Genomic DNA, 57,671 nt, shown 5'->3' with positions numbered 1-57,671 from the left:
GTACATATATAATAGAAGGCTGCGGGTTTTTCTTTAAGATTTGTTCGGTGCGATACAACTTGTCTTCGACTTCAAAAACCATGTAGGCAATATTTTTTCTTTCAAAAGATTGCTGAAAAAGTACGGGGTCTTTTAATCCCAGTTCTGTTTTAATGTCTTCGATGACTCTGGGTGTTGCTGTTGCAGTTAAAGCTAAAAACGGAATCTTTGGAAAATATTTTTTAAGTTCTGAAATTTTCAGATAGGCAGGGCGAAAATCGTGTCCCCATTGCGAAACACAATGCGCTTCGTCGATTGCAATTAAATTAATCGGAAGGTTTTTAATGCGTTCCAGTATCCAGTCTGATTGCAGTCTTTCGGGAGAAAGGTATAAAAACTTGTAGTTTCCGTATTGGCAATTGTCAAGAAGATCTATGATTTCTTCGGTATGAATACCTCCGGTTAGTGCGATAGCTTTTATGTTGCGTTTCTGCAGGTTGGCAACCTGGTCTTTCATAAGAGCAACCAAAGGTGAAATGACTAAGCAAATGCCTTCCAGCATCATACTTGGAACCTGGAAACAAATCGATTTTCCTCCACCTGTTGGCAGTAGGGCAAAGGTATCCTGACCGTCCAAAACAGAGTCAATAATCTCCTTTTGCAACGGTCTGAAACTGTCGTGTTTCCAGTATTTTGAAAGAATTTCCTGCGCTTGTGGCATTGGTCGTGTTTTAAAGTTAAAAAATTTAGAAATCAGTTTCTAGTTTTGCAACTTTAAACGCCTGCCTAAATTTTATCTAAGATATAAAGAATTCTGTTTTCAACCGTATCTTTAGGTACTTCAATTAAGTCGTAGCCATATTTTTTATAGGTATCAACAAGATGTTTTTGGATTTTTTCGGCCTGCTCAAAATTTTCGTAGCGTTCGGTGTCGCTTTCGTAAATTTCTTCCCATGGCGGTAAAATGAAAGTTTTTGAATATTTATAATCCTCACAGGCTTGTACAAAACTCTCAGGATAATCATCATTAATGTAATCCATGTAAGCTGTTACATCAGGAATTCCACGATCTATAAAGACTACTTCATGCGGTTCTTCAACTGCGTCTTTGTATTGTTTAATTCGACCATTCAACAACATTTCACTAAATAATAAAGGTTGTTCAAGGAATAATTGTTCGATGCCTCTTTGCTGTGCTTCGAGTGTAACTTGTCTTGAAATTTCTGGGTAACAACAGTAGCCACGAGCTACCAATTCGTTGATTAGAGTAGATTTTCCCGTTCCCGGGCCACCAATGAGAACTATAATTTGTTTTTGCACTTTCTAAAAATAAAGCGCAAATTTACCTAAACTTATTGGTATTTAAAAAGATTATTTTGCCTTAACCAGATGATTTCGCAATTTAAAATAAATATAAGGTTCAGCTGTTTATTAAAATTCTTTTGTTTTTTGAATTTCAAGAAGCTCCGGAGGAGTGATATATTTATAGAAAATAAGAGGTTGCAGAAGGAGAGCCCCATCGGGGTGAAATAATTTTTGGCTGAGGTATTATATTTAAATTTCAGGATTTTTTGAAAAACGAATATGTTTTAGAAACTATTGATAAGTCCCATCGGGACGAAATATTTATAGAACCCCGTCGGGGTGAAATAATTATTCGCAAAATAAATAATTGCCGGAGTTTTTCTTTTGGGAAGGAATAATCAAATGCGATTCGAATTTTTTGCCTTTCAAAACGTTATTTACAAAATCCAGAGCATATTGCTGTCCTTCATGAAATAAATATCCCGAAAATTCGTGCCCGCCTCCGCAAAAAGTAATCAATTCTATATTTTTATGTAAGTCTTTCATGTGATTGTACACGGCATAAGATCCAAATAAAATCAGCCAACCGGAAGCATTTGTTAAACAGGAGCGATGCGAGCCTGCATTGTAAGGAACCGTTTCGTCGTTGTTTCCGTGTGCTAACAGCATTGGGATGGCTTTTCCTTTGGTCATTAGATTAATGTCCATAATAGCGCCCGAGCCTCCAATGAAACCGGCATATTTGAAATCAGGAGATAAATTGTTTGGGTACAAATTCATCAGTTTGTAATCCCAGAACGAAGCGTGAAAGCCAATTTCGGCACCTGCACTGATTCCTGAAATAAAGAATTTTGAAGTGTCGAGATTGTATTGATCTGCATTTTTAACTAGAAATGAAGTGGCTTGCCACATATCACTAACGCCAATTTGAATTGCTTTTATCTTTTCGGTTAAAGTTCCTTTACATCCAAAATCTTTTCCTTTCATGTACAGGCTGTAGGAGATGCTCGCAACCGCATAGCCGTTTTTCGCCATAAAAAGCCCAAAATCTTTTTCACTGGTTCGTTCTCCACCTGAAAAGCCTCCTCCAAATGCAAATAAGATTAATGGAGTTTTTTCATTGGCTTTTTTCTTAGGCAGGTATAAATCTAAATCCAGTTTGAGTGTGTCGTTTTGGAAATAGGTTAAAGTTTTAATTTCCTGTGCGTGAATGTTGTGAAAAGTGAGAGTAGTAAAAAGTAAGATGATAATTTTTTTCATTGTGGTGTGGTTCAATCCCGTAATCCTGATAGCTATCGGGAACAAAGGTGTGAAGTTTTTCAAATATAAAAGTTTGCCACGAATTCCACTAATTTTCACTGATTTTTTTAGGTATTAACTTGTTTTAAAATGGTACAAAAACTAAAGTTTTTATCAGTATGTTTTATTTAGTAATAATTAGTGGAATTTGTGGTAAAAAAACAATCATTATTTCCTTCTGAAAAATCTAAAATCTAAAATCGAAAGTCTGAAATCAAAACCGTATATTTGCGTTTATTTTTAATTACGAATGGAGAACGATAAAGAAAAAAACACCGCTGAATTTTACGAAAGATTAAAAGTTGAGTTAGACAATTCAAATACCTGGCCAGCAGAATACTTGTATAAATTCATAGTACCTTCAGTAGACGATAATGTTGAGCGAGTTGAAAAAGCTTTTGACAGTATGGGAGCGGTTATCAAAACCACAAAATCTAAAACCGGTAAATTTACCAGTGTTTCGGTTGATGTTACCATGCATAGTGCTGACCAGGTGATTAGCAAATACAAAGAAGTTTCTACTATAGAAGGTATAGTTTCATTATAACTTATGAACGAAAAATATAAAAAAGAAAGTGCGAATGATGTTGTTTTTAATTTAGAATACAATTCTGAAAGACAACGATTAATCATTCCGGAATATGGTCGTCATTTGCAAAAACTGATTGATCAGGCTACTGCAATTGAAGATGTCGAAACACGCAACAAAGCTGCTAAGTACATTATTCAGGTAATGGGAAGTCTGAATCCGCATTTGCGTGATGTGCCAGATTTTCAGCATAAATTATGGGATCAGCTTTTTATTATGTCTGATTTCAAATTGAATGTTGATTCACCATACCCAATTCCGTCTCGCGATGTTTTGCAATTAAAACCAGATGCTTTACAGTATCCGCAGAATTTTCCAAAATACAGATTTTACGGAAACAATATCAAGTATATGATCGATGTTGCCAATAAATGGGAAGATGGCGAGATGAAAAATGCTTTGGTAATGGTGATTGCCAATCACATGAAAAAGTCGTATTTAAGCTGGAACAAGGATACCGTTAAAGACGATGTGATTTTTGAGCATCTGTATGAGTTGTCGGGAGGTAAAATCAATTTGCTTCAAAGTTCTGAAGAGCTTTTAAATACAACTGATTTATTGCGTACCAATAAGCGTATGTCGAATAAGATTACACCGGCAGGACAGCCAAAAATCCAAAACAATAAAAACAATAAAGGCTCGGGAAAACCGAAACCTTTTCAGAAAAATAATAATCAGAAGTAAAAAAGTAGCTAAGATGCTGAGGGACTAAGATGCTAAGTTTTTTTCTTAGAGTCTTAGAACCTGAGAATCTCAGAACCTTAGAACCTAAAAAAGAAATATGGGAATTTTTAAAATCGAAGGAGGAACACCTTTAAAAGGAGAAATCACTCCGCAAGGAGCAAAAAATGAAGCATTACAAATTTTATGCGCCGTGCTTTTAACGGGGGATAAAGTGAGAATTAATAATATTCCCGATATTATTGACATCAATAAATTAATTACTTTATTGGGTAATTTAGGCGTTAAAATCCAACGAAATGAGCCGGGTTCGATTACGTTTCAGGCAGATGAGGTTAATGTAGGTTATTTGGAAACTGAAGCTTTCAAAAAAGAAGGTGGAGCTCTTCGTGGTTCTATTATGATTGTCGGACCGCTTTTGGCACGTTTTGGTAAAGGATATATTCCGAAGCCTGGAGGAGATAAAATTGGACGTCGTAGATTAGATACACACTTCGAAGGTTTCATTAATCTTGGAGCAAAATTCAGATACAACAGAGAAGATCATTTCTATGGAGTAGAATCTCCTGAGGAAGGTCTTACCGGAACAGATATGCTGCTTGATGAGGCATCAGTAACCGGTACAGCAAACATCGTCATGGCTGCTGTTTTGGCAAAAGGAACAACAACTGTTTACAATGCTGCATGTGAGCCTTACTTACAGCAGTTGTGTAAAATGTTAAACTCTATGGGAGCTAAAATTACCGGAGTAGGTTCAAACTTATTGACTATTGAAGGTGTTGAAAGCCTTGGTGGATGTGAGCACAGAATTCTTCCGGATATGATCGAAATTGGTTCATGGATTGGTCTGGCGGCGATGACAAAAAGCGAAATTACGATCAAAAATGTAAGCTGGGAAAATTTAGGTTTGATTCCAAACACCTTTAGAAAATTGGGAATTACCATTGAAAAACGCAATGACGATATTTACATTCCTGCTCATAAAGACGGGTATGAGGTAAAAACAGATATTGATGGTTCTATTTTAACTATTGCTGATGCGCCATGGCCAGGATTTACTCCTGATTTATTGAGTATTGTTCTGGTTGTAGCAACACAAGCCAAAGGCGATGTTTTAATTCACCAGAAAATGTTTGAAAGCCGTTTGTTTTTCGTAGATAAATTAATCGATATGGGAGCAAAAATTATGTTGTGCGATCCGCACAGAGCGGTGGTTATGGGACATAATTTTGAGTCTCAATTGAAAGCAACAACCATGTCATCTCCTGACATTCGTGCAGGAATCTCATTGTTGATTGCCGCTCTTTCAGCAAAAGGAACTAGTACAATCCAAAATATCGAGCAAATTGACCGTGGTTACGAACGTATCGATGAGCGTTTGAGAGCAATTGGAGCAAAAATCGTGAGAGCGTAAACGTAGAAATATTTGCTGCGAATTCACGAGTTTAAACTAAGATTATAATTTTTTGTATAATTCGTGAATTCGTGGCTAAAAAAATATAAACGTAGTTAAATGACAGATGAACAAAAAGCTGTAAAAGCTACTTATTTTAGTATTATAGGAAACACCTGCTTAGCCATTTTAAAAGGGCTGGCAGGTTTTTTTGGCAATTCATATGCCCTAATTGCCGATGCAATCGAATCGACAACCGATATATTTTCGTCATTTTTGGTTCTGTTCGGAATTAAGTATTCGAATAAACCGGCAGACGAGAATCATCCTTATGGTCACGGTCGCGCAGAACCTTTAATTACGTTTCTAGTGGTTGGTTTTCTGATTACTTCAGCGACTATTATCGGATATGAAAGTATTGCTAATATCCAGACTCCGCATGATTTACCAAAATCCTGGACACTTTATGTTTTGGGAGCTATTATCATATGGAAAGAATATTCATTTCGTCTGGTAATGAAACGAAGCAAACAAACCAACAGCTCATCATTGGCGGCAGATGCCTGGCACCATCGTAGTGACGCGATCACTTCGGTAGCAGCGTTTACCGGAATTTCTATCGCCTTGATTATGGGGAAGGGGTATGAATCAGCAGATGATTGGGCGGCACTTTTTGCTGCTTTTTTTATCTTATACAACAGTTATAAAATTTTCAGACCGGCCTTAGGTGAAATTATGGACGAAAATCTGAACGATGATTTAGTCGAAGAAATTCGTGTAAAGGCTTTAACAGTTCCGGGTATTCTGGGTACCGAAAAATGTTTTATCCGTAAAGCAGGAATGCGATATCACGTAGATCTCCATGCCATAGTTTCGGCTAAAATTTCGGTGAAAGAAGGACATGAGCTTTCACACAAACTACAGGATACTTTAAAAGAAAAAATTCCACAATTGGGCAATGTATTGATTCATATTGAACCGGATGATTATCATTGAGGAGAAAGACTCTAAGTGGCTAAGGTCTTAAGATGCTAAGGAAGAACTTAGAATCTTAGGGCCTTAGTTTTTCAGTAGCTTTTGCTAATCATTTAGCTGAATTCTTCCTATAGAATAGGAGATGCTTATATTGAGGAGAAAGACTCTAAGTGGCTAAGGTCCTAAGATGCTAAGAAAAACTTAGAATCTTAGGGCCTTAGTTTTTTAGTAGCTTTTGCTAATCATTTTGCTGAATTCTTCCTATAGAATAGGAGATGCTTATATTGAGGAGAAAGACTCTAAGTGGCTAAGGTTCTAATATGCTAAGGGAAAACTTGGAACCTTAGGATTTTAGTTTTTCAGTAGCTTTTGCTAATCATTTTGCTGAATTCTTCCTATAGAATAGGAGATGATTATATTGAGGTGACAGATTCGAAGTGGCTAAGGTTCCAAGATACTAAGAAAAAACTTAGAATCTTAGAACCTTAGTTTCTCAGTAACTTTTTCTAATCTAATACATTCAAAATCTTCAATCCAAAGACAACGCCATTTTGCTGAATGCCTCCCTGATAAGAATGAACATAATCTACTCTGAAGATTTTGAACTTCCCGAATCCTAAATTATCTAAACCAGCTGTAAACTCAGAATAAGGCTTTCTTTGTGGTATGGCTAACGAGTGAAAACCAATATTCAGAGTTGATTTTAAAAGATTTAGCAGCGGTATTTTATTCATAATATAGCCTTTGTCGTTGTGTTCCAGATGCATTTCAAAATAACTGTCATTAGTGCTGTTGGTGTAGTAAGGCATCAGGTTGAAAACGTTCAGGTAACGGCCGCTTGTGCCAATGTGAGTCTGGTTTCCGTTAAAATGTTTATAATCGACAAACGAAATGTTATCGGCATTAAAGAATTTGGCGGCTTTAAAACTCATTCCTAAAACGCCTTTATTGCCTAAAGATAAATCATAGAGAACTGCTGCTCCTATTTTTTCAAACTCATATTTCTTTTCGCTAGCTGCAAATGCTTTCTCAATATTTAAGAAGAGTGTTGGAAATTTGTCGTTTTTAAAATTATATCTCCCATCTGGTCTCGAAATGTATTTGTTTCCAAAGTTAATTCGGGCACTTAAAGCTGTTTTAAACAAATGATGTTTTTCAAATACAGGAGTGGTAAAATCGTTTGGAGCTAATGGATTATTGGAAGAGTATAAGTCTTCTCTTTTGAAGAAAGAATAATCGGTGGTGTTAAAAAGCGGTTTTCGCTGCTCATAACCCAATTTTGCGTTGAGACTAACGCCATTTAGCACATTTTGCGAATAGTTGATCTGTGCAAATTCTAAATTATACAGTTTCATGTAATTGTCTTTAAAAAATAAAGAACTTATAGAGTTGACCAACTTGGTTATAGGTTCGGCACTATTGAATTGTGCTACTTTAGTTCCCCCTGAGGCACTGATCGTAGCGTGATTTACATTGTTGAATTTATGGCTGAATTCTCCGGTAACCCTAAAACGTTCATCTGAAAAACCATAATTAAAAGTGGTGCTTAACGAAGTCGTTTTACTTTCGTCTTCACTCCATTTCTTAAAAGAGAAACCGGAATCCAGATTAAATCCCTGAACAGTATTAAAACTTAGCGAAACCAAATTCAACAATCCTTTATATTCGAAAGAATGTCTTTTGTAGGTGTTTTTATAGTTGTAGCCCATTAAGACATCCAGAACTTTAAATTTGTTGTTTTTGGCATCAACGGAGTCCGTATATTTTTGAGATTTTCTGATTATTTGCAAACTATCCTTTTTAGTGTAATCGTTACTTTCTTCAATGGTTAGAGGAATTGGACGAATGTTGTTCCAGAAAGCATCATCCTTTTTATTTGCGTTGAGTTCGAAAGAGACAATTTCATTACCGAATGTTTTATTTTCAAATGAAGCAGGAAAGTCGTAATTGGAATATATATAAGCAAATTTTCCGGAGAATTTAATGCCAAAAAGGCCAGCAGTGAAATCTAAGGTTTGCGCATTTTTAATCCAGATTTTATTTTGTGTATTGTAGGTGAAATTTTGTTTTAGATTCATTACCTCCGTGAATTCGTTTTTCATGCGATAGCCTTTGATGTCCAAATCGATGGCGTAAATGGCAAAGCTGTCCTCTACAATGTAAATGTAGCCTTCAAAAACAGGTTCTTTATCACGTTTTGGGATTACCTTGATTTTATATATCTGTTGTTTATTGTCGTCAAAAAAAGTGCCTTCGAGTTTGTATTTATAATAAGCGAAAGCATTGTCGGCAATAGGAGAAATGAGTTTGGTGTCGAAGTTTATCGTGTTTTCATAAAAATCATAAGTCGACCGTGAAGCAGTATTGTAGCTATATCCTCTATTGTTTCCTGAGATTTTAGAAGCAATAATGCGTTCTTTTAATTTGTTAGGTTTTTCAAAAGTAACCTTAGAAATGGTTTCTGATAAATACAAAATACCAGTTCCGGTAGAATCTAAATTCGATGCAAGATCGTCACCCAGATCTACTTTTTGTCCCAGAATTTTCTTCGGTAAGTCTTTTACCTTAAACATTCCTTTGGAGTAGAAATCGGCGGTATATCGTGCAATTTTGTCGGAGTTGTCTTTTTTTGCTGCAATAGCACTTTTAATAATGGCGTTTGCAGGATTGTTTTTCGGGTCAATTACCACCTCGTTTAAAGCAAAACTCTCCTCAGTCATTTTCACATCCGGCAGCGTCGTTTTTGCGTTAGCAGAAATGGTTATTTTATGAGTTTTATATCCCAGATATTGAAAAACGATTTTGTTTTTGCCTGGCTCTTTTACGGTAAGCTGATATTTCCCCTGCTCGTTAGAAGTAGTTCCGCTATAGGTGTTTTCTTCAAAGATGGATACAAAGGGCAATGGAGTCCCTTTTTCATCGGTTACAGTTCCTTTAATTTGGGCGAAATTTGAAATTGAAAAGAATAAAAAGGCAAGTAAAGTATAGTTTTTCATGAGAGTTGTATCTCTCACAAAAATAGAATAAGTTAAAAATGAGGCTATTAAAAATTTGTTAAATGTAAGAAGTTAAATGTAAGATGTGAGATGTGATCTGAAATGTTTTATTGGTTTAAGTTGTAAATCCTGGAACACTGCATTTGGTTACGTTTTAAGAATCAAAAAATAAGAATCAAAATAGTAATCGGTAAAAATTAATCTGTTGCCTACAGCTCTCATCCTGCAGTTTACATCTGACATTTCACATCTGACGTTTTACGTCTCACAGAAAAGATTGTATAGCCAGTTCGTAGCTTTTTAGTCCGAAACCAAGGATAACACCTTTGGCATTTCCGGATAAATACGATTGATGTCTGAAACTCTCTCGGGCGTAAGTATTTGAAATATGTACTTCGATTACGGGAGTAGTAACGGCTTTTATTGCATCACCCAATCCTATAGACGTGTGGGTATACGCTCCGGCATTCAGAATAATTCCGTCAAAAGTAAAACCACATTCCTGAATTTTCCCAATCAATTCGCCTTCAATATTGCTTTGGTAATACGAAAGTTCAATGTTTGGGAATTTAGCCTGCAACGTTGCAAAATAATCTTCAAAAGTTTGACTTCCGTAAACTTCCGGTTCTCTTTTTCCTAAAAGATTCAAATTGGGTCCGTTGATAATGCAGATTTTCATGGATAGTAAGGTGTGATATGTGAAATGTAATATGTGAAATGTAAAACAATTGGTAAGTATCATTGAATTTTGACATTGCCATTGTCATTGAAATTGTCATTGATTTTTGCCATCGCCATTGAACAGTTGTAAAAATAAAAAAACCGTTCCAATTAATAGAACGGTTTTGGTAAAAGTATGTGATATATTTTTTAGAACAAGAATCCGGCAGAGATCTGGAAAGTTGAGTTTTTAACATCAGCATTTTTAGAAGCTTCAGTTAATCCTAGACCATAACGACCCTGAACAAAAATGCTTTTAGTAAGTTTTACTCCTAATCCGGCATTAAGACCAAACTCAAAAGTTTGTGCATCTTTAACATCAAACTTATTCTTTTCACTTAATAAAAAGGAAGCCTGAGGACCTACTTCTAAGCTAAAAGTATCGTTTAAGTAAAACTTAGCCATTACAGGAATAGATAAGTAGCCTAATTCATTTTTAAATTCATTTACAGCATTTTTGTAAGTTGCTCCCTGAGTAGAATATAAAAGCTCCGGTTGAATAGCAAATTTGTCTAACAATTTAAGTTCTGCAACAACCCCTACGTGGTAGCTAGTGATTCCCTCTTTGTCAAATGCTACACCCTGAAGACCTGCGTCTCCGGTTTGGCTCGCAAAGTTAACCCCTGCCTTAACTCCAAATTGTACTAATTGTGCCTGAATTGTAGCTGAAGTTGCGATAAACAATACAGCTGCTAAAATTATCTTTTTCATAAAAGTGTTTTTAAAATTTGATTTTTTTAAATGTTATTTATTAGTCAAAACTACAGAATTAGGAATTTATTGTTTTATATTTTGGTTTAAATAATTACTAAATTTCCCATTTTTATTGATTTTAGGTATGTAATTGGCTCTATTTAAGAAGTTTATTTGGGATCGGTTTTTTGAGATGTATTTATTATTTAGTCAGATTTATACTTCAAATTGTGTTTTTAAATTTTTTTATTTCGTAAGTTTATTTTGATATTATAGATTTGATATTGGGCTGTAATGAAGAAGAAAGGTCTGTTGATCGGGTGATAAAACAGTATTTACCAATTTATTAATTAGCATACAAGTTCTTTTTTAATAAGGTTATCTTTATATTTGTTTTGAATAACTCAAAAAACAAATTGTAATGAAAAGAATAATTTTGGCTGCTATGGCAGTAATGGTATTTGGTTTTGCTAATGCACAAAAGACCAGATTCGGAGTAAAAGGAGGTCTTAATATTTCGACAGTAGTTGGAGGAGATGTTGAAGATACTAAAGCTCTTGTTGGTTTTCACGTTGGAGGTTTTGCAGAAATTCATGTGGTTCAAAGATTTTTTATTCAGCCGGAGCTTTTATTTTCTGCTCAGGGAACTAAAGTTGACGGTTCATTGAATGATACGGATATTAAGTTGAACTATTTGAACATTCCTGTAGTTGCTAAGTATTATATCATTGATAAAAAATTCAATGTTGAAGCGGGGCCACAGCTTGGTGTTTTGTTATCGGCTAAAGTAAATGGTAATAATATTAAAGATTTTACCAGATCGGTAGATCTTGGTTTTAACTTAGGAGCCGGATACAGTTTTACGGATAATCTTTCAGTAGGTCTTCGTTACACAATCGGATTATCTCCGCTTTCTGATAAAGATATTGATAATTCAGATGACTATTATGACAGTGCTAAAAACAGTAATCTTGCGCTATCTTTAGCATACAAATTCTAATTTTATTCAACAATAAAATTTGTAACCTTCCCTAATCCGGAAGGTTTTTTTATGCCTGAAAATGTTTTACTTTGTAGCTATGAATTGGAACCGTTACATAAAAGATTATCAGTCGTATTTGCGCATCGAGAGAGGTTTGTCTAAAAACACGATCGAAAATTATGGTTTTGACATTGAACGCTTGTGTCTTTTTCTGGAAACCAATAGTATAGAGATTTCTCCCATAAAGATTGATGGCGAAACGGTTCAGCAGTTTATTTATGCGGTAGCTAAAGAAGTCAATCCACGCTCACAGGCGAGAATTATTTCGGGCTTGAAAAGTTTTTTTAATTATCTGGTTTTTGAAGATTACAGAAACGACAATCCGATGGAACTGATCGAAACTCCTAAAACAGGACGGAAATTGCCCGATACGCTGTCTTTAGATGAAATTGATTCTCTTATTGCGGCAATTGATCTGAGTACCAATGAAGGGGAACGGAATCGCGCTATGTTGGAAACTTTGTACGGTTGCGGACTTAGGGTCTCGGAATTGATTTCTTTAAAAATTTCAGATTTATTTTTTGAAGAAGGGTTCGTTAAAATTACCGGAAAAGGAAATAAAGAGCGTTTTGTTCCAGTGGGTAAATTTGCTCAGAAATACATTCAGATTTATCAGAAGGAGATTCGGGTGAATCTTAAAATAAAAAAAGGTTGTGAAGATACTTTATTTTTGAACAGGCGAGGAAATCAGCTTACACGCGCCATGATTTTTACCATTATAAAAGATCTCGCGGTAAAAATAAACCTCCATAAAAGTATCAGTCCGCATACATTAAGGCATTCTTTTGCCACTCATTTACTTGAAAATGGTGCCGACTTAAGATCAATTCAGTTGATGTTAGGGCACGAATCGATTACTACGACTGAAATTTATGTGCATTTAGACAGGAGTTTTTTGAAAGAGGTAATGTTATCTTTTCATCCACGGAAGTAATTTTTGAAGCAGGAAGTCGTTTTTAAATCAAAAAAGTGATATATTGTATAATATTTTGTGGTAATTAGGGAATAAAAGAGCCAATTTCAGCTTTTGTTTTTTACTATTGGGATCATTGTTTTAATATTTCAATCTACATAAATAAGTGATATATGGTTTTTGATTTATATGGAAATGAGAATTGCTTAGAGGTAAATAATTTTTATAAAAAATTGCTTGCCGAAATGCCGGACCTGCTGTTTCAGTTTGTTGTTGACAGCGAAAACAGGTATACTTTCCCTCTGGTCAGTAAATCAGCTGACGATATTTTTGAACTTAGTGTAAAAGAGTTTACCAATGATATTAAATTGGTAATTTACCACCGTATCTTTCCTCAGGATCGTGATTTGTTTTTTCAGTCTTTAGTCAAAGCACGTAAAGAAGCAAAGCCCTGGAATGTCGAATTTAGAGCCGTTTTACCCAAAAAAGGAATGCGATGGTTTAAGGTCTCTGCCAAAACAGAGCAGTCCGCTGACGGGCGTGTTAGCTTTTTTGGACATGTTTCAGATATTACGGAACTAAAAGATAAGGAAGAAAAACTACGTATTTCTGAAGAGCGTTTTCAATTTGCTCTGGAGGCCTCTACTGCCGGGATCTGGGATTGGGATATGGTGACTAATAGGGTTTTCTATTCGTCATTGTCGTTAAAGATTTTGGAATTGGATTCTGCTGATATTTTCGATGATCCGGAACGTTGGGATAAGATTGTGCATCCCGAAGATCTTCCAAAGTACTATTCGGATATACAGGAGCATTTTGATAATAAGATCCCATATTACGAAAATTACCATCGCGTCATGACTTCAAGTGGTAATTATAAATGGATTCTGGATCGCGGAAAGGTTATTGAAAGGGATGAAAATGGAAAACCATTGCGTGTAATAGGGACACATACTGATGTTTCTTTGCAGAAAGAGAAGGAGTTGGAACTCTTAAAAACGATGAAATTGTACAGTGATCAAAATAGCCGATTGGTTAATTTTTCTCATATCGTTTCACATAATTTGAATACGCAGGCCGGAAATATAAAGTCGATCCTGGATTTTATTGACGCGGATGTTGACAAACAAACTGTAAGCGAAATGTTAGAACATTTGAGAACCGTTTCTAATGATCTGAACGATACGATTGCCAATTTAACTCAGATTGTAAAGACACAAAGCAATATCAATATTGCTGTGGCGCCATTAAAGCTTTCAGAATATATTGAGAAAACAATTTCAACCATTAGAGGGTACGACAAGCATAAGAAAGTCACAATTGTAAATAATGTTCCAAGGTATTTGACAATTAATTTTAATCCCGCTTATCTGGAAAGTGTTTTGTTGAATTTTACAACAAATGCTATAAAGTATGCGCATCCGGACAGAGACCCTGTTATTGTTTTTGATTTTTCAATCGAACCGGACGGCTACAAGTCATTAAAAATTACAGATAATGGTTTGGGAATTGATTTGGCGGTGTACGGTGATTTATTATTCGGGATGTATAAAACTTTTCACAAAAATCAAGAGGCAAGGGGAATTGGGCTCTATATTACCAGAAATCAAATTGAGGCAATGAAAGGAAGTATTTCGGTAGAAAGTACAGTGGGAGTAGGAACGAGTTTTAAAATTATCTTTAACGATATTTAAAAGGATCAAATTGGTATAAAAAATAAAGGCTATCTGTTTTAGAAGATAGCCTTTATTTTTTATGAATAATATATAGAGATTACTTTGCAATATTAACCGCTCTGGTTTCTCTAATTACAGTAACTTTTACCTGCCCCGGATAAGTCATTTCAGTCTGGATTTTTTGTGAAATCTCAAAAGATAAATTCGCAGCATTGTCATCAGAAACTTTTTCGCTTTCTACAATTACGCGAAGTTCTCTACCGGCCTGGATTGCGTATGCATTTTTCACACCGCTAAATCCGTAAGCTACTTCTTCAAGGTCTTTCAAACGCTGAATGTATGAATCTAAAACCTGACGTCTCGCTCCTGGTCGTGCACCTGAAATAGCATCACATACCTGAACAATCGGAGAAAGTAATGATTTCATTTCGATCTCGTCGTGGTGCGCTCCAATAGCGTTGCAAACTTCTTCTTTTTCACCATATTTCTCTGCCCACTGCATACCTAGTAAGGCGTGAGGTAAATCACTTTCAGTATCCGGAACTTTACCAATATCGTGAAGTAAACCAGCTCTTTTGGCTAATTTTACGTTTAAGCCTAATTCGGCAGCCATGATACCACAAAGTTTAGAAACTTCTCTCGAGTGCTGTAATAAGTTTTGACCGTAAGAAGAACGGTATTTCATTCTACCTACAACTTTAATCAATTCAGGATGTAAACCGTGAATTCCTAGGTCGATAACAGTACGTTTACCAACTTCGATAATTTCGTCGTCAATTTGTTTCGCTGTTTTAGCAACTACTTCTTCAATTCTTGCAGGGTGAATACGTCCGTCTGTTACCAGTTTATGCAAAGATAAACGGGCAATTTCTCTACGAACAGGGTCGAAACAAGAAAGAATGATCGCTTCAGGTGTGTCGTCAACAATGATTTCAACTCCCGTTGCGGCTTCAAGAGCTCTAATGTTACGTCCCTCACGTCCAATGATTCTACCTTTTACATCATCAGATTCAATGTTGAATACTGAAACGCAATTTTCAACTGCTTCCTCAGTTCCAACTCTCTGGATCGTATTGATGATGATTTTCTTCGCTTCTTGCTGAGCAGTAAGTTTTGCCTCTTCGATAGTGTCCTGAATGTGTGACATCGCTTTGCTTTTAGCTTCGGCTTTTAATCCTTCTACTAATTGCTCTTTTGCTTCTTCGGCAGAAAGTCCTGAGATTACTTCAAGCTGCTGCAATTGACTTTTGTGTAATTTGTCAACTTCAGTTTGTTTTTTGTCTAAAACTTCAATTTTGTTGTTGTATTCCTGTGTTTTAGATTCAAACTCGTCGTTTACTTTTTTTGCCTTCGAAAGTTCGTTAGAAACTTGTGATTCTTTATCGCGTACTCTTTTTTCTACCTCTGCTACTTTTTTATCTCTTGCTAAAATAACTTGTTCGTGCTCTGATTTTAGTTCGATAAAACGTTCTTTTGCCTGAAGGATTTTATCTTTCTTAATATTCTCGGCTTCTAAATTAGCATCTTTTAGAATGGAAGCTGCTTCTTTTTTAGCGTTTTTGATGAGGTTAGAAATATTGCTTTTTTCGATGATTTTAGCAATTGCAAAACCTGCTGCAATTCCTATAACGCCTGAAATAATGATCGTTATTATGTCCATGTTTGTTAAAATTTATATATAAAAAAAGCCTACATTAATTGCTTGAATAAACTCGTAAAGACAAGTTTTGAGCTAACTCACTGTTCAAGTTTCCAAGCCGAAGCATGGCATACTATAGTAGCGACGATTTGCTCATTCTAAATTGTTAGTGTTGAGTTTACCAATTGTGAACTAATGTAGGCAGTATCTTAGTTGTTGTAAAAGAACGTTTAATTTTCGAGATATTGATCTAATAGCGCATTTAATCTTTTAATTCTTTCGATAGTTTCTTCTCCATCGATTGCATTGTCAATTTGTTTTTGTTCGACTTGCGATGCAAATTGCAGGGCACACATCGCCAGAACATCCTGTTTGTCACGAACCGCGTAACTTTCTTCGAATTGCTTAATCATAGCATCAATTTTTTTAGAAGCACTTCTGAGTCCTTCTTCCTGAGCAGGTTCAACCGTTAAAGGATAAACTCTGTCTGCAACTGATATTTTAATTTTAAGCTTTCCGTCCATGTCGTCTTGGTTAATCGGATAACTGTGCTATACAGTAGTCAATTTCGCGAATTAATGAATTTATTTTAAGCTTTGTCTCTCTCTTGTTGTTGTCACTGCCGAGTAATGAATTGGCGATCTTAAGTGTTTCATGTTGCTTTTTCAAAGCTTCAATTTCTTCAGATTGTTTCTGGATAATTTGCGCAGCTTTGGCTAATTCTAATTGTAAAGCCTGATTATTATGCTCCAAGCCTTTTGATTTCTCAAAAAGCTTTTCGACTTTATATTCAAGAGTATCAATTATTTCGGCAATTACACTCATTATAAATCCTATTCATTACTTAATCCTACAAAGTTAGTATTCCTTTTTATTAATGCAATTTTTTATCGATTTTTTTACATTAAAAATAAACAAACGAATGAAATTCAATCGATTGTATTTTTGTGGCGTTATACTCGGTTTTCGCTTCTTAATTTTTTATCTTAGCAAAAATGTTACTTATGAAATTTTCGTTACTGGCCCTGCTTTTTAGTCCGTTTATTTTTGCGCAGACGCAATATCCAAAAGATTATTTTCGTCCGCCGCTGGATATTCCCATGCAGCTTTCCGGTAATTTCGGGGAGTTGCGACCAAATCATTTCCATGCGGGGTTTGATTTGAAAACGAATCAAAGAGAAGGATTAAAGGTGTACGCCATTGCTGACGGATATGTGTCGAGAATTAAAATTTCGACTTTCGGTAACGGTAAATGCATCTACATTACGCATCCAAACGGATACACTTCGGTATATGGACATTTGCAAACTCCGGTAGGACCAATTTTGGATTATGTAACCAAAACACATTATAAAGAAAAAGCATATGAGATTGAAATGTTTCCAAAACCCAACGAGCTACCGGTTACAAAAGGTGATCTGATTGGGCTTTCCGGCAATACAGGTTCATCAGAAGGGCCGCATCTTCATTTTGAAATTCGGGATACTAAAACAGAATTTGTGATTAATCCCATATTTTTTGGCTTCGATAAAAATCTAAAAGACACTAAAAAGCCTAGTATTTCGGGTGTGTATGTGTATCCTATGGATAATGTGACGGTAAATCAGTCCAAACAGCCTTTGTTGCTGAATGTTGCCTTGCAAAAGGACGGGACTTATCTGGCTGGTAAAGTAAAAGCCAATGGTAGGATTGGTTTCGGAATTTCTGCGGTAGATTATGATGATGTTTCGTTTAATAAAAATGGTGTTTTTAATGTTTCTACTTTTCTGAACGGAAATCAAAATTACAATTATCAATTCAATACCTATTCCTTCGATGAGATGCGATATATAAATGCTTTTATCGATTATGGCAAATATAAAAAGTCAGGTCAGCGGGTTCAGAAACTCTTTATGAAAACACCTTACGCGTTGAGCATTATTAAAACCGATTCCTTGCGTGGGATTGTTTCGGCCGAACCTAATTTAGCATCCACTTACAGAATTGAGGTTTCGGATTATTTTGGGAATTTAAGCACGGTTACTGTTCCGGTTGAATATGACACAGCAACGCCAATTGTAAAAGAGGAGCCAGTAACTTCAAAATACTTTATTAAAGTCAATAAAGATTCGAATTTTGAAAAAGACAATATGTCTGTGTTTTTTCCGGCTGGAACTTTTTATGATGATTTTAATTTAAACTTTGATGTTAAAAATAACCGTATTTATGTTCACGACGATACCGTTCCGGTACATTCCAATTTTACCATTACGATTAAGGACAGCTCGTTTCCGGAGGCTTTAAGAGATAAACTTTTTATTGGAAGATTTAACGGAAACTCTGCCAGCTATAACGGAACAGTAAGAAAAGGAGATGTTTTTACTGCCAAATCAAAAACATTAGGGCAATTTGGATTAGTTTTGGACACTATAGCGCCTGTCATTAAAATCGTAAAACCAATTCAGGACAGGTGGATTACCGGAGTTAAAAAGATAGAATTTATCATTAATGATTCTTCTTCCGGAATCAAATCGTACAACGGTTATCTGAATGGAAACTGGGTTTTGTTTGAATATGAAAGTAAATCAAGAAAAATAACGCATACTTTTGATGATAGTCTCCTTGCTGAAGGAGCAAATGATTTAAAAATTGAAGTGATTGATAATGTAGGAAATTCTGCTATCTTTGAGACTCATTTTTTTAGAAGCCAACAAAAATAAAACCCAAACACTTGAATCAAATTAAGTTAATAGCCGTTTTCCTTTTTTTATGCATGACCTTTATTTCATATGCTCAAAAGGCTCATGTAAAAGGTGTTATTCTGGACGAGCAGAAACGTCCTGTGACTGGAGTTAATGTCAGTTCTTCCGGGAATGTTTCGCAATCTGATTCAAATGGTTTTTATGAAATCGTAGTACCGTCAGGTAAAAAGATTTCGTTGATTTTTACCCACGTTTCTTTAAAAATGATGAGTCTGACCGTACATTTAGCCTCAAATGAGATTTTCGTTTTTAATCCCTTAATGAGTAGTTCCGAAGAACAAATGGGAGAAGTTTTTGTTTCTTCTAAAAGTAAGAAGAGGATTCAGGGTATCGCAAATGTCGATGTCGCCACTATTAAGAAAATACCGGGAGCCAATGCCGGAATCGAGAATATTTTGAAAACACTTCCGGGTGTAAATTCCAATAATGAACTGAGTACACAATATGCGGTTCGGGGTGGAAATTACGATGAAAATCTGGTTTATGTGAACGAGGTCGAAGTCTATCGCCCATTTTTAATTCGTTCCGGACAACAGGAAGGGTTGAGTTTTACCAATACTGATTTAGTGCAGAATGTTGACTTTTCGGCAGGAGGATTTCAGGCAAAGTTTGGAGATAAGTTATCCTCTGTTTTAGACATCACTTACAGAAAACCAACGCAGTTTGGCGCTTCTCTTGAAGCCAGTTTGCTTGGAGGAAGTATATCGGTCGATGCTGTTTCTAAAAATAAAAAATGGTCGGCTGTAACCGGAGTTCGTTATAGGAATAATAGCTTGTTGGTGAATAGTCAGGATACACAAACGAATTATACCCCAACTTTTGCAGATATTCAGACCAATGTTAATTATGATATTTCTGCAAAATGGCAAATGAGCTTTTTAGGGAATATCTCTCAAAATAAATATTTGTATCAGCCTTTAACCCGTGAGACAAAATTTGGGACCATAGATCAGCCAATGGCACTTGCTGTGTATTATGAAGGCAGGGAACGGGATCAGTACAATACCTATTTCGGTGCCTTGAAAACGACTTACAAAGTTTCGCCCACTTTTACTTTGAAATTAATTGGTTCCCTTTTTCATACCATAGAACAGGAGCATTTTGATATTCTCGCACAATATCGTTTGGGTAGTATAGAGAATGAAGACATCTCAAATGTCGATTTTACTCGTGGAATAGGTTCGCAATTGAGCCATGCCCGAAATGACTTGGATGCTTTAATCGCTAATATAGAGATTAAAGGTTTTAAAGAATGGAAAAATGACAGCCAGCTGGAATTTGGTTTGAAATATACGCGTGAATCAATTAGGGATCGAATTGTAGAGTGGGAGATGATTGATTCAGCTGGATTCTCGATTAATCCACCAATTGCTTTTTTACCGAAGAACAATCAGCCTTACGAGCCTTATACCGGGCCATTATTACCGTATCAGGAGGTACGAGCGACAAATTTTAATACCATAAACCGATTTTCGGGATATGCGCAATGGAATAAAAAATCGGAAATAGGATCCAGTCAGGTTTGGTATAATCTCGGTGCTCGTTTTCAGAGTTGGAATGTTTCAGGAGGGGCTGTTGAAGGTAAGACTCAAGCCGTTTTCAGTCCGCGTGCCCAATTTGCTTTAAAACCGGATTGGGATATGGACATGCTCTTCCGACTTTCCGGAGGATTGTACCATCAGCCCCCTTTTTATAGAGAACTTAGGGATTTAAATGGTGTGGTAAATCCAAATGTGAAAGCGCAGGAATCTGTTCATATCGTTTTGGGGAACGACTATAATTTTAAAATGTGGAACCGTCCTTTTAAATGGGTTACAGAACTTTATTATAAATCGCTGTCGGATGTAAATGTGTATTCGATTGATAATGTCAGAATTCGATATGTTGCCAATAATAATGCAAAAGCTTATGCGCAAGGAGTTGATTTCAGGCTGAATGGAGAGTTTGTACCCGGAACAGAATCATGGATTAGCTTTGGATATTTAAAAACTGAAGAAAACTATGAAAACAAAGGTTATATCGCGAGGCCTACAGACCAGCGTTTGAAATTTGCAATGCTGTTTCAGGATTATATGCCAAGTATTCCAAGTGTAAAGTTGTATTTGAATCTGGTTTATAATACCGGTTTACCCGGAGGAGCACCAGCTTATTCAGATCCATATCTGTACCAAAGGAGATTGAATGATTATCGTAGAGCGGATGTTGGTTTTGCGAAAGTTTTTGTAGATGGAAACACGAAAGTTGCTAAGGCTAAATGGTTGAAGAACTTTAAAGAATTGTCTGTTGGAGTTGAAATTTTCAATCTTTTTAATAATCAAAATGCGATTACCAATACCTGGGTTCGTGATGTGTATTCTAAAAACCACTATGCAATTCCAAATTATATGACTTCGAGGGTTTTTAATGTGAAGCTGAATGCGAGATTATAAAATATTGATTTCGTTCTTTCTGCTGAGTATGCAAGTATCTGCGTGAACAACTTATAGAAGTGGTTCTAGTAAAATTCAATAAAACTAGATAATACAATCAAAAATACTATATTTGATATCCTAATAGAAGTAGCATACATGAAAAAGATCTTAACCTATATAGCCCTGGCAAGCATCGGAACACTTACAAGTTGTAAAGATGAAGTGAAGAAGCCTAAAGTAATTTACGACACCGCCAGTAAAACTAATACTGTTGCAAAAACAGATTCTACGCAGATTGAAATAGCCGATTTGCCTATTCAAATGGAAGGAACAAGTTATTTGATTCATCCGGTTGGAGACTTGCGTGTTTTTGAAAAAGGAACAAAAGCCCGTTATGGCTCTTCGAGTGTAAATGATGTAAGTTTTACAATCTCTAATTTAGGAGAATTTGAAATCACGGGGTATTTACAAAACCTGAAGTTCCAGAAAGTTGATTCAGATTCCATACGTCCTTTGACAGATAAACCAGCCCTGATTTTGACGGCTACTTATTTAAAAACGGTTGCTGATAAAACACAGAATCAGATTATGGTGTATACTCTGGCGGACTCAGATACCAATAAAGATGGTAAAATTGACACCAGTGATATTAAGACCTTGTATTTAAGTAATATCAGCGGTGAACATTTTACTAAAATTTCAGAAGACTTTCAGGAATTGGTAGACTGGAATTTAATCGAATCAAGAAATCGTTTGTATTTCAGAACGATTGAAGATACGAACCAAAATGGACAGTTTGATAAAAATGATGTTTTACATTACAATTATATCGACCTAGCTTCTAAAAAATGGGAAGTTAAAAGTTATAAACCTATTTAGAAGGTTCTAAGGTGCTGAGATTCTAAGATCCTAAGATTTTTGAACCAGAAAAAAGGCTTTTAAAAATTAATTTACTTAATTTTTAAAAGCCTTTTTCTTTTAGATGATGCGTAAAATTCTTTTCATCTGTGCAATCTGTGGCAAAAAAACTTAGAACCTTAGCACCTCAGAATCTCAGCACCTTTAAAAAAACCTATATCAAAATATCACTTTCCAGATCCGATTTCTCGATTTCGAGATCAAATCCCAGACGTTCCGTTAAATCGATTACCAGTTTTTTGTACCAGTTTTCAGATTTTGGATGAATGTAAATCTTTTCGATCAATTGCCTTAGGTCAACATTGATTTTTAAGCCATCGTTTAGTTTAATGTCACTTTTTGAAGTATCGGTAAGAATTCGAACTTCTCTTTCGTACTGAAAGCTTTTACGCTTAAATAAAAAGGGAAAGAATAAATCATCAAACGGGATGTACTCTTTTTTGTAGTCGATATAGTTTACCTCGCCAATATACTGATCGAAATTGTTTTCCGGTTTTACAGCATTTTGCAGTCTTCCTATGGTAGACTGAATAGCTAAACCCTCATTGTTTTTGGTGAAAATCTGCCACATGGCAAAGGATTCATATTCGTTGATGTGCCAGCTGCTTATGGCTACCTGTTCGCGATGGGTTTTGTAGTAGTTTAAGAAATCCGGATTGTCTATGGCCAGTTTTTTAATTTCTTCAAAGGTTGGTTCGCTAAAAGTGCCCTCGTACTGATCCTCAAACTTGTCAGAACGGGACATGAATAGTTTTTTGGACATTAATAAATCAAGGAATTTAGATAAGTCTAAGTATTTCCAGACAATTGTATCCGGGTCATCCGGAAGTTTTATGTTTGAATTATTAAGGTACATTTTTACGGATTTAAGATTATTCGAAATAAAAAAGCCACAAATTATACAGATAAATATAAGATTTTAATTCGTTGAGAGAAAAATAATCTGTGGTAATCTGTATAATTTGTGGCTAAGCCTGTTTGCTTATGTTTAGGACTCGAAAGACTGCATGGTAACCAGTTTGTTGTAGGTTCCGTTATGCGCAATCAGTTCGTCATGTGTTCCTTGTTCTACGATTTTTCCTTTTTGCATAACAACAATTAGATCTGCTTTCTGAATGGTTGAAAGTCGGTGAGCAATTACAATCGAAGTTCTGTTTTGCATCATATTCTCTAAAGCTACCTGAACAAATTTCTCGCTTTCAGTATCCAATGCTGATGTGGCTTCGTCCAGAATCATAATTGGTGGGTTTTTCAAGACCGCTCGGGCAATTGATAATCGTTGTTTTTGTCCTCCTGAAAGTTTGTTTCCGCTGTCGCCAATATTGGTGTAAATGCCTAATGGAAGTTCTTTTACAAATTCAAAAGCATTTGCGATTTTTAGTGCCTCGATAATCTCGTCGTCAGTTGCGTCGAGTTTTCCTAAGGCGATATTGGCTTTGATGGTATCATTGAATAAAATACTGTCCTGTGTTACCAGTCCCATCAAACTGCGAAGCGACTGTAAGTTCATGTCTTTGATATTAATGCCGTCAATTGAAATTGTTCCGTCGTTTACATCATAAAAACGGGTTAACAAATTGGCAATCGTACTTTTTCCACTACCGGATTGTCCAACAAGTGCAACAGTTTGTCCTTTTTTAATGTCAAGAGAAAAGTCTTTCAGAACCGTTTCGTCTTCGTATTTAAAGTTGATATTTTGAACGCTGATGTTACTGTCGAACGTTGTTTTTTCAACTGCTTTGTCTTTAGAGGTAATGGTATTTTCCTGTTCTAAAATTTCAAGAACACGTTCCGCAGCGGCATTTCCTCTTTTTACTCCGTAAGAAGCTTTAGAGATTGCTTTTGCAGGCGTTAGAATGTTATAAGCTAATCCCATGTAAGCAATAAAAGATGGGCCGTCGAGTGTTTTTTCAATCAGAACCATTTGACCTCCATACCAAAGTAATATCGCAATTACAGTAATTCCCATAAACTCACTGGCAGGCGAGGCTAAGTTTTGGCGATTTCCAATACTGTTGGACAGTTTGAAAAAACGTTCCGTTGAATTTTGAAAGATAGTGTTGAAGTAATTCTCAGCATTGTATCCTTTTACCACTTTTAAACCTCCAATCGTTTCTTCGATAGTCGATAAAAAGCTGCCTTGTTCCTGTTGAGCTTTACCCGATTGTTTCTTTAATTGTTTTCCGATTAAGGAGATAATATATCCCGAAACAGGAATAAAAACAAATACAAACAGGGTAAGTTTAGCACTGATGATTAACATAGCACATATCGTAAAAACAATAGTTAAAGGCTCTTTTACGATAAGTTCTAAGATTGCTAAAAACGAAGTCTGAACCTCATTGACATCGGCAGAAATTCGGGAGATAACGTCTCCTTTTCTTTTTTCAGAATAAAAAGCCAGCGGCAATTCCAATGTTTTTTTATACAGCGCATTTCGCATGTCTCTCAAAACACCATTTCGCAAAAAGTTAATGAAAAACATAGCCAGATAATCGGCTAAATTTTTCAATAAGAATATCGAAATGATAAGTGCCACCATCACAGAAAGTATAAATCCGGGATTATTAGGATCTGTATTTTTTGTAATGTAATAGCTTAGGTAGTTTTCGGCAAATTCTTTTGCATGGGTAATTCCTTCATAAGTCGGCATCACATAATTCTTCTTCGTTTTGTCAAACAAAACCTGAAGCATCGGAATTAATGCCATGAAAGAAAGCGTGCTAAAAAGTGCATACAAAATATTAAAAAAGATATTTAAGAATGCATATCTTTTATAAGGATATATAAAAGGAACTATTTTTTTGAAATTACTCATTTATTTTTGATGTTATTTTCTGCTATGGCAATTGCTTTTTCTAGCTTTTCTAATAATAATTTTTTTTCAGGTAATTGGGTTAAATAGGCTGATACTTTGATTTGTTCGTCATTGTCCAGCATTAGATAATTAATTTGTTCAGGTGATTTTTCACTGCATAAAATTAATCCAATTGGTTTGTTTTCTCCTTCTTTTTGTTCGTTTTTCTCTAACCAGCGTAAATACAATTCCATTTGGCCTTTATAGCCGGCTTTAAATTTTCCTAGTTTTAGATCGATAGCGACCAGAGATTTTAATCCCCTATGGTAAAAAAGTAAATCAATATAAAAATCTTCATCATCAATAGTAATTCTTTTTTGGCGGGCTAGAAAAGCAAATTCACTGCCCATCTCTGTGATGAAGTTTTGTAATTGAGCTAAGATGGAACTTTCTAAGTCTTTTTCGGAATAAGTGTCATGTAATCCTAAAAAATCTAAGAAATACGGATCGCGAAAAGTTAAGTCCGGACTAATTTGTTTTTCGTTTTTCAGTAAAGCTAAATCATTGATGATTGTTTCTTCGGGTTTTTTGCTGATCGCAGTTCTTTCAAAAAGCATGCTGTCCATACGTTCTTGTAAAGTTCGAACACTCCATCTTTCGTGAATACTCATTTGGATGTAGAATTCACGTTTTATATCATTTTCAATGTAAATTAATGATCTGATATGAGACCAGGTCAATTGTGCACACACTGTGTGCACAATTGTAAAGTCTTGTATTACAGTGTTTAATTTGATGAAACTATGTAAGTTTCTTTTGTTGAAACCAGTTCCGTATCTGTTTGAAAGATTAATGCTTAGATTCTGAATAAGTCTCTTTCCATAATCAGCCCGATCATTTTTTAAGATCTCTTCATTAATCGTTTTTCCAATCTTCCAGTATAAGAGCGTTAATTCCTGATTAACCGTTTTGGCAACAAAATGACGTGTTTGATCTATTAGCCCAATTATCGAGTCTAATAGTTCAGGTTTGTCATTTGTGTCAAGCTTGTCACTCATTGTTTTATTTCAATTGCATACCTGCAATAATGCTTTGTATCTTTTCGTCCAGGTAGCTTTCTGCCGCATCAAAATCCTCAACGGAATCCAACTGTGCATTAACGCTAATGTAGAATTTAATTTTAGGCTCAGTTCCGCTTGGTCTTGCGCAAATTTTAGAACCGTCTTCGGTATAATAAATCAGTACATTTGATTTTGGAATATCCATTACAGATTCTTCTCCTGTCAATAAATTCAAAGCAATTGATGTCTGGTAGTCTTCCATCATGATCACGCGTTGCCCGCTGATTTCTTTTAACGGATTGTTGCGCAAACTGATCATCATTTGATTGATTTCTTCCAGACCCTGCATCCCTTTTTTGGTTAAAGAAATCAAATGTTCTTTATAAAAACCGTTTTCAACATAAAGCTGAAGAAGCTCTTTGTAAACACTATTTCCCGCTGCTTTTGCCTGAGCGGCAACTTCGCAGATTAATAAGGTTGCAGCAACGGCATCTTTGTCTCTTACGGCATCACCAACCATGAAACCAAAGCTTTCTTCACCACCTCCAATAAATTGAAGTTGAGGAAAATCTTTGATCATTTTGGCAATCCATTTAAAACCTGTCAATCCTACTTTGCATTCAACACCATAATTGGTGGCTAATTCCATCATCATCGGAGTCGAAACAATGGTTGAGCCAATGAATTGTTTTCCGTTAATTTTACCTGCTTTTTTCCATTGTTTCAATAAGAAAGCAGTCATCATAACCATGGTCTGATTTCCGTTTAGTAAAATCAATTTGCCTTCGTTGTTTCTAACAGCAACACCAAGACGATCACAATCAGGATCCGTTCCGATTACAATGTCTGAATTCGTTTTATCAGCCAAAGCCAGAGCCATAGTTAAAGCTTCAGGTTCTTCCGGATTTGGAGATTTTACCGTTGGGAAATTTCCATCAGGAATAGCTTGTTCCGGTACGATGTGTACGTTTTTATAACCTGCCTGTGATAAAGTATCAGGAATAGATTTTATAGAGGTTCCGTGCAAAGAAGTAAAAACAATATGTAGGTTGTCTTTTGCTTTAGCAGGAGTATTGAAGCTTGCGTTTTCGATAGACGATTTTACAAAAGCTTTGTCGAGTTCGATATCGATATACTCGATGAGGCTTTCGTTAGCTTTAAATTTAATTTTATCATAGCCTAAATTCTCGATCGTGTCAATAATTGCAGTATCCTGGGGAGGAACAATTTGTCCGCCATCTTCCCAGTATACTTTATAGCCGTTATATTCCGGTGGGTTGTGAGAAGCAGTTAATACAATTCCGCATTGGCAGCCTAAATATTTAAGTGCAAAGGATAATTCCGGAGTTGGTCGCAAATCTGAAAATAAATACACGTGAATTCCGTTTGCCGAAAAAACATCTGCAACAACCTTTGCCAGAGTATTGCTGTTGTGACGACAATCATACGCAATGACTACTTTTAAAGGTTGATTTGGGAACGCAATATGTAAATAATCAGATAAACCCTGAGTGTTTTTCCCAAGGGTGTATTTGTTAATTCGGTTGCTTCCAACACCCATCACACCACGCATTCCGCCAGTTCCAAATTCCAGATTTTTATAAAAACTTTCCTCTAGTTCCTTTGGTGAGGTGGTCATTAATTCTTTAACAGCAGCTTGCGTTTCGCTGTCAAATGTAGGGGTTAGCCATTCGTTTACTGCATTTAGAATATTCGGTGCTATATTCATCATTCGTGTCTTTTTGTATTAAAATAATAAGTTTTTTATAGAGCTTATTCCCGCTATCTGTTTCAATCTTTTTCTTTTTAAAGGAAAAAGAAAAAGGATTTCCACTACTATCGGGGCTAGGGTTTTGCGTTAAAAATTAACCTCACGGGCTACTTTGTAACGAGCTTCGTTATTTTTGGTTCTCAGGATAATTTCACCCAGAAAACCAGCCAGAAACAATTGTGTTCCCAGTATCATGGTAGTTAAAGCAATGAAAAACCATGGGTTATTGGTGATTAGGCTGTATTTCATTCCATTATACATGTGGTATAGTTTTGAAATTCCGATATAACCCGCCAGTAAAAATCCGATGATAAACATTAAAGATCCAATGGCACCAAACAAGTGCATAGGTCTTTTTCCGAATCGGGATAAGAACCAAATAGTAATTAAATCAAGAAAGCCGTTTATAAAACGTTCCATTCCAAATTTAGTTTCACCATATTTACGGGCCTGATGAATAACCACTTTTTCTCCGATTTTATTAAAACCAGCATTCTTGGCCAAAACCGGAATGTAACGGTGCATTTCGCCCGAAACTTCAACGTTTTTAACTACTGCATTTTTATAAGCTTTCAGTCCGCAGTTGAAATCGTTTAACTCGACACCTGAAGTTTTTCTGGCGGCCCAGTTAAATAGTTTTGAAGGAAGATTTTTTGCTACAACAGAATCGTAACGTTTCTTTTTCCATCCTGAAACCAAATCAAATTTCTGAACTGTGATCATTTCATATAAACCAGGAATTTCGTCCGGGCTATCTTGTAAATCCGCATCCATAGTGATGATAACATCTCCTTGTGCTTTGGCAAAACCAGCATGCAGAGCCTGCGATTTTCCAAAGTTTTTCATAAAACGAATTCCTTTTACATTCGGATTTTCGTTAGAGAACCTTTCAATGATATTCCAAGAATCATCTGTACTTCCATCATCCACAAAAATGATTTCATAAGAGTAATTGTTAGATTGCATCACTTTAATAATCCATGAATAGAGTTCTTTTAGTGATTCCTCCTCATTAAGAAGCGGTATAAGTATAGATAAATTCATTTATTTTTTTATTCTTGTGTAGTTTTGCTTTTAAAAAATGCGGCGAAAATTAATCCAAAAATGGCACTGATAACAATTGCAAAAACAGATCCCTTTAATAATTCAATAGTCGAGTAAGGGCTGCTTTCTTTCATTTTGCTAATGGCCTCATTAATTGATGAAGCAGGTGCTCCAAATTTCTGCATCATGTTTGCAGTGTATTTGATCATGATTTCGTTTAAAGTATCTTTTGCTCCCGGATCAATAACGTTAAATAAAACAATATTAAATAAAGTAGAAATTAGAACCCCAATTACAGCAGCTATAAAGTAAGTGGTAAAAGCATCTTTGAAAGGGAAAACTCCTTTTAATTCTTTCTTAGTTTTAGAAAGTAAAACAATGCTGATTGTCAGACTGATTACAATACCTATGATACCCATCCACCAGGCTGTGAACAGATTCAGATCAATCGCGTATATCGTAGCAGTAAATAATGCAGATGCAATTCCAATCATTACACCGTAAGTAATTCCATTCTTTTTAATAACTTCATTGATCATATTTCTATATGTTTTAAAATTAATCCACAAATATAGTAATTACGAGTACACACCAGATAGATATTAAAAATTTTAATGCAAATCGCCAACTCGTTAAAAATATTGATTAAAAGATTTGTTAATTCGAAAAAAGTTGTAAATTTGCGCACTTAAAAATAATTAAAAGTTTTAAACAAAAAAAGAGTAGTGTTGTTTACACCTTTTTCTAACCATGGAAAAGCTTCAAAATAAAAATGCTCTAAACAATAAATAAAATAAAAAGATGAAAAAAGGAATTCACCCAGAAAATTACAGATTAGTTGCATTTAAAGACATGTCAAATGACGAAGTTTTTATCACTAAATCTACTGCAGATACAAAAGAAACAATTGAAGTTGACGGAGTTGAGTATCCAGTTGTAAAAATGGAGATTTCTAGAACATCTCACCCATTTTATACTGGTAAATCTAAACTTATCGATACTGCAGGACGTATTGATAAATTCAAAACTAAATATGCAAAACACGCTAAAAAATAATAGCGGTTTAAAATTATACAAAAGCCTTCCATTCGGGAGGCTTTTTTATTTAATACAAACAAGTACAAGGTTTCATGTAAAGCCTCTGTTTACAAAGCTTTGCGAGCTTTGTCCCTTTAAAAAGGCATACCTGCAAAAAAAACTTGGCGAACTTTGCGTAAAATCTTAGCGCACTTAGCGGTTAAAAAAAATGTACTATATCTGTTACAGTACAAATGACACAAATAAAATAATTGTAACTTTGAACCCGATAACCAAATCAAGATTTTAACAAGTATCAAATTTAATTATTTATGAATTACATTCTTTTTGACGGTCCCGTCCGGAATGCATTATTACCTTTTACTTTTACAAGACCTGTTGCCGACATATTAATTGGAATTATGACGATTCGCCAGAAATGGGAAGCACGTCTAGGTTCGACTATAACTACCATTACCGAAGATTATTTATCGCAAAAATTTCCGATGGTAGAAATGGAAGAGAATGTAATGATCAATGCAGCGTATTTACCAAATGATACACTTGCGGAGATGGTTTCAGATTTAAAGGCTAATCAGGCTATTTTTAAAGGGGATGATGTAATTGCTTTTTTTACCAATGAAAATCAGGAAGAAGTTGATTTTGATTCCTATGAAATCATTCCATACAATGACGCTTGTCTGACCGTAGAACATACCTGGGATATTTTTTCTAAAAATGATGCCGCGATCCGTGAAGATTTTCAGTATTTGACCGAAGACAGAAAATCGCAGCCAATTCCGAAAAGTGTAAATGTTATTGCTCCCGAAAACATATTTCTGGAAGAAGGTGCAAAATTAGAGTTTGTAACACTGAATGCTTCTAATGGGCCAATATATATAGGTAAGAATGCAGAGATTATGGAAGGGACTGTAATTCGCGGACCTTTTGCTTTATGCGAGAATGCACAGGTGAAACTAAACGCCAAAGTTTACGGAGCTACAACAGTAGGTCCCGGATCGAGAATTGGCGGAGAAGTGAAGAACTCAGTGCTTTTTGCAAATTCAAACAAAGGCCATGATGGGTTTTTAGGGGATTCTGTTTTAGGCGAATGGTGTAATATTGGAGCCGACAGTAACAATTCGAACCTGAAGAACAATTACGAAGAAGTGAAGCTATGGAGTTATGAAACCGAAGGGTTTGCTAAAACCGGACTTCAGTTTTGTGGTTTAATGATGGGAGATCACAGTAAATGTGGAATCAATACCATGTTCAATACCGGAACAGTAGTTGGAGTAAGTGCTAATATCTTTGGAAGCGGTTTTCCACGCAATTTTGTTCCAAGTTTTTCTTGGGGCGGGGCAGCCGGTTTTACAACTTATGTGACCAAAAAAGCTTTTGAAACAGCGAAATTAGTTATGGGACGCCGAAATATTGAATTTGACGAAACAGAAGCTTCAATTTTAGAACATATTTTTGAAGAAACTAAAAAATGGAGAAAAGACTAAATTAGATAATTAAGTAATTAGTCAATTAGATAATTTTAGCAAACCCGACAGGATTTAAAATCCTGTCGGGTTTTGTTTTGGAATAGGTTTTGAAAAATTATCACATTGCCACATTTTCTAATTATCTAATTGCCTAATTATCTAATTAATCTATCTTTGCACCACGAAAAAAATGGGTTATCAAATAAACGATTAACCGATTAAACAAATTCACAGAAAATAATGATTACAGTTAACGATATTTCGGTTCAGTTTGGTGGAACTACATTATTTAGCGATGTTTCTTTTGCTATCAATGAGAATGATAAAATTGCCCTTATGGGTAAAAATGGTGCGGGAAAATCGACACTTTTAAAAATAATTGCCGGTCAAAGTAAACCTTCTACCGGAAGTGTTTCGACTCCGAAAGATGCCGTTGTGGCTTATTTGCCTCAGCATTTGTTAACAAAAGATGGTTCGACTGTAATGGAAGAAGCTTCTAAGGCTTTTGGAGAAATTTTTAAAATGAAAGCTGAAATCGATGAAATCAATGAGCAATTAACGGTTCGTACCGATTATGAAAGTGATGCTTACATGAAATTAATCGAGAGAGTTTCAGATTTAAGTGAGAAATACTATGCGATCGAAGAAGTAAACTACGAAGCAGAAGTTGAAAAAATATTAACAGGTTTAGGTTTTGAGCGCGAAGATTTTACTCGTCAGACTTCTGAATTTTCAGGAGGATGGAGAATGCGTATCGAATTGGCTAAAATTCTTCTTCAAAAACCGGATTTGATTTTACTGGATGAGCCAACCAATCACATGGATATTGAAAGTATTCAATGGTTGGAAGAGTTTTTGGTTAATTCGGCAAAAGCAGTAGTTGTGATTTCACACGATAGAGCATTCGTAGATAATATTACGAATCGTACGATTGAGGTAACCATGGGAAGGATTTATGATTACAAAGCGAAATATTCTCATTATTTAGAATTGAGAAAAGACCGTCGTATACACCAACAAAAAGCATACGATGAGCAGCAAAAAATGATTGCTGATAACAGAGCTTTTATTGATCGTTTTAAAGGAACATTCTCAAAAACAGACGCCGTTCAGTCTCGTGTAAAAATGCTGGAGAAGCTTGAAATTGTTCAGGTTGATGAAGTAGATACTTCTGCATTGCGTTTGAAATTCCCGCCAGCGGCACGTTCCGGACAATACCCTGTTATTGTAAAAGAAATGTCTAAGGCTTATGGAGACCATGTGGTGTTTAAAGATGCTAATGTCGTAATTGAACGCGGTCAGAAAGTTGCATTTGTGGGGAAAAATGGAGAAGGAAAATCGACTATGATCAAAGCGATCATGAAAGAAATTGGTGTTGATTCCGGAAGTGTTGAGATTGGACATAACGCACAAATTGGATATTTTGCACAAAACCAAGCGTCATTACTAGATGAGAATGCTACTATTTTTGAAACGATTGATGCTATTGCAGTAGGAGATATCCGTACTCAGATTAAAAATATTCTTGGAGCGTTTATGTTCCAGGGAGATGATATTACCAAAAAGGTAAAAGTGCTTTCAGGAGGAGAAAAAACTCGTTTGGCAATGATTAAACTATTGTTAGAGCCTGTAAACTTATTGATTCTGGATGAGCCTTCGAATCACCTGGACATGAAAACCAAAGATATTATTAAAGATGCCTTACGTGATTTCGACGGAACTTTAATTTTGGTTTCTCACGACCGTGATTTCCTTGACGGCTTAGCGACTAAAGTGTTTGAATTTGGAAACAAACGTGTAAAAGAGCACTTTGAAGATGTTGCTGGATTCCTGGCACATAAGAAAATGGATTCTATGCGAGAAATCGAAAAATAATTTTCGTTTACTCTTAAGATACAAAAGCACAGGGATTAAATTTCTGTGCTTTTTTTATGTCTCGTAGTAAAGGAGCTAAATTTCTTTAAGTGCTTCTTTCTTTTTAAAGTATAAGGCAATGTAGGCAGCTACGGCACAGACGAGTCCAATGATGATCATGTTGCGGATTGAGGCTGTGGTTTGTGAAAATGTACCGTTCTCAATAATTAATATTCTGAAAGCTTTTAAAAAATGGGTGAGTGGAATTACATTGGCAATGGCTTGTACAGTCTGTGGCATCTGACTTAAGGGCCAGGTAAAACCGCTTAAGATAAAGCTTGGTGTGGCTATTACCATTAAAATCTCGGTTGCTTTTAACTGATTCGGAACTACGATGCTGACCAGAATTCCGATGAAAGAAGCCGCCAGCACAAAAATTCCGGCAATAAAAGTAAGAGGGGCTAAGTTTTCGTAAAAGGGAAGTCGGAACCACAAAGTGAAAAGCCAGTAAATGATCCAGATTCCAAAGCTCATAATCAGGTAAGGGATTATTTTTACTGCCAGCATTTTCAGAAGAGAGGGACATTTTTTTACGAGGTCTCTAAAAGTTCCGTTTTCAAATTCTGACGCAAATGAAAGCGCCAGTCCTAATAGTAAAACCTGTTGTAGAACAGTCGCTAAAACCCCCGGCCAGAGAAAATACATATAATTAGTACTTCGGTTGTATTTTTTGATAAATGTAGTTTTGAAGGGTTCGTATTGTGAGGCAAGCAAGTTTTCCGGAACTCCTTGTTTTCTTAAGGTTTCGATTTGAACGCCGGCCTTTAAAGTGCCCAGGCAAATTTGTATGGCTGTTGAGGCATAGTTAGCAGTGAGTACATTAGAGGTGTTAACTATAGTTGTAATTTCAGGATATTTTTTGGTGAGCGTCATTTTCTCAAAATCTTTCGGAATGATAACCACACAAGTGGCGTCTTTTTGTATGGCAATTTTTGAAAGATTGTTCTGGTCGTATAAAATGGAGGAGGCGGATAGTACTTCGTTGTCTTCAAACATCTGGATGGCTTTTGAGCTTAGTTCAGAACGGTCCTGATCGACTACAAGAATGGGTAAGTCAGTAACTTTGCCCTTCCCGTAAACGTAGCCTAATAAAACACCATATAAAATAGGTGCACCGATAAAAAGGATTCTCAGGACTTTGTTTTTCCAGAATAATTGAAATTCCCGTTTAAGCAATGAAAAGAAATTTTGCATAGTTAATGAGATAAGGTGACAGTCGTTTTCGTAATCAGATCCTTGGTTTGCTCCATATTAACAGGTGTTATTTTTATTTCAAACAAGCTTTCCTGCATTTCATAATCAGGATAGGCCGTAGCAATATTTCCGTAGGCTCCCAGTTGTTTTATCGTTGAGATTTTCCCTTTAATGTTTTCTTTTTTATAGGGAACATGAACGGTAATTTCCTGTCCTTTTTTAAATTCTCCCAATTGATTTTCAGGAATCGTAAAGCGAAAATAAATACTGTTGTCGATATATCCATTGAATAAAGTATAACCGGGTAGGGCCAGTTCGCCAAGATTTAAGGTGATGGTTTCGATACTCATATTTTGAGGAGCAATGATGTAGCGTTCCTTGTTGGCGGTTTCTACTTCTTGCAATGCTCCAAGCGCCCGGTCCTGTTGTCCGAGTGCCATTGTTTGCTGTTCGATTCGGGCTCCTTTTTTGGCATCGTCTAATTCTGCGACAACGGCGTTGTATTGTGCTTGTGCACCCTGATATTTGGCAAAAGTTTCATCGTAAGTTTGCTGTGATATAAGAGAATCTTTAAGCATATTGGTCAGTCGTCTGATTGATTTTTGTGCAAATTCGTATTGTTCTTTCAGTCCCGTTTTTTTAGCTTCCAGTTGCTTGATCTGGTTTTCGGTGGCCCCTTTTACAGCCATTTTGTATTGTGCCTTTGCTGAGACAACAGCTCCTTCGGCCTGGCTTTTTTTAGCGTCTACCTCAGGAATATCCAAAACAGCGAGCGTATCTCCTTTTTGAACCAAATCGCCTTCTTTGACCCATATTTTTAAAATCTTGCCCGGAATTTTACTCACAACGGCAATTTGTTCTTTTTCTATTTTTCCCTGAATTAAATTTCCTTTTTCTGTCTTTTGACAGGCTATGAAAAGAAAAATGATTGCGGTGCTAATGATTGCTTTTTTCATAAAACAGAACTTTTATTTGGATAGTTTTTTCGACAGATCGCCAGTGGCAATTATGGTTTCAATAGCGGCAAGTCTTTGCTCGATTAAAGTGGTGGTTTTGTTTACTGCCGCTTTATAAGAATCGTTTTCTGCCTCAAGTCGTTCCGATATGTTGATGAGGCCTTCTTTGTATTGTTTTATAGCCAGATTCAAATTGTTACTGGCGACTTTTTCCTGTTGTTGGGTGATGTCTATTTTTTGAGTCAGAACCGTATAATCGACAAGATTTTTTTCAAGAAGAAGTTCAAGTTTTTCTTTCGTATCATCGATTTGATTTTGTACCTGTTCAATATTAATCTTTGCTTCGTGTACTTTGTGCTTTCTTTCAAAACCGGAAAAGACTTCCCATTTCATAGCGGCTCCCACGATCCAGTTCTGACTTATGGTTAGTTCGTTAAGACCTAAATATAAGGCCTGATTGATTCCCGTAACAATGGGAGTCGTAGCATTGGCATTGAATAAACTTGAATAGGATACTCCACCAAAAGCTCCGAGTGTGGGTAAGTAAGTTCCTTTTTCCTTCTTTAATAAATATTCATAAGCCAATTTGAAAGATTCTAAAGCTTTTATTTCCTGCTTGTTTTGTGTGCTTAATTTCTCATCCGTAATTAAATAAGGGGTTAAAGTATACTGCACATGATCTATCTCGCTAATCGAATACCCAGTTAAATATTGAATTTTTTTATAAATTAGTTTCCGTTTTCCATCCAGTTCAATCTTTTTAGAGGAAAGTTCCAGTGCCGCTAGTTTGATCTTATCCCTGTCATACGGAATAGCAAGTCCTTGTTCAATTGCTTTTGTAACACGTTTGGTTTCCGTGTCCAGTCGATTTTCGCTTTCTTTAATAAGTTTGTCTATTACTTTTAGTAGCTCCAGTTGGTCAAAAGTGTTGATGACCTCTTTTGTGATGGCGTCTTTTTCGGATTCTTTTAAGAATACTGTTCCTTTCGTTTTCTCTTCGATGGCTTTCGCTCCGTTTGGGATTTGCATGCCGCTGAATAGTACCGTTTTAGCCATGACACTTCCTGTAAAAATGTTGCCATAGTTTTTAAAAGCGGTTTTTCCGTCAAACAAAGGATAGTTTACAATCGGAATGGTAGCTGTAGGAAGATCGACCGTGAGTTTGTTGTCAAAATAAGAATATAAGGCACTGGCTTCAATTGTTGGAATGTATTTGTTCCAGACGCCTTTCTCCTGAAGATTTAATTTTTCAATATCTAAATCTTTATTTTTTAAAGAAGTGCTTTTTTCAATAGCCTTCTGAATGGCTTCTTCCAGAGTTGAAGAAACTGCAATCTGACTTTGTACAGAGTGGAAAGAAAGAAAAAATAGAAAAGGGAATAAGTGTTTTTTCATTACAATTTTTATTTCTGTTATTGGACAAATCATTAAACAGGTTTTGTAAGATAGTACAAGAAATGGGAAGGAATCGAAAGAACAATTATTACAAAGTTAAGAATATAAGTCTTACATTAGTGCTGTTGAGATATTTAAAAAGTAAAATACATTTAAAACTTTTTTAGTACTTTATGCTTGTATTGTAGAAAGTTATCGGCTTGTATTGGAGTTTGTCTGTTTTTTCATACCTTAGTAAATGCATTTCCAAATTAACTTATTTTTAACATGAAAAAGAGTTTTATATTTTTGGTAGTTTTGATAGCCTATTTGTTTAGTTTGCCATTGTTTTCTCAAACTGATAACGAACCTGTTGCTTTAGGTTTGCCGGGCGATAATCTTAATTTGTATGCTGTTTTAGACGTCTTTCAGAAATCCAAAACTTTAGAAGAATTTGAAAGAGTCTTAAATGAACAGGATAGTAAGGTAAATAATCTGGACTTGAATAATGATGGCGAGATTGATTATATCGAAATCGAAAGTCAAAAGAAAGGAAATACACATGTGATTGTACTTCAGGTTGCAGTAAGCAGCACAGAAAAGCAGGACGTTGCTATTATTGAGGTAGATAAAGATAAAAAGAATAATGTACATGTTCAGATCATCGGAGATAAGGATTTGTACGGCAAAAATTATATTGTAGAACCTTCAGATGCTACAGTCGGAACACCTAATCCCGGATATAAAGGAGATGCTCCCGTAATTGTAAATAATAATACAGTCAATAATTATAATACAACAGCCGGTAATCCGGGTTATGTGACAACAAACATAAACGTGTGGCCGGTAGTATTGTATTTGTTTTCTCCTGTATATGTAGTGTACCGATCTCCGTGGTATTGGGGATATTATCCTCCTTATTGGCGTCCTTGGCGTCCGGTTTATTATCATGATTATTGGGGATATCATGGGCATTACTATAGAAATCCTTATTATAGAAGAACTGTCAATATAAGAAACCAACGCTATTATAATAATTATACAACCAGAAGAAATTCATCGACTGTAGTTCGGGATTATAGAAGCAGTGGCCGTTACAATGCAACTTACAACGGAAGGGATTATAAGAGACCTGCTCCGGTTACCAATACAAGACCCACGAGACCCACTACCACCCGTCCCGCAAATCCGTCAACAAGACCAACAACGCGGCCGGTAGCCCCAACAAATCCATCAACCCGACCAGAGACGAGACCATCTCAGCCAGTGAATCGGCCAACAAATCCAACTACAAGACCAACTACAAGACCAACTACAAGACCAACTACAAGACCAACGACCCGGCCGGTAACACGCCCTGCGACCCGACCGGCAGGTAATAGAAGTATAGCAGCGCCACCAAATTCCAATCGTGGTTCCGGTGCCAATAGAAGGTAAGGTTAGATTATAGATATTAAGCTAATTTTTGATTTACAGCATTTATGAATAAAGCGCTACTACTAAAAATTATTTTTTTCTTTATAACGTCATTTTTTATGAATGCGCAAACAGCCGCTGATAAGGAAAGTGATGTTAAGTACCCACAATTTCAGTTCAAAGGCCTTCTACAGGCGCGTTATTTGGAAAGTACCGGTAAAAATGTTGATGTTTTGGGAGTTCATCATTCTACAGGTCAAGTAACACAAAGCTCCTTTGATATTAAAAGAATGCGTGTTGGACTCAATACCAAATTAAGCGAAGCCACAGAAGTTGTAATTCTGGTAAATCTTGCCGATTTTAAGTCTGATCCCAAATCTAAAGTTCTTGAAAATGCTTACGGAAAATATACTTTTAGTAAATATTTAGCCTTAACAGGAGGGCAGTTCCGTCCTGCATTTGGTATAGAAGAGCTGGTGCCTGTTGATATTATAAAGTCATTTGATTTTTCCAATCAGTATTATGAGTTTGGTAAAAACGGATGGACAAGTTTTCAAATTGGAGCTTCGGCAACGGGAGCTTTCGATATTGGAAAGATTCCGGTTAACTATGCGATTTCTGTTTTAAATGGTAACGGAAAAAATCAGGAAATGGATAATGATAACGGAAAATTGTATACGACCAGATGGGGTTTTGGTCTGTCTAAAGAACACAAGATCAATCTGGGTCTAAATGGCGGAATCGGGAAAAGAGCCAATCAGAAAGTTTTCGCTTTGGGGATTGATATTACCAGTGATTTTAAGCTTACCGACAGATTGACTTTTGATTTGCAAATTGAATACAAGCAGGGGACTAATCATAATTTGTATTTTTCCTTACCTGCAGATGCGAGAACGTCAAATGTTGACGATTATCAAATGCGGGGAATTTATTTTTTACCCAATTTGCGATATTTGGTCGATTATAAAAAATTAACTTCACTGGAACTGTCCTGTCGTTTTGAATCATTTGACAATAATTATAAAGTCAATTCAAATGTACGTCAGACGTATACGCCTATGTTGAGTCTTGAGTTTGGGAAAGCTTATACGGGACGAATAGAATTGGGATTTGAAATTGATCGTTTCGACAAAAATATCCCTGACACCTCATTTTATAATGACAACTTGTTTTTGCTTCAGTTACAACTCCGTCTATAACACAATTTAATTTCCTTTTTTTATGAAAGAAGTACAAATACCTCAAACCTTGATTACACTTGCCGTTGGACTTGCAATTTGGTTTATTCCGGCACCGGATGGTGTTGTTGCAGAAGCCTGGCATTTGTTTGCCATTTTTGTGGCAACTATTCTTGGAATCATTTTAAAAGCAGCTCCTATGGGTACTATGTGTATGATTGCGATTGCATTAACCGCTTTTACACAGGTGCTGGCTCCCGGAGATGCAGGAAAATCGATCACTTTGGCTCTGAAAGGCTTTGGTGATAAGGTAATTTGGCTTATCGGAATTTCGTTTTTTATTGCGAGAGGATTTATCAAAACAGGTTTGGGGAACAGAATTGCTTTTTTGTTTATCAGGATATTTGGGAAAAGTTCACTTGGATTGGCTTATGGCCTTGGCCTTGCCGATTTAGTTTTGGCTCCGGCAGTGCCAAGTAATACTGCAAGAGGAGGGGGGATTATTTACCCAATTATGAAATCAATGTCGATGAGTTTTGGTTCGATGCCGGATCAGCCCGAAACACATCGAAAATTAGGATCGTATCTTACTCTGAGCAGTTACAATGCAAATCTGATCGCGTCATCAATGTTTTTAACGGGAACAGCAAGTAATCCGATGTGTCAGAAGTTTGCACTAAATCTGGGAATTAAAATTAGCTGGATTTCATGGGCAACAGCAGCGATAGTTCCGGGTCTGGTTGCTTTTTTTGTAATTCCTTTGGTTTTATACAAGATATACCCGCCTGAATTGAAAAAAACGGGAGATGCTCCGCAAATTGCAGCTCAGAAACTAAAAGAAATGGGAGCGATCACCCGTAACGAATGGATGATGCTGTTGACCTTTTTTATTCTGTTGTTTCTTTGGATGACTGGCGATCTGTTTTCTATTGATGCGACAACTACTGCTTTTATCGGATTGGTTATTTTATTATTGACTTCTGTGTTAACCTGGGATGATGTAAAAGCTGAAAAAGGAGCCTGGGACACCATAGTGTGGTTCTCCGTTTTGGTGATGATGGCAAGTTCGCTCAATGAACTGGGATTTATTGGCTGGTTTAGCGATGTGGTAAAAGCTGAAATAGGAGGTTTGAGCTGGCAAATGGCATTTCCTATTATTGTATTGGTATACTTTTTTAGTCATTACCTTTTTGCAAGTGCAACAGCTCACGTGGCTGCTATGTATGCTGCATTATTGGGTGTTGGAATTTCACTTGGAATTCCGGGCTTGCTATTGGCTTTTATGTTGGGATTTGTAGGTTCTCTTTACGGAACTTTAACCCATTACGGGCACGGGCCGGCACCAGTTTTCTTCGGAAGCGGTTATGTCGACCTGAAAAGCTGGTGGGTCAAAGGTTTGATAACCGGTCTGGTTATGCTCTTTATTTATATGGTAATAGGAGGGTTGTGGCTCCGGTTAATTGGGGATTTCTAAATGCGGATTCCTGGAGGAAGTAACTCTTTGTATTCCGGATTTTTTTTAATAAACAATACAATTTTTGGGTGGATAGGCATTATTCGGAATTTCTTTTCGCTAACCACTTCCATGATACCTTTTAATAAAGTGTCAATTGTGGCTTGATTATCAAAGCCTTCAGGGGAGTTGATTTTGGTTAAGAAAATTTTCTTTTCCTGAAAAGAATACTCCACAGAAAGTAAGCCTTCAGGGACTATGGTTTCAAATTGTCTTGCAAAAGTATTGTCTTTGATTTCCATAGTTTCAATGTGTTCCATATTTGTCATGTTTTGGGGGATTGAATTAAAAAAAATAATAGAAAAGAACATTTGATAATTTTATAAAGAACATTCTGGAAAAAATGTTTCAATATAAGTTAACGGGATTGCAAAGTTAATCAATTGATTTTCAATATAAAATTATTTTTTAATCCCGTGAAATAGCTCCGAATTGTGCATGTTTACTACTGTTGTTTGGTTTGTGGAGTAATTTATGGTGTAAGATTTGCATTGGATATTGCTAAAAAAAGTAATTTTAGCTTAAAAAAAGCGGTAACCTTAAATTCTCGTGCAGTCAAATGAGTAAAATTCCTGTATATTTTATGCCCGGCCTTGCGGCAAGTCCCGCTATTTTTGAGCGGATCAGTTTAGACGAGTCTGTTTTTGAAATGTGTTTGCTGGAATGGGAGATTCCGCAGCCAAAAGAATCTTTATCAGATTATGCTTTTCGAATTTCTAAAAACATTAAACATGAGAATCCGGTTCTGGTAGGAGTTTCTTTCGGAGGTGTCCTGGTTCAGGAAATAGCAAAACATATTAATGCGCGAAAAGTAATTATTATTTCAAGTGTAAGAAGTAATAAAGAATTTCCAAGGCGAATGAAAATCGGAAAAACTACAAAAGCATATAAGCTCATTCCGATGAAGTTAATTTTGAATATCGAAAATCTGGCGAAATATTCTTTTGGAGAAAAAGTAAACAAGCGTATTAAGTTGTATGAAAAGTTTCTCGCGGTACGGGATCTCAATTATTTGCAATGGGCTGTCGAATCGATTATTTTATGGAACAGAAGTGAAATCGATCCTAAAGTGATTCATATTCACGGAGATCAGGATGATGTTTTTCCTATAAAGTATATTAATAGCTGCATTGTAGTTAAGGGAGGAACACATATTATGATTCTTAATAAATACAAATGGCTGAATGAAAATCTGCCTTCGATTATCTTGGAAAATTAAAATTTCAAGTTTTTTAAGTTCCAAATTCCAAGTTTCAGGTTTCAAGTTTCAAGTTTTAGGTTTTTACGGGTAATATTATCATCATGAGGAACGAGGGATGACAAATTTAATCCTAAGTCAAAAACTCCATCTCACATTTCACATCTTACACTTTACTCAGAAATCTAAAACAAAAAAAATCCCAAACTCTTGTGGAATTTGGGATTTAAAATATTGTAATTGAAAAATTAGATTTTTTTCATTTGCTCTTTCATCATCGAGATTTGCTCTTTTAGCATTCCCTGTTTGTCTAATTTTTTAGCTTCGTTTAATAAATTAGTCGCTTCAAGTTTTCTTCTGCGTGACATTGCAACTCCGGCAAGGTTTAATTTTGCAACGGCAAGGTCCATATCCATTGATAATCCAAGTTCGATTGCTTTTTTGAAATGTTTCTCCGCCAGATTGATATTGGTTTGAGATAACATGATACCGTGTAGGTAATTGAAGTATCCTTGTTGTTTTCTTACTAAGGCAGCTTCAGGGTTTTTGATATAAGCAAGCCATTTTTTAGCTCCTTCAAAGTCTTGTTTTCTTAATTTAAGGAAGGCTAAAAGGATAAATTCGTTTTTGAAGTAAAGAAAAACAGGAATTGCAGTTAATAATATAAGGAAAATACCATTCCCGATATTACTCTCTGTAAATTGCCAAATACCAGCGACTACAAGAAGTCCGGCTAAAATAAGTTTAATATTTTTGTGAAACATAATTATTGTAAATTTGTGATTGCAAAGATAGCAAAAGGAATTAAAAATATTTTTATAAAACTACTTGCCAGAAAAAAAAGTCTTTGTATATTTGCACTCGGTTTTGGAATAATGATATTCAAAAACAGAAAAAGATATTAGATACCATTTTAAAGATACAAAACAATGAGCAAAAGAACATTTCAACCATCGAAAAGAAAAAGAAGAAATAAGCACGGATTTATGGACAGAATGGCTTCAGCGAATGGAAGAAAAGTTCTGGCGCGTAGAAGAGCAAAAGGAAGACATAAATTAACTGTTTCTAGCGAACCTAGACACAAGAAATAATGTTTCTATAAACATAAATAAGGCGTTACTTTTTTAGTATCGCCTTTTTTTATACCTTGTCGGTAAAAAAATCTGCAACGTTCTAGTTTAGAATACACTACGAATGTTTTTTGAAGTACTTTTATAATAACTACACAATACAAATAAAATGCCTAAAGACACATCAATAAAATCAGTTTTAATAATAGGGTCAGGACCTATTGTTATTGGCCAAGCTTGCGAATTTGACTATGCAGGTTCTCAATCTGCACGTTCTATTCGTGAAGAAGGGATTGAAGTTATCTTGATAAACTCGAATCCAGCAACAATTATGACCGATCCAAGTATGGCCGATCATATTTACCTGAAGCCATTAACGACAAAATCGATTATTGAAATTCTGAAAGAACATCCACAAATTGATGCCGTTTTGCCTACAATGGGAGGACAAACTGCACTGAACTTGTGTTTGGAAGCTGAAGAGAAAGGAATTTGGCAGGATTTCGGAGTGAAATTAATTGGAGTTGATGTCAATGCAATTAATATTACAGAAGACAGAGAGCAGTTCAAACAGCTTTTAGAAAGAATAAATGTTCCAACTGCACCTGCAAAAACGGCCACTTCTTATTTAGAAGGTAAAGAGATTGCACAGGAGTTCGGTTTTCCGTTAGTAATTCGTCCTTCTTTTACTCTTGGAGGAACCGGAGCTGCGGTAGTTTATAAAAAAGAAGATTTTGATGAGCTTTTAACCAGAGGTCTTGAGGCTTCTCCGATACATGAAGTTTTAATTGATAAAGCTTTAATGGGGTGGAAAGAATACGAGTTAGAGCTTTTAAGAGATAAAAATGATAATGTTGTGATCATCTGTTCAATCGAAAATATGGACCCAATGGGAATTCATACCGGAGATTCGATTACAGTTGCACCGGCGATGACATTATCGGATACAACATTCCAAAAATTACGTGACTATGCAATCCTGATGATGCGTAGTATCGGAAATTTTGCAGGAGGCTGTAACGTACAGTTTGCAGTTTCACCAGATGAAAAAGAAGATATCGTAGCGATCGAGATCAACCCTCGTGTGTCGCGTTCATCAGCTTTAGCATCAAAAGCAACAGGATACCCGATCGCTAAAATCGCTTCTAAACTGGCTTTAGGATACAACTTAGACGAATTACAAAATCAAATTACAAAATCAACTTCGGCTCTTTTTGAACCGACTTTAGATTATGTAATCGTAAAAATACCACGTTGGAACTTTGATAAATTTGAAGGTGCCGACAGAACTTTAGGACTTCAGATGAAATCTGTTGGAGAGGTAATGGGAATCGGACGTTCGTTCCAGGAAGCATTACACAAAGCCACCCAATCTTTAGAAATTAAAAGAAACGGTTTAGGAGCTGACGGAAAAGGATATAAAAACTACGAGCAGATTATCGAAAAACTGACTTTTGCAAGTTGGGATCGTGTTTTTGTAATTTATGATGCAATCGCAATGGGAATCCCATTGAGCCGTATTCATGAAATCACAAAAATCGATATGTGGTTCCTGAAACAATACGAGGAATTGTATGCTTTAGAGAAAGAAATTTCAAATTATAAAGTAGAGACTCTTCCGAAAGAGCTTTTGCTTGAAGCCAAACAAAAAGGTTTCGCCGACAGACAAATTGCTCACATGATGAATTGTCTGGAAAGTGAAGTACACACTTTGCGTATGGACAAAAATATCAACCGTGTGTTTAAACTGGTAGATACTTGTGCGGCTGAGTTTAAAGCTAAGACACCTTATTACTACTCGACTTTTGAGGCAGAAATTGAAAAAGCAAACGGGGAGCGTTATGTAGATAACGAAAGTATTGTAACGGAGAAAAAGAAAATCATCGTTTTAGGTTCAGGACCAAACAGAATTGGACAGGGAATTGAGTTTGATTATTCTTGTGTACACGGGGTTTTAGCAGCCAAAGAATGTGGTTATGAAACTATCATGATCAACTGTAATCCTGAAACGGTTTCGACTGATTTTGATACGGCGGATAAACTATACTTCGAACCGGTTTTCTGGGAACATATTTACGACATCATTCAGCATGAGAAACCGGAAGGTGTTATCGTACAGTTAGGTGGACAGACTGCTTTGAAACTGGCAGAAAAATTATCTAAATACGGTGTGAAAATCATCGGAACTAGTTTTGATGCACTTGATTTAGCCGAAGACAGAGGAAGATTCTCAGATTTGTTGAGAGAATTACACATTCCTTTCCCACAATTCGGAATTGCAGAAACGGCTGACGAAGCTTCTGCACTGGCAGATCAGTTGGATTTCCCACTATTAATTCGTCCTTCTTATGTATTAGGAGGTCAGGGAATGAAAATCGTAATCAACAAGAAAGAGTTAGAGGAGCATGTGATCAATTTATTGAAAACTATTCCTGGAAATAAATTGCTTTTAGACCACTATTTGGCAGGAGCAATTGAAGCGGAAGCGGATGCGATTTGTGATGCAGACGGAAACGTTTACATTATCGGAATTATGGAGCATATCGAACCTTGTGGAGTTCACTCCGGAGATAGTAATGCTACTTTACCTCCTTTTAACTTAGGAGAATTCGTAATGCAGCAAATCAAAGATCACACGAAGAAAATTGCCAGAGCTTTAAAAACAGTGGGTCTGATCAATATTCAGTTTGCGATAAAAGACGATACCGTTTACATTATCGAAGCAAACCCAAGAGCTTCCAGAACAGTACCATTTATTGCTAAAGCTTATGGTGAGCCTTATGTGAACTACGCTACAAAAGTAATGTTAGGACACAATAAAGTAACTGATTTTGACTTTAACCCACAATTGAAAGGATACGCGATTAAACAACCGGTCTTCTCCTTCAGTAAATTCCACAATGTAAACAAAGCATTAGGACCTGAAATGAAATCGACAGGAGAGAGTATCTTGTTTATTGACGATCTAAAAGACGATCAATTCTACGAATTGTATTCCAGAAGAAAAATGTACCTGAGTAAATAATCTCAAGTCTTACTATAAAAAAAGCTCCAGTGATGGAGCTTTTTTTGTGGTTAATTTTGGAAGTTGTTTTTGATTAATTCTAGTTTGAAATATTATTCATTTGAAGAGTACGCCATATTGTCTCTCGTATTTTTTTGTACCGAAATAGCTCCAAAAAGAGCCAATAAAAAAGCAAAAGCATAAAAACCTTTTTCACTTGGTAAGATCGTAGCATTCCATAGGCCCACGATTAACAATACAATAGATAAAAGAGTTCCGAACCAGCAGATTCCGTAATACATATCAGTTACCGGAAGTTTCTCCAGTCTGTCTCTGACACTTTTTTGTAAGGAGACAACAGCAAAAAGACCAAACATTAAAACGGTGAAATAATATCCTTTTTCGTTTAAAAGCATTTCGGCTCTTGCAAGTCCTACTATAAATCCAACTGTTCCTGCTCCAAGAGCTACCCATGATGCCGCTATAAAGGCGTTCGATGTTTTTTGTACCATACTTAGTTTAATAATTTTGTTTTGGTTGATGAACAAATATAGATAAATTCGGGTCATCTCAAAACAAACGGAAGTAATATTATTCAGTATTATCTTCTAAAAATGTTAAATAAAAAAAGCTCCGGATTACGGAGCTCTCTTGTTTTACTATAAAGTAAGATGTTATGGTTTCATTAATTGTTGCAAAGGTTTTAATTGATCCATATTAATATTGGATTGTTTCATAACCGACATCAAGGTCATAATATTGTTAGGGTTCATGTTTTTTCCTAACACACGCACCACTACAAAACCACTTTCTTTTTTGTTGGCAAAAACTACAAATTCTTCGATGTTGTCGTCGGCTCCTACATAACTTATTGATGCGCCGTCTTTACCTGAACCGACCTTCATTAATTCCTGGTATTTTGGATTTTTCAGGATCTCTTTCAGTTTGCTGCGTTCTGTTTCAAATTGCGCCTGATTTTTAGACGTCTCTTTGAAAGCCAGGATATTCATTTTGTCAAATGATTTTAAAGCTTCATTTTGCTCTGCAGATAATTTTGCTTTTTCCACATTTAGAATCGATGATGAAATGTCAAGTGCAATAAAATCTTTGTTGTCTGTGTTTTCAACAAAATACTTCTGCAATGAAGGGGTAGAATTACAACTTACTAAAGTCAGTAAAACTAATAGGGCTGAGGTAATAACGCTTGCTTTCATCTTATTTTTTGCCTTTAGAAGCTTTTTTTAAGTCAGACCCACCAGGAAGCTGCATCTTATCTGTTAGTACTGAGATTTCGTTTAAGTCAAAGTTACCAATAAGAGACAGTAATACAGTTTCACTGCCCTTAGCTCCGTCGATGTACATTAGTAATTCTTTTACCTGCGTATCACTTGATCCTGATTTGATCAGGATTCTAACATTTTTACCGCCATCGTTTACTCTCATTAGTTCCTCTAAACCGGCAGTTTTTACATATTTGTCTGCAGAAGCTTTCATGTCAGCTTCAATTTTAGGATTTTTAGTGGTAAACACTTTTAAGTAGTCTAATTTTTTAATCAGATTAATGTACTGTTGCGTTTCTTTATCAGAAGTGTCGGCCTTTACTTTACTCATTAAATCAAACATTTTTTTGTTTACGATTACTGAGGTTACATCGTCCTGACCATCATATTTATCAAATGCTCCCTGAGCATAAAAAGTGTGGCTAACGAATGCTAAAACTAGTGTTATGATGAAATTTTTCATTTTGATTGAGATTTAAATTACTGTTTAAAAATTTTGTTTTTTGATTGTTCGTATTCTTTAATGTATTGTACACTTTCAATACCTACATTAACATTGTTTGATAATAAGGCTAAAGCTTTTTGCGTTGCGGCAAGTGCTTCTTCCGGATCATCGTAGGTTCCTAATTCTGATTGAGCTGTAACCGGAGTTGCATTTTTTTCGCTCGTATAGAAATAGGTTCCAATTCCCAGTAAAACAACAGCTGAAGCTGCAATCGATAACCACGCCACTTTTCGCTTTTTAGTTTTTAGTGGAATCGTCTGCATCGATTTCTGTTCTTTTACCTGAGAGAAATAACCAAACATTGGTTTGTATTGCTCCAAATGCTGCGCAACATCCGGTGAAGAAAAATATTCTTTTAATTGATTTTCTTCGGCAATCGTGGTTTCTCCCTGAAAGTATTTTTCTAATATATCTTCTATTTTATTGAATTCCATAACTGTGTGTATTAACCATTGATTCTCTAATTTTTTTTCTCGCTCTTGAAAGGGCTACGCGTATAGCTGTTTCGTTCATGTTGACAATTTTCGCAATTTCATCAAATTCATATTGCTCCACATCTCGCAACTGAATTAATATTTGTAATTGTTCAGGTAATTGGCTTATAATTTTTTCAACCCATTCTAGACTATTCGAATCCTCCAGTTTTTTGTCCAATTGAGGCTCCCGGTCCGTATAATTATTATGTACAATTTTAAGATTTCCGGCCCTTTTCGATTTCAACTGATCCAGACAATAATTCTTGGTCATTGTCATTGCAATAGCTTCAACACTATTATAGGAGTCCAAAGAATCTTTTTTGTTCCATAACTTTACCATAACTTCCTGAGTGGCATCTTCAGCCTCCTCGGTACTGGTTAACAATCTTTTTGCCAGACGAAAAACTTTGTCTTTGAAAGGATTTATTAATTCTATAAACACATTCTGATTCATAAAATTTGTTGGTTATTCGTTAGCTTATATAGTGAAGACGATACACTATTATTTTTGTTACACGGGGTATTAAATTTTTTTTACAATAAAAAAAGCAATAAAATTCTTAGAGTTAAAACTAAAGATAGTATTTTTACGTTACTACTACATAGATATTTACTATATGAAGACAATATTAAGAAGCGTACTGTTATTATTTTTACTTGCTTTTTCTTTACAATCTTGTGAAGATCAGGATGATGTAGCGGCTCCGGCCTCGTTGCAGGTTAATGATTTTGTCTGGAAAGGACTGAATCAGTTTTATTTATGGCAAGCTGATGTTCCTACTTTGGCAGATGACCGTTTTAGCAATCAGGAAGCCTTAAATGCTTTTTTGAGAGGATATTCTAAACCGGAAGAATTATTTCAGGATTTATTGAATAAACCTATAAGCAAATTTCCAAAAGGTCAGGCAATTGATCGTTTTAGCTGGATTGTTGACGATTATACAGTTTTAGAACAGGAACTTCAGGGAACTTCAAAGAATAATGGTGTAGATTTTAGATTGAGTTATAAACCGGGAAGTACTACAGATTTAGTGGGTTATGTACGTTATATTATACCTAATTCTGATGCTTCTAAAAAAGACATCAAAAGAGGGGATCTTTTTACAGGTATTAACGGAACTTCTTTAACGGTTTCAAATTATCAGTCGCTATTGGCAGCGGATAGTTATACATTGAATATGGCTACTTTTAACGGTACCGGTTTTGATAGTAACGGAAAAACAGTTGCATTAGTAAAAACAACTTTAGATGAAAATCCTGTTTTTATCAATAAAGTGATTACATCCGGGAGCCGTAAAATAGGTTATTTGATGTACAATGGTTTTTATGGAAATTATGATGCACAGCTTAATGCGGCTTTTGCAGAGCTAAAAGCGCAGGGTGTTACTGATTTAGTTTTAGATTTAAGATATAACGGAGGAGGTTCAATTCAGACTTCAACCCGTCTGGCGAGTATGATTACCGGACAGTTTACCGGCAAAGTTTTTTCGAAAGAAAAATGGAATTCCAAAATCAACGAATATTACCAAAGTGAAGATCCTGAATCATTGCTGAATAAATTTGTAGATAAAATGGACGGTGCGGCGATTAATAGCCTGAACATGACTAAAGTTTATATTATAACCACAAGCGGTACAGCATCGGCAAGTGAATTGGTTATAAACGGATTAGTGCCTTATATTTCTGTAGTTCAGGTAGGAGAGACTACTGTTGGTAAAAATGTAGGATCGGTAACCTTATATGATTCTCCAACTTTTGGAAAAACGAATCGTAATCCAAATCATAAATATGCGATGCAGCCTTTGGTTTTAAAAATTGTAAATGCAGCTGATTTTGGAGAATATACAGACGGTTTGAAACCAACGTATGAAAAATTAGAACGCATTACGAACTTAGGAGTTTTAGGAGATCCAAACGAACCGCTGTTGAGTGTAGCAATATCTCAAATAACAGGAATCAGTGCGAAAAAAGCAGGAGATGACAGTGGGGTAACGCTGAAAGCATTTACAGATGCTAAAGCAATGGACGGAATTAAAAATCAAATGTATATTGAAAAAGCTCCGGAAGGACTTTTACGAGCATTGAAATAAAAGAAAAGGCTTTCAGAAATGAAAGCCTTTTTTTATGTCATAATCTAAACGAATTACAGGAATTAATCGTTGAAATAGAAACCGTTTGGTCCAACACCAACAGTTAATTCTTTTTGTAATGTTCCTCCTAAGTTGTAGATGTAAGCTTTACTGTTTGAAGCAAAATCCCCTCCATCAGCAATAAAAATTCTGTCATTTTTTACAGCAAAACCATACATTTTTCCATACTCAGAAGTTGAGCTATATTGAAAAATAGGAGTTGTTGAAGCTGTAGTTGCAGTGTAGTCTATTGCATAAACTGCAGTGTTTAAAGTGTAGTATATCTTGTTGTTGTAAATGTCTAAGTTTTTAACTCCGTCAAGTGACTCCGGGAAAGTGATTTTCGTGATAGAGTTATCAGATAACTTTACTTTTACAATTTCGCTTCTTTCTCCGAAAGAACTTCTAATGGTATACAAAACACCATCTTTTACTTCCATAGTATCTGCACCATAACCAATCGTTACAGGAGTTTCCAGTTTATTTGTAGTTGGATTAACTACAAGTAATTTATCGTTGTTGTAAGGCTCAGTTACATAAAGTTTGTTGTTGAAAATTTCAATATGATTTCCGGTCGCATTTAACGGTATGGTAGTTTCTACTTTGTTTGTAGACAAGTTGATTACAGCGATGAAATCATCTGTGTTACCAGCCGGATTTGTTTTAGACCAATAGGTATTTGCATTAGTTACATAAGCTTTTCCGTCTTTTACAACTCCATATCTTGGGGCTGTTAAACCGGTTTCAACTTTAGCAATCAATTTAAAACTATAACGGTCTACTACATTAATAACATTTGAACCGCCGGCAATAATATAAGCTCTGTCTCCGTCAAAAAAGATGTTTTGAAGATATTTCCCAACAAAATCACTAGTATTCACAGTTTTGTAAACATCTTTCGTGAAAGTATTTAAATCGTCAGATATGAAAGAAACGGAACCACCATCAGTAAAGTTTCCTTCATTTAAGATGAAAACGCCATTATCATAAACTCCTTTAGGTCCATCAGAGTCGTCATTAGAGCAAGAAACAAAAAGCGATGCGCTTAATGCTAATAGGAATAATCTAGTTAGTTTCATTATATTAAAATTTAAAGTTTAAGTACAAGTTGTAATTTCTTCCGGGCATCGGTCTGTGTTCCAGACTTTGATAGAAGGTATTCCAAACATTTAGAACCTGAAAACCTACTTTGAAAGAAGATAAAAGTTTAAAATCGTAGTCTACACCAATATTAGAAACGGTGTAAGCCGATACAATTTTTTCCGGATCATTGTCGGATTGCGTATACACAAAGCCATTATAAAGAAATTGATAATTGGCAGATAGGTTATTTCTTGAGTAAGCAATGGAAGCAGTAACTTTATGAAAAGGAACAAAAAATAATTGCTTTTTGGTTTCTACATTTTCCGAAACAGAATAAGCATAAGTAGCATTTGCAGTCAGGTTGTTTTTTCCAAAATTTTTCTTCCAGCTCAATAATGTTTCAGCACCATAACTGTTTACTTTATCTGTGTTTTGCGGCATCCAGATCCCATTTGTACCTGGAACCCATCGCAACAGATCTTTTATTTTAATGTAGTAAAAAGTTTGAGTCAAAGAAAAGTTTTGAATGGTAAAAACGTTTCCAATTTCGGCCTGATAAGAACTCTCCGGTTTTAAATTAGGATTTCCGCCTTCTTCCCAATACAAATCATTGAAAGTTGGGATTCTGAAATTACGGGACACATTCAATTTTAAATTATACAGTTTTCCAAATTGATAGGAGGAACCTGCAGAGAATAGAACGGGTGATTTGTAATTGTCTGTAAACTCTTTACGAACCCCAAATTCGTTTTTCCAGTCCGCAGAAATATCTTGTTTTATAAGTAAAGCAGCAGAACTTATTTCTCTAACATTATCACCAAAACCACTTCCGTATCCTTTAGTCCGATTGTAGTCCAGAATACCATTTACTTGCAGCGATTCTAATAATTGATAGCCTAAATCTGCTTTTGTAGTCAGGCTTTCTGTTTTTCCGTACGTATAAATATTGCTCGAGTTGTCGGCATAATATTTATAGTTCTCAAAAATATAGGCTGTTTTTAAATTGGTTTTGAATCTGCCAAAATCACCATCATATTCCAATAAGTTCCGATTAAAACCATTTACATATTTACTTTTAGTTTCAGATTCCGAAACTAATGAGGTATTTCGGTCTGTGTTTGAGGTTTGGGTATATAGTTTTAAACTGTTTTTGTCGTTGATTTTATATCCTGCATTGGCACTTAGGGTAATAACATCATATTGGCCGTTTTGATTCCAGCGCTGTTCGCCTTTCCAGTTGTATTGGTTCAGGTATTTATAATCGTTTGTAGAACTGTTTTTAGAAAAACCAATCTGAGTACTCCATTTTTTATTCGAGATACTCGTTTTATAATTAATTCCGATCGTGTTGAAACTTCCGTAATCCAATCTTAAACTGTTTTCAAATTTATTGTAAAAGGCGAGATCCGTATTCAAGTGTACGGTTCCTCCAACGGCTCCGCTACCGTAAATAACACTTCCTCCTCCTGCTTTTACATTAATAGAATTATAATCGGATCCGGAAATGGTATTAAAATCAGTACTTCCATTCATTTGGGAATTAATGTTAATTCCGTTCCAGATTACAGCCGTTTGCGATGATGTTGTACCTCTAAAAGCAACTGTAGAAAGCATTCCGCGGCCGTACTCTTTAAAATAAATGGTAGAATTAAAGTTTAATAAATCCGTTAATAAGGCTTCATTTTTGCCAATAACAGAGTCATTTAGTTTTAAAACCGATTGTGAATTGGAGTATTTTTTAAGATTAGCGTCAGAAACGACAACCGTTTTAAGTTTCGTAATAGAATCGTTCTGCGCCACAGTAATCTGGCACAACAATAAGAAACAAAGAGCAAAAAGTTTTTTCAAAGTCATAATTTCTACACTCTTTTTCCCGAGAGCTCGATATTGATTACAAAGGCAGGTCTCCTGGCTTGCGTCTTGTTGTTTACCTTCCCATTCGTCAGCGCGAGCAGTGGTTTTGTAGTTAACAACAAGCATTCTTTTCAGAACAAAGCTTACAGTTGCGGGTACAGCTCAAGATTTATTACTTGATTCCCTTTTAATGTGTATGAATGAACACAACCTTAATTTTCTGCAAAGATAAAGTTAAAATTATTGAATTTTCAAATTTGTTTTCGTTTTAGAGAGGGATTCTGAACAAATGATAATTTAACTCACTATTTTAATAACCTCTCCGAACGCTACTTTATTGGTAAAAGCGTCTTTTAGTGGTAATCCGGACTGATGACATAAAATACTTCTGATCACACCGGCATGTGAGACAATGACTACAGGAGTTGTCTGGTTGAAAACATAATCTTCTAAAAACGTACCCACTCTTTCATGAAGTATTGTAAAAGACTCCCCATTTGGGACTTGAGTGGTGACAAAATCTTCCATCCAGGGATTAAGTTCATCCGCAGGAATTGCATCCCAGTTTTTCAATTCCCAATCGCCAAAATTCATTTCCATCAGGCGATCGTCCATAATAAAGGAAGCTGGTTTTATAGTATTCTGAATGTATTGGGCCAGCATAGTACAACGTTTCAATGGACTTGAAAAGAGTAGGGCCTCAAGAGGTAATTGCGAGACAATATCCTTAAAGATTTCTTCGAATGGAACAGCCAAATCTACATCAGTCTGGCCGTAGCAGATTCCTTTTTCGCAGGTTGTTTCGGTATGACGAACTAGATAAATTTCCATATCAGAAGAATGCTTAAATAGTAAATAACTTCACAAACCTGTTGCGTTGCTCCCAGGCAGTCACCCGTGTAACCATCAATCCATTTTTGGAAGTAGCGGGCTAAAAAATAGCGCATGATGAATACCGGAATAATTGCCAAAAGAAATTTAGATTGAAAAAATGAAAGTACCAATAATGGAATTAGTCCGAAGAAGAACGAACCTGTAATTTCTTTCCAACTGTGTTTCTTAGCTATAGGCTTGCTTTTACTTGTCGCATCATCGCGGGAGTATTCGTGAGTAAAAATAATTGATATTGCTGCGAGACGACTTAAAGAATGGGCCGAAATGAATAACAGAAAAACTAGAAAAATGTTAGTAGTAAAAAGTGAAATGGATTCTGAAAGCAGTTTGAATTTTAATAGAAATAGTAAAACTAAACCAATCGCTCCGTAAGCTCCAATCGCACTGTCTTTCATGATAAGCAGAATTTTTTCTTTGGTCCAGCCGCCTCCAAAACCATCACAGACATCGGCGAAACCGTCTTCATGAAAAGCTCCCGTGGTTAATATTGAGGCGATAATAGCCAAAAGTACTGCGGTTTCAATAGAGAGAAAAAGCGAGAAAAGATAAAAAGCCAGAAAGGAAATGCTCCCAACAATCCAGCCAATGAAAGGAAAATATCGTGTTGCCTTATTTAAATAGTCTGGATCATGATTGATGTTTTTAGGGCACGGGATTCTGGTGTAAAACATTAAACAGGTAAAGAAAATATGTAGTTCTTTTTTCATTTAAGATAATTGATTAAGGCAAAATTAAAGGATGAAACTATAAACTGAGACTGAAAACTATTTTCTGCTAACGCCCGCGCTTTCGAAACTGGCCATTTCATTCAGAAAAACTTCAGCTGATTTCAAAATTGGAAAGGCAATCGCACAGCCGGTACCTTCTCCCAAGCGCAAATCCAGATTCAGAATAGGTTTTGCATTTAAATAATCTAATAATTTCTGATGCGCTTTCTCGGCGGAACAGTGACAGAAGACCGCATTTTTATGAATAGCAGGATTTATTTTTGAAGCGATTAAAAAGGTCGTACTACAAATAAATCCATCCACCAGAAGGAGCATATTGTTCTCAAAAGCAGTTAACATCCCACTGACAATTTGTATAATTTCAAAACCTCCAAAGTAGGCCAACTGTTGTTTTAACTCGGCCGGACCGGTATAATTTTCAATAGCTTTTCGCAGTAAGTTTTGTTTTTGAAGTAATTTTTCATCTTCAACACCCGTTCCTTTTCCGACGCATTCTTCGATAGAAAATCCGGTTAGAAGGCTCATCAATACCGAGGCAGTAGAGGTGTTTCCAATTCCCATTTCACCAAAACCAATACAATTGGAACCTTTTCTTGCAATGTCTTCCACAATTGATTTTCCTTTTTCGAAACACAATTGTAACTCTGCTTCACTCATTGCGGGAATGTGCAGAAAAGATTGTGTTCCTTTGGCTATTTTGGCATTAATCAGATTGGCATTGGTTGGAAAATCATAATTAACACCGGCATCAACGATAGATAACTGAATGTCATTTTGCTTACAGAAGACGTTAATGGCAGCGCCGCCTTCCAGAAAATTAGTCACCATTTGTCTTGTGACATCCTGCGGGTAAGCGCTTACGCCATGGTTGGCAATACCATGATCAGCAGCAAAAACGACGATAAAAGGATTTATGATTTTTGGGTTTAACGTTTCAAAAACAGTTCCCATCTGAAAGGCTAAAGTCTCGAGAGTGCCTAAAGCGCCAATGGGTTTGGTCTTCGAATCTATTTTGTCTTGTAGCTGAGTGCTGAAGTTGAAATCTTTTGAGCTTTCTGTTTTTGAGTTTAAATTTAAAACCGGAATTAGATTTTCAACGGTAGTTTTGATTTCCGTACAATCCGGAGCCTCTGATTTTTGTTTCCAGTGTAATTGCTGCAACATGGGTTGATTATCATAATTTGTAGCAGGTTTTCCGATACAGAAATACCCCAACGGCTCAATGTTTTCAGGTAAATCGAGAATCTTTTTAAACTGATAATAGTTCAGAATAGACACCCAGCCCATTCCGTAACCCTGCTCAGTGAGAGAGAGCCAGATGTTCTGAGCAGCACAAACCGAACTGAATTTTACCGCTTCATTACTGCCAACCGTTCCAATGGTAAATTGGTTCAGTACAGATCGATCATAAGCAATAATGAGTCCGATTGGAGCTTCCTCAATGGCCTCCAGTTTTAAGGATTTATAGTGTTCCTTTTGTTCGTGATTGTCGGTAAGTTCCTCAGCTTTTTTGTTGTAATCTAAAAAAAGCTCTTTAATGGTACTTTTAACCGCAGCAGATTTAATAAGATAATATCGGGTAGCATCTGTTAATCCAACTGACGGTGCCCAATGTCCGGCTTGAAGTGCTTTTTGAATGACTTCGTCAGGAACTTCGTCATTTGTAAAATGGCGGGTATCACGACGTGATTTTAGTATATCGTCTAAATGACTCATTTTTAAATTCCAATTTTTAAATTCCAAAAACTTCGGGTTTGTAGAATAGTAACCGTAAAGATAAAGTATCGTATTGTAATTTGGGATTTAAAAATTGGATTTTCTTTCGATCACTATCCTTTTATCTTAACAGGAATTCCCGAAACCATTAGAACCACTTCATCTGCGTTTGAAGCCAAAAACTGATTCATCCAACCCTGAAGTTCGGTAAATTTTCGGCCGATATGAGTTTCGGCATGAACACCCATTCCGATTTCATTTGTGACAATAATCAGCGTAGCATTTTCCTGTTGCGCTATGGATAGAAATTCTTTTTTTGCTTCCTCTAAACTTAAAGTAACCTCATTTTTATGGTCGACAAAAAAGTTGGTCAGCCAAAGGGTAACGCAATCTATTAAAGCCACTTTTCCGGAAAAGTCAATTTCACTTAAGTATTTCTCTTTTTCAATATTGGTCCAGCGTTCGTCGCGCTCCTGTTGATGTCTGTCAATTCTGTTTTGAAAATCAGAGTCCCATTTCCTAGCTGTCGCTACATATATAGGGGTATCTGAAAGTTGTAAGGCCAGGCTTTGGGCGTAACTGCTCTTTCCTGATCGTTCGCCTCCTGTAATTAGGTAGATCATTTTAATTGTTGATTGTTAATTGTTAATTGTTGGTTGTGAAATGTTGATTGTTAATTTAAAGAAGAGGCTGTTTAGGAGGAATTTGACTTTTGGTCGTTTTGATAATACTTGTTATTAATTTTAATATTGAAATGGCGTCATTATTAATAGTCGCAAATTCTTTTTCATTTAAGTAATTGGTTGCTTTTAGTAATTCTAACCAATAAACAGCTTCATTGGCCTCTTTTTGGGCAATTGCAAATTTATGAATAAAATCATTTTTGCTTTCGGCATGTTCAGCTTCTCTTATCATAGCACCTATACTTGTTCCAGATCGCAGAAGCTGTTTAGAAAGGACAAATTCTTTTTTCTCCGCGGATAGGTACTGATATAATTTAACTATTCGAATCGCAAAATCAAAACTTTTATCTTTGATT

Annotated in this window: 52 protein-coding genes and 1 riboswitch (2 of these 53 cut by a window edge); of the genes, 20 read left to right on the top strand and 32 right to left on the bottom strand. The window is 35.8% G+C overall.

The window, feature by feature from the left end:
• From B0A80_RS02240 to B0A80_RS02230, 3 genes are all read right to left on the bottom strand, one after another.
• Nucleotides 1-700: the beginning of a RecQ family ATP-dependent DNA helicase gene (locus B0A80_RS02240; protein WP_089076263.1), read on the bottom strand. The gene continues 1,196 nt to the left of window position 1, outside the view; 700 of the gene's 1,896 nt are visible here — the first part of the coding sequence; it begins with the start codon at nucleotides 698-700; its stop codon lies beyond the left edge, outside the window.
• A 65-nt stretch (nucleotides 701-765) separates the two neighbouring features.
• Complete coding sequence (locus tag B0A80_RS02235; RefSeq protein ID WP_089076262.1) at nucleotides 766-1,299, bottom strand: AAA family ATPase; 534 nt, start codon at nucleotides 1,297-1,299, stop codon at nucleotides 766-768.
• A 333-nt stretch (nucleotides 1,300-1,632) separates the two neighbouring features.
• On the bottom strand, nucleotides 1,633-2,544 hold the full coding sequence (locus tag B0A80_RS02230) for a carboxylesterase family protein (RefSeq protein WP_089076275.1): 912 nt from the start codon (nucleotides 2,542-2,544) through the stop codon (nucleotides 1,633-1,635).
• A gap of 289 nt (nucleotides 2,545-2,833) precedes the next feature.
• On the opposite strand from B0A80_RS02230, the gene B0A80_RS02225 reads away from it, so the two are divergent.
• The 4 genes from B0A80_RS02225 (at nucleotide 2,834) to B0A80_RS02210 (ending at nucleotide 6,242) form a co-directional block, all read left to right on the top strand.
• Nucleotides 2,834-3,130: a DUF493 family protein gene (locus B0A80_RS02225; protein ID WP_017498101.1), complete on the top strand. Its 297-nt coding sequence runs from the start codon at nucleotides 2,834-2,836 to the stop codon at nucleotides 3,128-3,130.
• 3 nt (nucleotides 3,131-3,133) lie between these two features.
• Nucleotides 3,134-3,856, top strand: a complete 723-nt coding sequence (locus B0A80_RS02220; protein ID WP_089076261.1) for a DUF4290 domain-containing protein — start codon at nucleotides 3,134-3,136, stop codon at nucleotides 3,854-3,856.
• 97 nt (nucleotides 3,857-3,953) lie between these two features.
• Complete coding sequence (gene murA / locus B0A80_RS02215; RefSeq protein ID WP_017498103.1) at nucleotides 3,954-5,267, top strand: UDP-N-acetylglucosamine 1-carboxyvinyltransferase; 1,314 nt, start codon at nucleotides 3,954-3,956, stop codon at nucleotides 5,265-5,267.
• Nucleotides 5,268-5,366: 99 nt separating this feature from the next.
• Nucleotides 5,367-6,242 (top strand): cation diffusion facilitator family transporter, encoded by an 876-nt coding sequence (locus tag B0A80_RS02210; RefSeq protein WP_017498104.1) that lies wholly within the window; start codon nucleotides 5,367-5,369, stop codon nucleotides 6,240-6,242.
• A gap of 485 nt (nucleotides 6,243-6,727) precedes the next feature.
• On the opposite strand, the gene B0A80_RS02205 is transcribed toward B0A80_RS02210, so the two are convergent.
• The 3 genes from B0A80_RS02205 to B0A80_RS02195 all read right to left on the bottom strand — a co-directional run bounded on the left by B0A80_RS02205 (nucleotide 6,728) and on the right by B0A80_RS02195 (nucleotide 10,648).
• Nucleotides 6,728-9,217, bottom strand: coding sequence for a DUF5686 and carboxypeptidase regulatory-like domain-containing protein (locus B0A80_RS02205; RefSeq protein WP_089076260.1), 2,490 nt, complete (start codon nucleotides 9,215-9,217; stop codon nucleotides 6,728-6,730).
• Nucleotides 9,218-9,482: 265 nt separating this feature from the next.
• Nucleotides 9,483-9,896, bottom strand: coding sequence for a type II 3-dehydroquinate dehydratase (aroQ, locus tag B0A80_RS02200; RefSeq protein WP_089076259.1), 414 nt, complete (start codon nucleotides 9,894-9,896; stop codon nucleotides 9,483-9,485).
• A gap of 191 nt (nucleotides 9,897-10,087) precedes the next feature.
• Entirely contained in the window at nucleotides 10,088-10,648 is a 561-nt protein-coding gene (locus B0A80_RS02195) for a porin family protein (protein WP_017498107.1), read from the bottom strand.
• A 403-nt stretch (nucleotides 10,649-11,051) separates the two neighbouring features.
• Between B0A80_RS02195 and B0A80_RS02190 the strand changes: the two genes are divergently transcribed.
• The 3 genes from B0A80_RS02190 to B0A80_RS02180 all read left to right on the top strand — a co-directional run bounded on the left by B0A80_RS02190 (nucleotide 11,052) and on the right by B0A80_RS02180 (nucleotide 14,279).
• The gene (locus B0A80_RS02190; protein WP_070907626.1) at nucleotides 11,052-11,630 is read left to right on the top strand and encodes a porin family protein; all 579 of its coding nucleotides are present in this window, start codon (nucleotides 11,052-11,054) and stop codon (nucleotides 11,628-11,630) included.
• A 79-nt stretch (nucleotides 11,631-11,709) separates the two neighbouring features.
• Complete coding sequence (gene xerD, locus B0A80_RS02185) at nucleotides 11,710-12,606, top strand: site-specific tyrosine recombinase XerD (RefSeq protein ID WP_089076258.1); 897 nt, start codon at nucleotides 11,710-11,712, stop codon at nucleotides 12,604-12,606.
• A gap of 152 nt (nucleotides 12,607-12,758) precedes the next feature.
• The gene (locus tag B0A80_RS02180) at nucleotides 12,759-14,279 is read left to right on the top strand and encodes a PAS domain-containing sensor histidine kinase (RefSeq protein WP_089076257.1); all 1,521 of its coding nucleotides are present in this window, start codon (nucleotides 12,759-12,761) and stop codon (nucleotides 14,277-14,279) included.
• Nucleotides 14,280-14,358: 79 nt separating this feature from the next.
• Here the strand turns inward: B0A80_RS02180 and rny are convergent, their stop codons facing one another.
• From rny to B0A80_RS02165, 3 genes are all read right to left on the bottom strand, one after another.
• Nucleotides 14,359-15,921 carry a ribonuclease Y gene (rny, locus tag B0A80_RS02175; RefSeq protein ID WP_017498111.1) on the bottom strand — a complete coding sequence of 521 codons (1,563 nt, stop codon included), beginning with the start codon at nucleotides 15,919-15,921 and terminating at the stop codon, nucleotides 14,359-14,361.
• A 209-nt stretch (nucleotides 15,922-16,130) separates the two neighbouring features.
• Nucleotides 16,131-16,424 (bottom strand): cell division protein ZapA, encoded by a 294-nt coding sequence (locus tag B0A80_RS02170; RefSeq protein WP_017498112.1) that lies wholly within the window; start codon nucleotides 16,422-16,424, stop codon nucleotides 16,131-16,133.
• A gap of 10 nt (nucleotides 16,425-16,434) precedes the next feature.
• Nucleotides 16,435-16,725 (bottom strand): Mis12-Mtw1 protein family, encoded by a 291-nt coding sequence (locus tag B0A80_RS02165; protein WP_017498113.1) that lies wholly within the window; start codon nucleotides 16,723-16,725, stop codon nucleotides 16,435-16,437.
• Nucleotides 16,726-16,904: 179 nt separating this feature from the next.
• Here B0A80_RS02165 and B0A80_RS02160 point away from each other — a divergent pair, with 179 nt between their 5' ends.
• From B0A80_RS02160 to B0A80_RS02150, 3 genes are all read left to right on the top strand, one after another.
• Nucleotides 16,905-18,599, top strand: a complete 1,695-nt coding sequence (locus B0A80_RS02160) for a M23 family metallopeptidase (RefSeq protein WP_089076256.1) — start codon at nucleotides 16,905-16,907, stop codon at nucleotides 18,597-18,599.
• A gap of 53 nt (nucleotides 18,600-18,652) precedes the next feature.
• Nucleotides 18,653-21,070 (top strand): TonB-dependent receptor, encoded by a 2,418-nt coding sequence (locus tag B0A80_RS02155; RefSeq protein WP_089076255.1) that lies wholly within the window; start codon nucleotides 18,653-18,655, stop codon nucleotides 21,068-21,070.
• A gap of 138 nt (nucleotides 21,071-21,208) precedes the next feature.
• On the top strand, nucleotides 21,209-21,931 hold the full coding sequence (locus tag B0A80_RS02150; RefSeq protein WP_089076254.1) for a hypothetical protein: 723 nt from the start codon (nucleotides 21,209-21,211) through the stop codon (nucleotides 21,929-21,931).
• A 193-nt stretch (nucleotides 21,932-22,124) separates the two neighbouring features.
• Here the strand turns inward: B0A80_RS02150 and B0A80_RS02145 are convergent, their stop codons facing one another.
• The 6 genes from B0A80_RS02145 to B0A80_RS02120 form a co-directional block, all read right to left on the bottom strand.
• Entirely contained in the window at nucleotides 22,125-22,826 is a 702-nt protein-coding gene (locus B0A80_RS02145; protein ID WP_070907621.1) for a DUF2971 domain-containing protein, read from the bottom strand.
• A gap of 132 nt (nucleotides 22,827-22,958) precedes the next feature.
• The gene (locus B0A80_RS02140; protein ID WP_089076253.1) at nucleotides 22,959-24,788 is read right to left on the bottom strand and encodes an ABC transporter ATP-binding protein; all 1,830 of its coding nucleotides are present in this window, start codon (nucleotides 24,786-24,788) and stop codon (nucleotides 22,959-22,961) included.
• Nucleotides 24,785-25,825: a PDDEXK nuclease domain-containing protein gene (locus tag B0A80_RS02135; protein ID WP_089076252.1), complete on the bottom strand. Its 1,041-nt coding sequence runs from the start codon at nucleotides 25,823-25,825 to the stop codon at nucleotides 24,785-24,787. The genes B0A80_RS02140 and B0A80_RS02135 overlap by 4 nt, the downstream gene beginning before the upstream one ends.
• Before the next feature lie 4 nt (nucleotides 25,826-25,829).
• On the bottom strand, nucleotides 25,830-27,557 hold the full coding sequence (locus B0A80_RS02130; protein WP_070907618.1) for a phospho-sugar mutase: 1,728 nt from the start codon (nucleotides 27,555-27,557) through the stop codon (nucleotides 25,830-25,832).
• 129 nt (nucleotides 27,558-27,686) lie between these two features.
• Nucleotides 27,687-28,643: a glycosyltransferase family 2 protein gene (locus B0A80_RS02125; RefSeq protein ID WP_089076251.1), complete on the bottom strand. Its 957-nt coding sequence runs from the start codon at nucleotides 28,641-28,643 to the stop codon at nucleotides 27,687-27,689.
• Nucleotides 28,644-28,651: 8 nt separating this feature from the next.
• Entirely contained in the window at nucleotides 28,652-29,182 is a 531-nt protein-coding gene (locus tag B0A80_RS02120) for a DUF4199 domain-containing protein (protein WP_070907616.1), read from the bottom strand.
• A 262-nt stretch (nucleotides 29,183-29,444) separates the two neighbouring features.
• Between B0A80_RS02120 and B0A80_RS02115 the strand changes: the two genes are divergently transcribed.
• The 3 genes from B0A80_RS02115 (at nucleotide 29,445) to B0A80_RS02105 (ending at nucleotide 33,025) form a co-directional block, all read left to right on the top strand.
• The gene (locus tag B0A80_RS02115) at nucleotides 29,445-29,699 is read left to right on the top strand and encodes a type B 50S ribosomal protein L31 (protein ID WP_008464817.1); all 255 of its coding nucleotides are present in this window, start codon (nucleotides 29,445-29,447) and stop codon (nucleotides 29,697-29,699) included.
• Nucleotides 29,700-29,992: 293 nt separating this feature from the next.
• On the top strand, nucleotides 29,993-31,168 hold the full coding sequence (locus B0A80_RS02110) for a GlmU family protein (protein ID WP_070907615.1): 1,176 nt from the start codon (nucleotides 29,993-29,995) through the stop codon (nucleotides 31,166-31,168).
• 222 nt (nucleotides 31,169-31,390) lie between these two features.
• The gene (locus B0A80_RS02105) at nucleotides 31,391-33,025 is read left to right on the top strand and encodes an ABC-F family ATP-binding cassette domain-containing protein (protein WP_017498126.1); all 1,635 of its coding nucleotides are present in this window, start codon (nucleotides 31,391-31,393) and stop codon (nucleotides 33,023-33,025) included.
• A gap of 75 nt (nucleotides 33,026-33,100) precedes the next feature.
• Here B0A80_RS02105 and B0A80_RS02100 read toward each other — a convergent pair whose 3' ends face one another.
• The 3 genes from B0A80_RS02100 to B0A80_RS02090 are packed head-to-tail and all read right to left on the bottom strand — an operon-like array spanning nucleotide 33,101 to nucleotide 36,609.
• The gene (locus B0A80_RS02100; RefSeq protein WP_089076250.1) at nucleotides 33,101-34,258 is read right to left on the bottom strand and encodes an ABC transporter permease; all 1,158 of its coding nucleotides are present in this window, start codon (nucleotides 34,256-34,258) and stop codon (nucleotides 33,101-33,103) included.
• Nucleotides 34,259-34,260: 2 nt separating this feature from the next.
• Nucleotides 34,261-35,214: an HlyD family secretion protein gene (locus tag B0A80_RS02095; RefSeq protein ID WP_089076249.1), complete on the bottom strand. Its 954-nt coding sequence runs from the start codon at nucleotides 35,212-35,214 to the stop codon at nucleotides 34,261-34,263.
• A 12-nt stretch (nucleotides 35,215-35,226) separates the two neighbouring features.
• Nucleotides 35,227-36,609 (bottom strand): TolC family protein, encoded by a 1,383-nt coding sequence (locus tag B0A80_RS02090; RefSeq protein ID WP_089076274.1) that lies wholly within the window; start codon nucleotides 36,607-36,609, stop codon nucleotides 35,227-35,229.
• A 267-nt stretch (nucleotides 36,610-36,876) separates the two neighbouring features.
• Here B0A80_RS02090 and B0A80_RS02085 point away from each other — a divergent pair, with 267 nt between their 5' ends.
• From B0A80_RS02085 to B0A80_RS02075, 3 genes are all read left to right on the top strand, one after another.
• Nucleotides 36,877-38,025 (top strand): hypothetical protein, encoded by a 1,149-nt coding sequence (locus tag B0A80_RS02085; protein ID WP_089076248.1) that lies wholly within the window; start codon nucleotides 36,877-36,879, stop codon nucleotides 38,023-38,025.
• A 98-nt stretch (nucleotides 38,026-38,123) separates the two neighbouring features.
• Nucleotides 38,124-39,203, top strand: coding sequence for a porin (locus tag B0A80_RS02080; RefSeq protein ID WP_089076247.1), 1,080 nt, complete (start codon nucleotides 38,124-38,126; stop codon nucleotides 39,201-39,203).
• A gap of 22 nt (nucleotides 39,204-39,225) precedes the next feature.
• Nucleotides 39,226-40,656, top strand: coding sequence for an anion permease (locus B0A80_RS02075; protein ID WP_017498813.1), 1,431 nt, complete (start codon nucleotides 39,226-39,228; stop codon nucleotides 40,654-40,656).
• Here the strand turns inward: B0A80_RS02075 and B0A80_RS02070 are convergent.
• Entirely contained in the window at nucleotides 40,653-40,937 is a 285-nt protein-coding gene (locus B0A80_RS02070; RefSeq protein WP_026110230.1) for a GNAT family N-acetyltransferase, read from the bottom strand. The genes B0A80_RS02075 and B0A80_RS02070 overlap by 4 nt on opposite strands.
• 317 nt (nucleotides 40,938-41,254) lie before the next feature.
• Between B0A80_RS02070 and B0A80_RS02065 the strand changes: the two genes are divergently transcribed.
• Nucleotides 41,255-41,914, top strand: coding sequence for an alpha/beta hydrolase (locus B0A80_RS02065; RefSeq protein WP_089076246.1), 660 nt, complete (start codon nucleotides 41,255-41,257; stop codon nucleotides 41,912-41,914).
• A gap of 227 nt (nucleotides 41,915-42,141) precedes the next feature.
• On the opposite strand, the gene B0A80_RS02060 is transcribed toward B0A80_RS02065, so the two are convergent.
• On the bottom strand, nucleotides 42,142-42,657 hold the full coding sequence (locus B0A80_RS02060; RefSeq protein WP_017498817.1) for a hypothetical protein: 516 nt from the start codon (nucleotides 42,655-42,657) through the stop codon (nucleotides 42,142-42,144).
• A gap of 165 nt (nucleotides 42,658-42,822) precedes the next feature.
• On the opposite strand from B0A80_RS02060, the gene rpmH reads away from it, so the two are divergent.
• Together rpmH and carB are read left to right on the top strand one after the other, a co-directional pair.
• A complete protein-coding gene (gene rpmH / locus B0A80_RS02055) occupies nucleotides 42,823-42,984 on the top strand; it encodes a 50S ribosomal protein L34 (protein WP_008464848.1) in 162 nt (53 codons plus the stop codon).
• Nucleotides 42,985-43,132: 148 nt separating this feature from the next.
• Nucleotides 43,133-45,988, top strand: a complete 2,856-nt coding sequence (gene carB, locus B0A80_RS02050; protein WP_089076245.1) for a carbamoyl-phosphate synthase large subunit — start codon at nucleotides 43,133-43,135, stop codon at nucleotides 45,986-45,988.
• 92 nt (nucleotides 45,989-46,080) lie between these two features.
• Here the strand turns inward: carB and yiaA are convergent, their stop codons facing one another.
• The 5 genes from yiaA to B0A80_RS02025 form a co-directional block, all read right to left on the bottom strand.
• Nucleotides 46,081-46,479: an inner membrane protein YiaA gene (gene yiaA / locus B0A80_RS02045; protein WP_017498692.1), complete on the bottom strand. Its 399-nt coding sequence runs from the start codon at nucleotides 46,477-46,479 to the stop codon at nucleotides 46,081-46,083.
• A 162-nt stretch (nucleotides 46,480-46,641) separates the two neighbouring features.
• A complete protein-coding gene (locus tag B0A80_RS02040; protein ID WP_070907610.1) occupies nucleotides 46,642-47,181 on the bottom strand; it encodes a DUF4252 domain-containing protein in 540 nt (179 codons plus the stop codon).
• A 1-nt stretch (nucleotide 47,182) separates the two neighbouring features.
• Nucleotides 47,183-47,710, bottom strand: coding sequence for a DUF4252 domain-containing protein (locus B0A80_RS02035; RefSeq protein ID WP_070907609.1), 528 nt, complete (start codon nucleotides 47,708-47,710; stop codon nucleotides 47,183-47,185).
• 17 nt (nucleotides 47,711-47,727) lie between these two features.
• Nucleotides 47,728-48,186 (bottom strand): hypothetical protein, encoded by a 459-nt coding sequence (locus tag B0A80_RS02030; RefSeq protein WP_089076244.1) that lies wholly within the window; start codon nucleotides 48,184-48,186, stop codon nucleotides 47,728-47,730.
• Entirely contained in the window at nucleotides 48,173-48,682 is a 510-nt protein-coding gene (locus B0A80_RS02025; protein WP_017498688.1) for an RNA polymerase sigma factor, read from the bottom strand. Before B0A80_RS02025 ends, B0A80_RS02030 begins: the two co-directional genes overlap by 14 nt.
• A gap of 163 nt (nucleotides 48,683-48,845) precedes the next feature.
• Between B0A80_RS02025 and B0A80_RS02020 the strand changes: the two genes are divergently transcribed.
• Nucleotides 48,846-50,318 (top strand): S41 family peptidase, encoded by a 1,473-nt coding sequence (locus tag B0A80_RS02020; RefSeq protein WP_089076243.1) that lies wholly within the window; start codon nucleotides 48,846-48,848, stop codon nucleotides 50,316-50,318.
• A gap of 62 nt (nucleotides 50,319-50,380) precedes the next feature.
• Here B0A80_RS02020 and B0A80_RS02015 read toward each other — a convergent pair whose 3' ends face one another.
• The 7 genes from B0A80_RS02015 to B0A80_RS01985 form a co-directional block, all read right to left on the bottom strand.
• A complete protein-coding gene (locus B0A80_RS02015; RefSeq protein WP_070907606.1) occupies nucleotides 50,381-51,436 on the bottom strand; it encodes a YncE family protein in 1,056 nt (351 codons plus the stop codon).
• A 4-nt stretch (nucleotides 51,437-51,440) separates the two neighbouring features.
• The gene (locus B0A80_RS02010) at nucleotides 51,441-53,294 is read right to left on the bottom strand and encodes a TonB-dependent receptor plug domain-containing protein (RefSeq protein ID WP_089076273.1); all 1,854 of its coding nucleotides are present in this window, start codon (nucleotides 53,292-53,294) and stop codon (nucleotides 51,441-51,443) included.
• A gap of 27 nt (nucleotides 53,295-53,321) precedes the next feature.
• A riboswitch (cobalamin riboswitch) is annotated at nucleotides 53,322-53,524 on the bottom strand.
• A gap of 67 nt (nucleotides 53,525-53,591) precedes the next feature.
• Entirely contained in the window at nucleotides 53,592-54,125 is a 534-nt protein-coding gene (cobC, locus tag B0A80_RS02005) for an alpha-ribazole phosphatase (protein WP_089076242.1), read from the bottom strand.
• A complete protein-coding gene (locus B0A80_RS02000; RefSeq protein ID WP_089076241.1) occupies nucleotides 54,110-54,895 on the bottom strand; it encodes an adenosylcobinamide-GDP ribazoletransferase in 786 nt (261 codons plus the stop codon). Before B0A80_RS02000 ends, cobC begins: the two co-directional genes overlap by 16 nt.
• Before the next feature lie 57 nt (nucleotides 54,896-54,952).
• Nucleotides 54,953-56,632, bottom strand: coding sequence for a nicotinate-nucleotide--dimethylbenzimidazole phosphoribosyltransferase (gene cobT / locus B0A80_RS01995; protein WP_089076272.1), 1,680 nt, complete (start codon nucleotides 56,630-56,632; stop codon nucleotides 54,953-54,955).
• A gap of 113 nt (nucleotides 56,633-56,745) precedes the next feature.
• Nucleotides 56,746-57,255 (bottom strand): bifunctional adenosylcobinamide kinase/adenosylcobinamide-phosphate guanylyltransferase, encoded by a 510-nt coding sequence (gene cobU / locus B0A80_RS01990; protein WP_017498681.1) that lies wholly within the window; start codon nucleotides 57,253-57,255, stop codon nucleotides 56,746-56,748.
• Nucleotides 57,256-57,310: 55 nt separating this feature from the next.
• Nucleotides 57,311-57,671, bottom strand: partial view of a four helix bundle protein gene (locus B0A80_RS01985; RefSeq protein ID WP_089076240.1) — the 3' portion only. 14 nt of this gene lie beyond the right edge of the window; only the last 361 of its 375 coding nucleotides appear in the window; its start codon lies beyond the right edge, outside the window; the stop codon is at nucleotides 57,311-57,313.

The sequence above is a fragment of the Flavobacterium tructae genome, assembly GCF_002217475.1.
Lineage (GTDB): Bacteria > Bacteroidota > Bacteroidia > Flavobacteriales > Flavobacteriaceae > Flavobacterium > Flavobacterium tructae.
The sequence above is the reverse complement of the archived record's forward strand: the minus strand, read 5'-3'. Positions and strand labels throughout refer to the sequence as shown.

What these genes read in the sequence shown, in the direction of transcription:
- B0A80_RS02230 (WP_089076275.1), bottom strand. Translation starts at nt 2,544, where the DNA reads ATGAAAAAAATTATCATCTTACTTTTTACTACTCTCACTTTTCACAAC.
- B0A80_RS02225 (WP_017498101.1), top strand. Translation starts at nt 2,834, where the DNA reads ATGGAGAACGATAAAGAAAAAAACACCGCTGAATTTTACGAAAGATTA.
- B0A80_RS02220 (WP_089076261.1), top strand. Translation starts at nt 3,134, where the DNA reads ATGAACGAAAAATATAAAAAAGAAAGTGCGAATGATGTTGTTTTTAAT.
- murA (WP_017498103.1), top strand. Translation starts at nt 3,954, where the DNA reads ATGGGAATTTTTAAAATCGAAGGAGGAACACCTTTAAAAGGAGAAATC.
- B0A80_RS02210 (WP_017498104.1), top strand. Translation starts at nt 5,367, where the DNA reads ATGACAGATGAACAAAAAGCTGTAAAAGCTACTTATTTTAGTATTATA.
- B0A80_RS02205 (WP_089076260.1), bottom strand. Translation starts at nt 9,217, where the DNA reads ATGAAAAACTATACTTTACTTGCCTTTTTATTCTTTTCAATTTCAAAT.
- aroQ (WP_089076259.1), bottom strand. Translation starts at nt 9,896, where the DNA reads ATGAAAATCTGCATTATCAACGGACCCAATTTGAATCTTTTAGGAAAA.
- B0A80_RS02195 (WP_017498107.1), bottom strand. Translation starts at nt 10,648, where the DNA reads ATGAAAAAGATAATTTTAGCAGCTGTATTGTTTATCGCAACTTCAGCT.
- B0A80_RS02190 (WP_070907626.1), top strand. Translation starts at nt 11,052, where the DNA reads ATGAAAAGAATAATTTTGGCTGCTATGGCAGTAATGGTATTTGGTTTT.
- xerD (WP_089076258.1), top strand. Translation starts at nt 11,710, where the DNA reads ATGAATTGGAACCGTTACATAAAAGATTATCAGTCGTATTTGCGCATC.
- B0A80_RS02180 (WP_089076257.1), top strand. Translation starts at nt 12,759, where the DNA reads ATGGTTTTTGATTTATATGGAAATGAGAATTGCTTAGAGGTAAATAAT.
- rny (WP_017498111.1), bottom strand. Translation starts at nt 15,921, where the DNA reads ATGGACATAATAACGATCATTATTTCAGGCGTTATAGGAATTGCAGCA.
- B0A80_RS02170 (WP_017498112.1), bottom strand. Translation starts at nt 16,424, where the DNA reads ATGGACGGAAAGCTTAAAATTAAAATATCAGTTGCAGACAGAGTTTAT.
- B0A80_RS02165 (WP_017498113.1), bottom strand. Translation starts at nt 16,725, where the DNA reads ATGAGTGTAATTGCCGAAATAATTGATACTCTTGAATATAAAGTCGAA.
- B0A80_RS02160 (WP_089076256.1), top strand. Translation starts at nt 16,905, where the DNA reads ATGAAATTTTCGTTACTGGCCCTGCTTTTTAGTCCGTTTATTTTTGCG.
- B0A80_RS02155 (WP_089076255.1), top strand. Translation starts at nt 18,653, where the DNA reads ATGACCTTTATTTCATATGCTCAAAAGGCTCATGTAAAAGGTGTTATT.
- B0A80_RS02150 (WP_089076254.1), top strand. Translation starts at nt 21,209, where the DNA reads ATGAAAAAGATCTTAACCTATATAGCCCTGGCAAGCATCGGAACACTT.
- B0A80_RS02145 (WP_070907621.1), bottom strand. Translation starts at nt 22,826, where the DNA reads ATGTACCTTAATAATTCAAACATAAAACTTCCGGATGACCCGGATACA.
- B0A80_RS02140 (WP_089076253.1), bottom strand. Translation starts at nt 24,788, where the DNA reads ATGAGTAATTTCAAAAAAATAGTTCCTTTTATATATCCTTATAAAAGA.
- B0A80_RS02135 (WP_089076252.1), bottom strand. Translation starts at nt 25,825, where the DNA reads ATGAGTGACAAGCTTGACACAAATGACAAACCTGAACTATTAGACTCG.
- B0A80_RS02130 (WP_070907618.1), bottom strand. Translation starts at nt 27,557, where the DNA reads ATGAATATAGCACCGAATATTCTAAATGCAGTAAACGAATGGCTAACC.
- B0A80_RS02125 (WP_089076251.1), bottom strand. Translation starts at nt 28,643, where the DNA reads ATGAATTTATCTATACTTATACCGCTTCTTAATGAGGAGGAATCACTA.
- B0A80_RS02120 (WP_070907616.1), bottom strand. Translation starts at nt 29,182, where the DNA reads ATGATCAATGAAGTTATTAAAAAGAATGGAATTACTTACGGTGTAATG.
- B0A80_RS02115 (WP_008464817.1), top strand. Translation starts at nt 29,445, where the DNA reads ATGAAAAAAGGAATTCACCCAGAAAATTACAGATTAGTTGCATTTAAA.
- B0A80_RS02110 (WP_070907615.1), top strand. Translation starts at nt 29,993, where the DNA reads ATGAATTACATTCTTTTTGACGGTCCCGTCCGGAATGCATTATTACCT.
- B0A80_RS02105 (WP_017498126.1), top strand. Translation starts at nt 31,391, where the DNA reads ATGATTACAGTTAACGATATTTCGGTTCAGTTTGGTGGAACTACATTA.
- B0A80_RS02100 (WP_089076250.1), bottom strand. Translation starts at nt 34,258, where the DNA reads ATGCAAAATTTCTTTTCATTGCTTAAACGGGAATTTCAATTATTCTGG.
- B0A80_RS02095 (WP_089076249.1), bottom strand. Translation starts at nt 35,214, where the DNA reads ATGAAAAAAGCAATCATTAGCACCGCAATCATTTTTCTTTTCATAGCC.
- B0A80_RS02090 (WP_089076274.1), bottom strand. Translation starts at nt 36,609, where the DNA reads ATGAAAAAACACTTATTCCCTTTTCTATTTTTTCTTTCTTTCCACTCT.
- B0A80_RS02085 (WP_089076248.1), top strand. Translation starts at nt 36,877, where the DNA reads ATGAAAAAGAGTTTTATATTTTTGGTAGTTTTGATAGCCTATTTGTTT.
- B0A80_RS02080 (WP_089076247.1), top strand. Translation starts at nt 38,124, where the DNA reads ATGAATGCGCAAACAGCCGCTGATAAGGAAAGTGATGTTAAGTACCCA.
- B0A80_RS02075 (WP_017498813.1), top strand. Translation starts at nt 39,226, where the DNA reads ATGAAAGAAGTACAAATACCTCAAACCTTGATTACACTTGCCGTTGGA.
- B0A80_RS02070 (WP_026110230.1), bottom strand. Translation starts at nt 40,937, where the DNA reads ATGGAAATCAAAGACAATACTTTTGCAAGACAATTTGAAACCATAGTC.
- B0A80_RS02065 (WP_089076246.1), top strand. Translation starts at nt 41,255, where the DNA reads ATGAGTAAAATTCCTGTATATTTTATGCCCGGCCTTGCGGCAAGTCCC.
- B0A80_RS02060 (WP_017498817.1), bottom strand. Translation starts at nt 42,657, where the DNA reads ATGTTTCACAAAAATATTAAACTTATTTTAGCCGGACTTCTTGTAGTC.
- rpmH (WP_008464848.1), top strand. Translation starts at nt 42,823, where the DNA reads ATGAGCAAAAGAACATTTCAACCATCGAAAAGAAAAAGAAGAAATAAG.
- carB (WP_089076245.1), top strand. Translation starts at nt 43,133, where the DNA reads ATGCCTAAAGACACATCAATAAAATCAGTTTTAATAATAGGGTCAGGA.
- yiaA (WP_017498692.1), bottom strand. Translation starts at nt 46,479, where the DNA reads ATGGTACAAAAAACATCGAACGCCTTTATAGCGGCATCATGGGTAGCT.
- B0A80_RS02040 (WP_070907610.1), bottom strand. Translation starts at nt 47,181, where the DNA reads ATGAAAGCAAGCGTTATTACCTCAGCCCTATTAGTTTTACTGACTTTA.
- B0A80_RS02035 (WP_070907609.1), bottom strand. Translation starts at nt 47,710, where the DNA reads ATGAAAAATTTCATCATAACACTAGTTTTAGCATTCGTTAGCCACACT.
- B0A80_RS02030 (WP_089076244.1), bottom strand. Translation starts at nt 48,186, where the DNA reads ATGGAATTCAATAAAATAGAAGATATATTAGAAAAATACTTTCAGGGA.
- B0A80_RS02025 (WP_017498688.1), bottom strand. Translation starts at nt 48,682, where the DNA reads ATGAATCAGAATGTGTTTATAGAATTAATAAATCCTTTCAAAGACAAA.
- B0A80_RS02020 (WP_089076243.1), top strand. Translation starts at nt 48,846, where the DNA reads ATGAAGACAATATTAAGAAGCGTACTGTTATTATTTTTACTTGCTTTT.
- B0A80_RS02015 (WP_070907606.1), bottom strand. Translation starts at nt 51,436, where the DNA reads ATGAAACTAACTAGATTATTCCTATTAGCATTAAGCGCATCGCTTTTT.
- B0A80_RS02010 (WP_089076273.1), bottom strand. Translation starts at nt 53,294, where the DNA reads ATGACTTTGAAAAAACTTTTTGCTCTTTGTTTCTTATTGTTGTGCCAG.
- cobC (WP_089076242.1), bottom strand. Translation starts at nt 54,125, where the DNA reads ATGGAAATTTATCTAGTTCGTCATACCGAAACAACCTGCGAAAAAGGA.
- B0A80_RS02000 (WP_089076241.1), bottom strand. Translation starts at nt 54,895, where the DNA reads ATGAAAAAAGAACTACATATTTTCTTTACCTGTTTAATGTTTTACACC.
- cobT (WP_089076272.1), bottom strand. Translation starts at nt 56,632, where the DNA reads ATGAGTCATTTAGACGATATACTAAAATCACGTCGTGATACCCGCCAT.
- cobU (WP_017498681.1), bottom strand. Translation starts at nt 57,255, where the DNA reads ATGATCTACCTAATTACAGGAGGCGAACGATCAGGAAAGAGCAGTTAC.